Raw genomic sequence first — 57,671 nt, forward strand, 5'->3', positions numbered from 1 at the left:
TGTGGTGGAGCCTGCGAGGCTGGTTGTTTGGTTAACGATCTTCTTCTGAATTACCTTGATCTTCTTGCTCAGCATATTGGTTACTGTTGTAAGCAGAAAGATGCCAACGATGTAGGCTACAGGAACTATCCAGTGGATCTTGATGGCTGCATAAACCATCACTACCACAATACCCACAATTACTCCAAAGAGGATGTTGATGAAGTAATTGATGAATCTTTCAGTATCCGTTCTCACTTTGGTAAGAATGCTGAGCGTTTCGCCACTGCGCTGATCCTCGAATTCCTGATAGGGCAGCTTCATGGCATGCTGCAATCCGTCGGTAAACACTTTGGCGCCGAACTTCTGAATCACCACCTGAAGGAAATAGTCCTGCAGATTCTTTGCAATTCTGCTGATCATGGCGATGGTGATAGAGGCCAGCAGCAACCAGAGTACGCCATTGTAAGCCTGGGTGAAGAATCGTCCTTCTGTATAGGCGGAAGGGTTTCTGGTATAGTCGCTCGTAAGATTCACCAGTTGCCCGAAAATGATAGGGTCGAGCAATGCGAATCCTGAGTTGAAGGCGGCCAGTACAATAGTGAGCGCTACCAGCCATTTATATGGTTTGAGATAGGTAAAGAGAATCTTCATATTATATTATGTGGTTGGGGAGTTGAGGAGCAACTGGTTCCTCACTTCAATTTTTGTACAATTTTGCATGAAATGCCAAAATGGCGGCATGCGCGAAAAACTTTGTTTTAAAGATAACAAGTCTACCAGCTGCTTGTTTAGTTACTTTAACATAGTTTTGGCCCCATGCGAAAATCAGCTAGAATATAGACTGGAACTGCTTTTGGACTTCAGGTAATCAGAGATTGTCACGTCGTCCCGGATTGGGCACAATGATTGCAACGTCAATTGTCCGGGCTTAGGCTCCTGGTTATGAAATCGCCTTCAAAATAAAATGACTTAAAGCAACGTTTACATTCGGCCTGATGTCACAGTAACAAATGGTTCCGAAACTGGAATATGATATGGTAAAGTAAATTTTAAACCATTGACTTTCAATTTTTCGGTCAAATTTTGTTTACCTTGCAGGCTATTAAGGCGTAAGTAGGGATAAAATTTTCTGAATCGCCCCTATGAATTGGGGAAAAGCACTATTACGATGATGATAACGACTATTACGCCGGCTCAATCCTTTGAACAAAAAGCCGGATATGTCAAAACCAATCTTGTTTCCTTACGATCCTATGTGGTTGAAAAACGCAATTATCTGATATTTAAGCGGTTATTTGATATTGTACTTTCCCTTCTCATCATCGTTTTTGTCCTCAGCTGGCTCATTCCTGTTATCGCTATACTCATCAAATTAGATTCAAGGGGTCCTGTTTTCTTTGTTCAGCGCCGGGTCGGCCGATTTGGCCGAAGCTTCCGATGCCTGAAATTCCGTACCATGGTGGTTAATGAATATGCCAATACCCGCCAGGCCACTGAACATGATATGCGGATTACCAGATTGGGCAATTTCCTCCGTGTTTCCAATCTCGATGAGTTTCCTCAGTTCTTAAATGTATTGCTCGGGCATATGAGTGTGGTGGGACCAAGACCCCATATGCATGCCGACTGCAAAAAATTCTCTTCTCTTATCAGCCATTATAAGTTCAGAAATATGATGAGACCCGGAATTACCGGACTGGCTCAGGTTAAGGGATACAGAGGTCCTACCAGAAATTTCGAAAGTATTTTCCACCGTTACCAGTTCGATGCGTTCTATATCAGAAATGCCAATTTCTGGCTCGATATGCGCATTGTTCGTAAAACTGCTGCACAAACATTTCAGATCCTTTGGCTGAAAGCAACTGGTAAATCCAAACGTTCCGCTCTTCCTCCAAGCGCACAACCACAATGGAAAGGAAGCGTAAAGAATCTCAACTGATCAATAGTTTTCAAATCTGTTGCGTTCCATTCTTTTTCTGCATTCTCCTGAATGTATAATTATTTCCTAAGGTACCATTGGAGTGAATATCGCTCCGATATGCCTGAATAGTGGATTTCGTTTATTTTTGCGCCTGTTCCAATCTGAAAATATGAATGTTCCGGAAGTATTTGAAAGCCTTAAAACATACTGTGAAAAGGAAGAATTCATGGGATGGGATCCCTATGATGGTCTAACCAGCAGGGTATTTCAATCACTTCCCCTGATCCGCTCGAACAAGTATTGCCGTCTTGCATGGATTCAGTTCTTCAAACGCTCTCCTGTAAATTTCAGAAAACCTGCCCTGATTGCGAAGCAGCACAATGCGAAAGGACTAGCACTTTTTCTTACTGGTTATTGCCATCTTTACCAACTACACGGTAAGAAGGAATATCTCGAAAAAATCAATTATCTCGCTAATAAGATCATTGCACTCCAAAGCCAGGGCTATGCAGGCAGTTGCTGGGGCTATTATTTCGACTGGCAGGCCAGGGCTTTTTTTCAACCTGCACATACTCCAACGGTTGTTGCTACTTCTTTTGTGGCAGATGCTCTTTTCGATGCGTATGAACTCACAAAGGAAGAAAAATATAAAGAAGTGGCCGTTTCATCAGCAGACTTCGTTCTGAAAGATCTCAACAGAACTTATGATGCCAAAGGGGATTTCTCATTTTCATATTCTCCACTCGATCATACACAGGTGTTCAACGCATCTTTGCTGGGTGCAAAACTGCTGAGCAGAGTTTATGCATATACACAGAATACTGTGTTGAAAGAAGAAGCCACTAAAGCTGTTCGTTTTGCCTGCAATTTTCAGCAACCCAATGGCGCGTGGGCATATGGTACATTGCCTTTCCATACATGGATAGATAGCTTTCATACTGGTTTCAATCTGGAATGCATTTATGCGTTTCAGAAGTATACCGGTGTTACAGATTTCAATAACCACATCGAAAAGGGGCTGGCTTACTATACTGCCAATTTTTTTACACCGGAAGGCATTTCAAAATATTATAACCAGCAAACCTATCCGGTTGATGCACATGCACCAGCACAGTTTCTGGTAACAATGGCAAAGCTGAACCGGTTTGAAGAGCACCGGCCGATGATTGAAAAGGTACTTGGCTGGACTATTCAGAACATGTACAATAAGAAAGGATTTTTTTACTACCAAAAAAGGAAACGTTTCAGCTCTAAGATCCCTTACATGCGATGGGCACAAGCCTGGATGTTTGTTGCCATGACCCATTATCTGAAAGCTACACAAACTAACCAGTATGCATAATCGAATAAATATACTCGGCACTCCTGTAGATGATCTGACAATGGAAGAAACATTATCTCTCATTTCATCCGCAATTGAAAACAAAAGAAATATTCATCATACTGTAGTGAATGCGGGAAAAATTGTTTCCATGCATGAAAATCCCGAGTTGAAAGAAAGTGTAGTTAATGCTGATCTGATCAATGCAGATGGGCAGGCTGTGGTTTGGGCTTCCAAACTGTTTGGGCATCCATTGAAGGAAAGAGTGGCCGGGATCGATCTGATGAAGAATCTGGTAGAGCTGGCCCATAAGAAAAATTACAAACTCTTCTTTTTCGGAGCAAAAGAAGAAGTGCTGAAAAAACTGGTTGATAAGTACTCGCAGCAATACAGTGCTGATATTATTGCCGGATACCGCAACGGTTATTTCAGAAAAGAAGACGAAGCTGCCATTGCCCGTCAGATCGCTGACAGTAAAGCTAATATTCTCTTTGTTGCCATCACATCACCGATAAAAGAGAATTTCCTTTATCAGAACAGGGAAATTCTGAAGAATGTGAATTTCACCATGGGAGTGGGAGGAAGTTTCGACGTGGAAGCCGGATATGTAAAAAGAGCGCCCGTCTGGATGCAACGCTCCGGCCTGGAATGGCTGTTCCGCGTATATCAGGAACCAAGGCGAATGTTCAGGCGTTACCTTACCGGCAACTGGAAATTCATTAAACTGGTGATGAAGTATAAATTCGGGAAAGCTTAGTTGCCCCAATCCTGCTGCTATCCATTTTCCTTACTGTTATCAGAAAGCAGAGGCGCTGTGTAAAGGGCAAAAAAGAACATGAAATAGTTAAAGCCCTGACTCAGTTCCAGGGTCGATTCGGTTAGCCAGGCGACCATTATGATCAACATAAACAGCTTGAAGTGCATCCATCTTTTTCTAAGATAGGCTGATACAATCATTGCCGAAAAAATCAAAAATCCAATCAGCCCGAAATTGGCAAACACCTCCAGATATTGATTGTGCGCATTATAGTTATGTAGCGCCAGATCATTGAAACCTTTTTCCAGATACGCTTCTTTTCTGATTGCCTTAATATCCCCTTCAGTAGTGCCGAACCAAAAATACCGGCTGATAATCGATAGATGAGTATCCCATTTTGCAAGCCGGATGGTGAGCAGATTTCTTTCTGTAAAATTATCGGTGATGATGAGCTTTCTTGTTCTCAGCGATTCAAGTTTTGCGAGCTTGAGCGGATTGTAATACAGAAAACCAAACGACAGCAGTACGAATAATACTTTGAGTGAGCTCCGCAGCACCATGCTAAAGCCGATCTTTTTCATGAGCGTGAAAGAGTAATGAACCAGCAATAGCAATAGAGTAAGCAGGCCGATCATTGAGTTGAGCAAAATCAAGCCTACCGTGAGAAAGCCCAGTGATAGTAAACAGATTGCTGTGCTGCGCTTTTCCTTTTGTTGATAATACTCATATGCAAGCCTCACAAGAATTACAATGCTGTGGTTCACGAACATGGCAGCATAGGTAGGGTGATAGTGGCCAAATACTCTCGTTAGACCGTAATAGGTGAATTTGTTGAATTGATTGTCTTCATCCCTGATCATTATCTGACCAGTGATAAGATAGTCACCAGTTGCATACGCTATCATTATCACCAAAGACAATATGGTAGAGACTGCAAAAAAGAGTTCAGCTTTCCGGATCAGGCTGCGTGAAATGATACCTGAATGCCCTATGAATATCGGATACAGTATCAGTGGCAGGTATACAGACAATGAGCTTAATGCATCGCCATGATTGATGGAGAAGAACGCGCCGGCGCAAACATACAGGTAAAACAGAATGGAGAAAAGGAACTGAGGCTCAGATCTGAGTATGCTCAGAGAGGAAAATCGTTTTTGAGCCAACCAGCAAACTCCGCTGAATGCTACTGAAACAATCGCCAGCTGATGAAGGCCGGAGGGAACCAACGCAGCTGTAATCAGTAGACTCCACTGATAAAGATTAGACCATTTGTTCATGCATACTAAATATCTTGTGGAAGACCTGTAATAAGGCTGTCAATGATCCTGAAAGTTGCTTTGGTGGTATAGTAGATCGATTCAAAATTGATTGGCATTTTCCCCGTTTTCAATCCTTCCATGAACGCGGCTACTTCCTGACTATGACCTTTACCCGTTAACTTGAGCTTTTTCATCTTGTTGCCACTGTAGATTTCGCCGCTTCTGAAATCATTAATGATACCTACATTTCCATTGCCGAAAATTTCCAGTTTTTCTTTTGGTAAGAACTTGTCTCCATTGGCCACATAAGTGATGGTGCCTACAGATCCGTTCTTAAACGTCAATGTTACGACAATATTATCTTTATTTATAATTTTTTCACTGTCTGCGCCAATACAGCTGGCATATACTTTTACGGGGATGGAGTCAGTGAAATACTGCATGAGGTCAATGAAGTGACACACTTCACCGATAATGCGGCCGCCACCGGTTTCTGCATGTTGCGTCCAGTGTTCTTTAGGAATAAAGCCTGCATTTATACGGTAGTTCATTACAAGCGGTTCCGGTGAATTGCTGAAAATTTTCTTCAGTTCCACAGAAACAGGCGCAAACCTGCGGTTGAAGCCAACCATCAGGTTGCCGCCATTGGCAGAAAAATATTCATTGAAAGATTCCAGTTCTTCGTCGTTCATAGCCAGCGGCTTCTCCACAAACACACTCTTTCCGGCTTTCAGTGCGGCAAGTGCGTAAGGGGCATGCAGGTTATGTGGTGTGGCGATAAAAACAGTATTGACAGATTGATCTTTCAGAACATCATCTATGTCTGAAGATGCATTGTTGAATCCGAATTTCTGCGCAACATTTTTTGAAGTGATGCCACGTGATGTTACCACCGTTTGCAGGGATCCTCCCTCACTTTTTACATTCGGAATGAGGTAACTCTGTGCAAAGCTTCCAGCCCCGATGAAGCCAACATTGATGGTCGCTGCAGGTGCAGATTTCAACGGAATAAGCGTTGAAGCCTTCTGGTCTTTTAAGGGATAGGAGAGGAGAATGGCAATATGCGGTTCCTTCACTTCACCCATTACGATCTTATAAGCAGACTCTGCTTCAGTAATATCAAATACGTGCGTGATAAGAGGCTTCACATTTATCTTTCGTTGAGAAAGTATCTGAAGAAATGCTTCCATATTCCTTTGCTCTGTCCAGCGTACATAAGCAAAAGGATAATCATTCCCATGCTCTTCATAATTCACATCGTATCGGCCAGGGCCGTATGAGGTAGAAAGACGAAGATCAAGTTCTTTTCTGTAATAATGGGGATCGCGGGGAACATCGAGCTTTACGGCTCCAACAGCGATCACTTTGCCTTTTTTGCGGGTTATTTCTCCTGCAAGTACTATTGGATCGTTGGTTGGAGTAGCTGCTGTGATGATAACGCTGTCGAATCCCTGTCCATTTGTAAATGCATCCATACGTGCCTGCAGATCGGCATCATTTCTATGAACGGCAGCATCGGCTCCCAGCTGAACTGCAAGATCTATCAGATGGCCCGACATATCGATGCCCATTACTTTGCAGCCACTGGCAGCCAGCAACTGACAGGTAAGCTGTCCAAGCAGCCCCAGCCCTATCACACAAACCACTTCTCCGAGTTTTACCTCTGCCTGGCGAACTCCCTGTAAGGCAATGGCGCCAAGCGTTGTAAAGCTGGCTTCTTCATCTGTAACATTATCGGGGATTTTAACCACGAGATTCTGAGGGATGCAAACTACTTCTGCATGAGAAGCATAATCCTGGCCGGCACATGCAACGCGGTCGCCTGGTTTGAAATAACTGTTGCTATCCATCGAAGCCATCACCTGCCCCGCAGTGGCGTAGCCAAGTGCCTTCAATGAATCCAGTTTGGTGCGTACTTTTTCCAGTGTGGCTTTAAGCCCTTCTTTTCTGATATTGTTCAAAACCTGTGCAACAAGATCAGGCCTTTGCCTGGCCTTGCCAATGAGATTTGATTTGGCAACTTTCACTGTGCTTCTCTCCGTACCTGCGCTGATCAATGAAAAAGTATTCTGAACCAATACCATGTTGTTCGACAATGATGGAACGGGAACATCATCTACATATAATTGTCCTGTCTTGAAATTCTGAATTACCTGTTTCATTTTTGATACGTTTATCCAAGGATGCCATCCATAGGGGGTTGTAATTGAATTACTTCTCACCTGATTTGCAATTCCTGAAGCTTGCGATGTCAGCAGTATGTGAGAGAGAACCTGAACGGGGCATTAAAGGGCACAATTTATATTATAATCCAGAGAACTATGAAAAAAACTATCATTGGTCAACGAAGTTCCTGAACCATAATTCCACGGTCAGAAGCTGGTACAGCCTGTATGCATTATCCTCTTTTCCAGACCGGTCATTTTCAATCAGTTTGCTGATATAATCGTAATTGAAAATTCCTCTTTTGTTTACTGAAGACTGGGAGAGGAGGTCGTTAACGAGTGGTTGAAGATCGCCACTTATCCAGCTGCGGATAGGTGCTCCGAAAGATGCTTTAGGGCGGTAAATAATATCCTGAGGAAGATATTTTTCAGCCACCTTTTTCAATATGTATTTCGATTGTTTGTTCTTGTACTTGATGCTGCCAGGCATGTTCATGGCTGTTTCCACCACCAGCCTGTCAATAAACGGAACCCGCACTTCCACAGAAGCTGCCATGGACGCCTTGTCTGTATAAGAGAGATTCAGGCCCTGCATGAACATATGCAGGTCTGTATGGCAAATCTGATTGATCAGCTCTCCTTTTCTGAATTGATTGAAAAAAGTTGAATGCTGATTCCGGAGCCATGTATAAGACTGCGAAATATCACATTTAAACAATTGCTGCAGTTCCGACTGATCGTAGTAAGAATAACTGCGCATATAACTTTCTTCAACAGGAAGGTCTGCAAAAGATAAAAAGCGTTTAGCCCATCTTGTTAGTTTGACGCCTTTGCTTCCAATCTTAACGGGGAGGAGGCGAACGGTTCCGCTTATTATTTTTCTGATGAACGAAGGCAGCTTTCTGTAGTTGCCTGCTATGAGAGTAGCTTTCTGCCGGCGATACCCGAAGAATATCTCATCGGCACCCATTCCCGACAACAATACTTTTACTCCTTTGGATCTTGCTTCTTTGCAGATCAGCCATGTATTGATGGCTGCAGGGTCACCGATTGGTTCATCAAGAGTATACACCATCGATTTCAGATCGCCTACAATATCTGCATTGATCAGTATCTCATGATGGTCAAACGAAAACTCTTTTGCCAGCTTACGTGCGTACATTTCATCTTCGGGCATCTGTTCTGCCTTCTTGTCTTCATCTGTAGTAGCAATGGTATAGGTTGACAGCTTTTCAATATGCTTTGATGCCATTACGGAAATAAGTGATGAATCGAGGCCACCACTCAAAAAGCAGCTTACCGGAACATCGGCGATCATGTGGCGGGCAATGGTTGCCTGCATACATTCATCGAGTTTTTCAATGAGTTGTGATTCACTCAGCTGCTCATCTTTTGTTTGCGGGAGCTTCCAGTATTGCTGTATAACCGGAGATATTTTTTCATTTTTGGTATCTATCGTCATACAATGCGCCGGCGGAAGTTTATGCGCATGCTCGAACATGGTGATGGACCCGGGAACCCAGAGATAATTCATCGCTCCGGCAAGACTGGTTAGGTTGATCGTTTTATCGAATCCCGGGAGTCTTACCAGTGTTTTAAGCTCTGATGAAAATGCAAACTGATTTCCGATCTGTGTATAAAAAAGCGGTTTGATACCGAGATGGTCTCTCGCTATGAAAAGTATGCCTGTTTCCGTATCGAAAATGGCAAAAGAAAACATGCCGGTCAGCATATTGAGGCATTCTTCTTTTTTATATCGGTAAAGCTCAAGCAACACCTCTGTGTCTGAGGTTGTTTTGAATTGAATATCCGGAACCAGTTGTAACAGATGATCTTTCAATTCCTGATAATTGTAGATTTCTCCGTTGAAGATAATTACCAGATTGCCTTTGATCAGGGGCTGATCTGCACGGCCATTGAGATCAATGATCGATAAACGCTGATGTGCGAATGCAATATTGCCTTCGATCCACTGATGTTGACCGTCGGGCCCGCGATGCTGCTGGATCTTGTTTGCCTGCCGAACGATTTTTTCAGCTTCCGGGAAATTGATAAAACCTGCTAATCCACACATAATATTAATACTTAGTTCAATATCTGATTGAGTATGCTTACTTCGTTTGCTTCGTATGTTTTCATGGTGTAGCGATTCAGGAATTTTTGTCTTCCTTTTTCGCCCATTGCTCTGCTGAGTGATACATTATTGGCGAGCACTTCCATTTTTTCTGCAAACCCTGCTGCGTCTTCGCAGGAAGGTATCACAAATCCTGTTTCGCCGTCGTCGATCATTTCGCTGATTGCTCCGATATTGCTGGCTATTACCGCTTTTCCGGCCTGCATGGCTTCGAGAATTACCAATGGATAGGTGTCGTTTTTTGTTGGTGATACCAGAACATCTGCATTTGAAATGATCTGCAGCTTGTCGTTTCCATATAATGGTCCGGGTACTTCTACCTTACCTGTAAGGTTATATTCCTGAATTTTTTGCCGTACGTCTTCAATGGTTACATTGAAGGGAGCGCCTACAATCAGAGCCTTGAAATCAACATTTCTGCTGTGCAGCATTTTCAGTGCATCGAGAAAAGTATAAATGCCTTTGTCTTTTATCAGATTGGAAAGAAAAAGAAAAACAGGTTTTCCGGAAGGCATTTTTTCAGGAAAGTTGTAATTGGGAATACTGTTTGGTTGAATAAATGGAACCGGACCTTCATAAACAGCTTCTATGTCGGCCTGCAATACTTTTGCCAGTGATATTACAGATGAATTACGGAAAATGAATTTTGCCACCCTTCTTTTGATAGCTGATTTTTCCGCTCCTTCTTTTATGCCTACACCATGCAGGTGATATGCGATGCGTACTCCAAAACATTTGATCAGTGCGATGTAAATGGCATCTCTGTAAAATGCTGCTCCGAGTGGAGCGAGTGTGAAGTAAACCAGTTGTGGTCGCCATCTGATCAGTGATGAGAGGAGTTTGAAAAAGATTACAATCATCACCCAGACTTTTTTAAAGCTGGGTTTACTGATGTCGGCCAGGTTTTCTACAAAGCGGAGTTCAAGAATACGGCAATCGAATGCTTCGTTCACGTCTTTGCTGTCAACAATAGCTTTATTCATATAGGCCGCCCCGTGAACAGGCGGTGGTAGTTGCACAACAAATAATATCTTCTTTTTTTGCGGCTTCATACAATACTTAGCGATTCTTTTTCATTACAAATTCAAATGCGTTCAGAATGGCTTCAGCCGCTTCTTTGCTATTGATCTGTGCTGCACTTTGCACAGCATTATCGGAGAACGTTTGCCATCGACTTTCATTTTGTAAAAGTTCAAGGCATTTTTCTATCCATTTATCTTCTTCCAACGGAAGAACAAAGCCATTGATGTTGTTCATCACAAGTTCGTCGGAGCATCCTGCATATGGTGTGGTTATCACAGGAGTACCTGCTGATAAGGATTCATGCGCTACTACGCCCCATGCATCGAATGATGTGGGGAAAAGAAAGATCCTGCTCTGGCCGTAATATTCCGGCAGTTCACTTTGCTGAGCGTGCCCTGGGTACGAATAGTTGATGCCGGCGTTATTGAGGTTTTCCAGTATACGATCTTTCAAAGGACCAGCTCCCAATAGAAGAATGCGCAGGGAGGGGTATTTTTTCTGTACCCCCAGAGCAACGCGTACAAAGAATTCCGGATTTTTACGGTCAATCAGCTGACCTGCAAATAACAGGTCGTACAGTCTTTGCTGGTGGCTGTAATTGTTGGCGAACTTCGTATGGTCGATGCTGTAATGAGTAACGAAAATTTTCTTTTCATTTCCGAACCTCCTGAAGTATTCCTTCCCTTTATTGCTGCAGGCGAGTAATGCCTGACTGCTTCCATAGATCAGCTTGCGGATGAGCATATGGATGCTGCCGAGATGTTCTTCCGATTTTTCCCATGCATCAGAAATTGCAATATGCTTTTTGCGGAAAAGCTTTGTGTAAGCGATACCATAGAGCATGGTAGGATTAAAGCCTCCAGTGACAACAATATCCGGATTGTACTTTTTCAGCAACCCCCAAATCTCTTTGTTATTGTGAACAACGGTACTTCCATCTTTCTTCACATTGTATTTCTCTTTCAGAAATACATGTTTGAATTTCATTTCAGGAAGCTCCCATTGTCTGTTAGGTTCAATTGAGCTGCAGAAAAATATGGTGAAATCATCTTTGAGATGTCCGCTAAGATAATTCCAGGTTGCTATCCAGTAGGGTGCGGGAATATTAGTGATTAATGCAATTCTCATATATTTCTGATCTCCAGCCGATTGATTGTTGCCAGGGTAAATAAATGCGTCATAAGGCCAAAAGGAAATAATACCGTCTCTTCAAATAGCCATACTGCCATCAAAAAGAGCATGAAAAACAATGAGAGGAATTCCTTTCTTTTAAAAAACCTCAGGAAATAATGTGCAAAAATGAACAAAAAAACCAATAATCCCAGAAAACCGAGTTCCAGAAACAATATCAGGTAAGAGCTCTCTGTGAGAGAGGACAAAGACATATTGATACCAGGAATGGCCGCCTTATTCTTGAGATAGGCTTCTTTATTGTTTTGATAGAGGAAGTTGCTCCAGTTGCTTTCTTTGTAGGTGTGAAGTACGGCTTCATTCAGTTTGTCGCGACCGGTTGTATGCATTGTCAGCGTTCTGTCATTGTTGAGAACGTTGCTTTTATTACTTCCTAAAAGGGTAATTGAAGTTATGAAAATCAGATAGATAACCGGAGCGAATGCCAATGGCCGGGAAGTTTTGAACTTTTTGATGGCAATCAGCAGGATGAACATAAATGAAAGACCGAGATAAATGCGGCTTCTGATAAAAATGAAAACGAGGAACAGGCCTAATACAGCAAGGTAGGATGCCCATTTCAGCCAGTTTTGCTTTTTGTTGTTTTCCAGTGAAATAAAAACATTCACCAGAAAAACCAGCGCAGCAAGCGCTGTAAGTGTCAGGGCATTGTGGGAGCCGGTAATGAATTTATACCTCATGGCCCCTGTATCCATAACAACGTAAAATGAAGGAACGAGTATTCCGGCAACCATCGCTATCGTATACAGAATTATCAGGCCTGCTGCAACCAGTGAAAATTCTTTGTCTGGATTGTTCAGTTTATCGAGATATATCCAGAGAATACAAATCGAAAGCATGAATCTCAATATATCAAAGGAGGGTGTAATAATAATGGCGGGGATAATCAGCGCCAGTGTGATAAATGGCTTCCAGGAAACTAAAAGCCTTTTTGCGTTGACCGCAATAAAAGTGAGGCTGGCTAAAGGAGAGAGCTTTGTCAGTAAAACATTAAGGTCTGAAATGAACTTAAGTAAAATTGGAATCGTTAGGTCAAATGGCTTCAGGATAGGTTTAATCCATGCTTGGTTTCGCATCAGGTTTTGATTGAATGTTGTTGCAAATATGAGAACTTGTCCAGTGAGGGAATCGTTATTTTTCCCTGTGGTCACGGTCTAAGACAAAATAAATAAAGGGGGCCGTGGGCATGGATTGGGATCCTGCTTCCATTTATGAAAACTTTAACGTTATTGCCCGCGTTGTTCTTCAGGCAGATTTTGTCTGATTACCCTATTATACAAAATCATGCCGGTTATAAGCGTAATTGAATCAATCACTATTTTAACGATAAGTGCTGCAGTAAGTCCGTAAACAGGCAGAAAAATAAGCAGCAACAGAATATTAATAGCCGCTGCCATTATCTGTATCAGAAAAACCAGTCTGTCTTTGCCTGTAACAATGAGGCCATCGCTGATATAGGCACTGGAGAGTGCAGTTAACAAAGGATAGAAGGCCATCATTCGCATGATGTAAATTATCTTTTCATGATAATCACCATACACCACTTTAATAATGAATGGTGCAAATAACAATATTCCTGCAGCGAGAATGATATTGGCCCAGAAAAGTATGAAAATGTATATCCTGAATTTCTTCTGGTAGGCAGCTTTATCGCTGATCCAATCTTTTGCGAGAGTTGGGAAAAAACTTTGCTTCAATGGCAAAAGCAATATCACGCTGAAAGCGATGATGATTTTCAAAGCGGCCGAATAACTTCCGAGGTACTCAGCGCCAAGAAACAGGCCCAGCATGAGTGCGGATAAGTTCATGGTCACCTGAAACAGGAGGCCGTTGGTAAGGAAAATATATACACCTGCTTTCAGGCAGCTGATTACTAATGAAAAGCTTTGCCAGATAAAACGGATAGAGAAATATTTTCTGATCAGTATGATGCTGATCATTCCTATGAGAAGAAAGCTGAGTGAGTAGTTGAGGTTGATGAGCTCATAATCCTGCTTCGACCGTACGAAAATAAAAATGAGTGCAGTTGACACTACCTTAATCAGAAAGTTCAGAAAAACCAGTACTCTTATCTTGCCGAGTCCCTGAAAAATATATGGCTGATATAATAAATGGCCCGCCACAATCAGATAAGTAGAATACATCAGCGGGTTCATGAATCTTTCCTGCCATATAAGGCATACTGCTCCAAAAATAATAGTGGATGCAATGAAGAGATATATCTTGGTGGTTACCAAAACGCTGACTGTTTTTGAAATATCTTCAGGCTGGTCGCTTATTCTTGCCAGAGAGCGTGTGCCTGTTATATGAAATTCATAATTGGTCAATGTTACGAAGTAAAGCACAAAAAGCGTGGCGAATTCCGTCATTCCAAACAGGTCAAGTCCAATAGTCCGGATAAGGTAAGCGGTGGTAATGAAAGGGAAGAGATAATTAGACATCTGGATAATGGCTACCCAGAAAATGTCCCACTTCAATTTACTGTCAAGATCCCTGATTATCGACTTGATCATGTCTGGTTTTTGGAAATAGTAGCTGACAAAGGTGCGAAGATAAGCTGAAGCAGGCTTTGAAAGCAAGCCGGGAAGTAATATTGGGAGAATACCTGAATCCTGTTAGCTTTGCACAAATTTTTGGTTCCTGCCCTCGTTGGCTAACATTTATTCTATATGAGACTTACCCTGATCGCTGGCGCCCGCCCGAATTTTATTAAGATCGCTCCGCTGATTGATGCTATTAAAGCGCACAATAATTCCGGAAAGAAGAAAATTGATTACCGTTTAGTGCACACTGGTCAGCATTATGACCGCAATATGAGCGAGAGTTTTTTTAAGGAACTGGGTATCAGTGAACCCGATGATAATCTGGGAGCAGGGGGGGGCACACAGGCCGAACAGACTGCCAACATCATGGTGCGGTTTGAAGAGCATCTGCGTAATAATCCCACAGATTGTGTATTGGTAGTGGGTGATGTAACATCTACACTTGCCTGTTCAATTGTTGCCAAGAAGATGGTGACTGATGTGGCGCATGTAGAAGCCGGCATTCGCTCCGGCGATCTTGCAATGCCGGAAGAAATCAATAGAATGGTTACCGATGCCATTACTGATCATTTCTTCACTACCTCTCATACAGCCAATGAAAATCTGCAAAAATCAGGTGTGCCAGACAGTAAGGTGCATTTTGTAGGAAATGTAATGATCGACAGCCTTCTCAAACACCAGCCGAGATTCACTCCACCAGCAATTTATGCTGAAAAGGAACTGAAGCCACAGCAATATTTTGTATTGACGCTTCACAGACCTTCCAATGTAGACGATCCTACCCACTTCTTTGCTATCATTCAGGCAATTATGGAAAGTGTAAAAGACCTGCCGGTAATTTTCCCTGTTCATCCGCGTACTGCCAGAAACATTGAGCAATCAGGGATCGTGATGCCCCCCAATCTGGTACTGGCCGAACCAATGTCTTACCTGCAGTTCAACTACCTGGTACAACAAGCCAAAGCGGTGATCACAGACAGTGGAGGTATAACCGAAGAAACTACGGTAATGGGGATCCCATGCATCACTTTGCGTAACAGTACAGAAAGGCCTGAAACCGTTACAATCGGAACGAATGAACTGATCGGAGCCAATCCGGCAGCAATTGCACCGCAGCTTGAAAAGATAATGGAGGGCAAATGGAAAAAAGGCGGCATACCCGAGTTATGGGATGGTAAAGCGTCAGAAAGAATCATCGCAATCCTATCCGGATTATATTCCTGAATGCAGTGATCAGGCATTAATATTGCATCCCCCCACAGTCAGAATTATTGAGGCAGGTTCAAAAATAATCTTAGGCACGCAACGTTTAAGCTTTAAGTGCTGTCACATAAAATGATCATTATCATCGGATATGATGCTTTTTTTAACAATTCTTCAACGCCTGAAAGGAAGGGGAAATTGAGAAAAATCGTTTTATTTGCCTGACTAGGCGTAGGATTAATTTTTAATGGTCTTTTGACGTAAAAGTATTGATGCAGTTATGATAATTCTACCAAAGCCGGTTCATTCCTTTACCAGAAAAACCGGAATAAAAGCAGAGAGTATCACCTTACGCTCGTATGTGGAACAGAAACAACGTTTCTTAGTTGTTAAAAGAATCTTCGATATTTTCTTTTCTTCATTAATTATAGTATTCGTTCTCAGTTGGTTATTCCCAATCATTGCTATCCTGATAAAACTGGATTCAAATGGCCCCGTATTTTTTGTTCAAAGAAGAGTTGGCCGATGGGGGAAAAGTTTCAAATGCCTGAAATTTCGCACCATGGTAGTAAATGTTCAGGCCAACACTAAACAGGCAGCTGATGGTGATGCCAGAATAACGAGAATCGGAAAGTTTCTACGCAAGTCCAATCTTGATGAATTCCCACAATTTTTCAATGTTTTGTCAGGACAAATGAGCGTAGTAGGGCCACGTCCGCATATGCACGCCGATTGCAATGCCTTCTCTTCCGTGATCTCCAATTACAAGTTCAGAAATATGATGAAGCCAGGTATAACAGGCCTGGCGCAGGTAAGAGGATACAGAGGTCCCACTAAAAATTTCGAAAGCATTTTCCATCGCTATCAGTTCGATGCCTTTTACGTCCGCAATGCTAATTTTTGGCTGGATATGCGCATTGTGCGTAAAACAGCCGCACAAACATTTCAACTCATCTTCTCCCGCATATTCAATTCCGGTGAAGAAGTGATGGCATCCACCACATCAAAACAGTGGATACCTTCAGTGAAAAATCTTAACTGAGTTTCAGGGGCTTTACTCTCCCCAGTTCTCCCGATCGAGACTCCGGTACTGAATAGCTTCTGCAATATGAGCGGCCGCGATCTCTTTGCAATTTGCCAGGTCTGCAATGGTGCGGCTTACCTTGAGTATTCTGTCGTAAGCTCTGGCAGATAGCTTCAGCTTTTCCATCGCAGCCTTCAATAAATGTTTCCCCTGCGTTTCCACTACACATGCTTTACGGAATGTTTTTCCACTGATCTGTGCATTGCAATACACGCCGGGTATTTCCTGATATCGTATGGCCTGTAATGCTCTGGCCCCGATCACCCTTGCTCTGATCTGCGCGGATGATTCTGCTGCCTGTTCAATTTCCAGATCCCTGAAAGGAACGGGTGTTACTTCCACGTGCAGGTCTATGCGATCCAGCAGCGGAGCTGAAATCTTGCTGAGGTATCTCTGCACCGCACCCGGATGGCAGGTGCAGGCTTTTTCAGGATGATTGTAATTGCCGCAGGGGCAGGGATTCATTGCTGCCAGCAACATAAAGCTGGCCGGAAATTCTACGGATATCCTTGCCCGTGAAATGGTGAGTTTTCTTTCTTCCATCGGCTGACGCATCACCTCCAGTGCTGTTCTTCTGAATTCGGGGAACTCATCGAGAAAGAGTACGCCATTGTGCGCAAGCGAAATCTCTCCGGGCTGTGGATAGCTCCCGCCGCCAACAAGCGCATAATCACTAACGGTATGATGAGGCGATCTGAACGGCCTTGCTGTGATGAGGGAATTGTCTGCCGGGAGTTTTCCCGTTACCGAATAGATGCGCATGGTTTCGAGGGCTTCTTCGATGGTCAGGGGCGGAAGAATAGAAGGAAGCCGTCTTGCCAGCATCGTTTTACCTGCTCCGGGTGGACCGATAAGAATAGCATTATGCCCACCCGCTGCTGCAATCTCCAATGCCCGCTTGATGTTTTCCTGCCCCTTTACATCTGCAAAATCACAATCTGTTTCCGACGGGCTTTGTGCAAATGCTGTTACCGTATCTGTGATGGTGGCAGCAATAGGATGTTCGCCGCGAAGGTGAGCAATCACTTCATTGAGATGATGTACGCCATAAACATTCAATCCTTCTACGATACCCGCTTCGCGGGCATTGGCGAGAGGAATGAAGAGTGCATTGAATCCATCCCTTCTGGCATTGATGGCAATGGGTAGCGCTCCCTTCACAGGAAGCAGGCTGCCATCGAGCTGCAGTTCTCCCATCAGAACTATGCCGGATAACTGTTCCGGAGCAGGTATCTGTTCTGTGGCTGCAAGTATGCCGATGGCAATGGCCAGATCGAAAGAGGTGCCACTTTTTCGTATATGCGCGGGCGCGAGGTTGATCACCAGCTTGCGGCGGGGCATGAAGTAACCGTTGTGTTTGAGCGCGCTCTCCACACGCTGGAAACTTTCTTTCACAGCACTGTCCGGCAACCCCACCAGATAGTAGGAAGTACCGGCCATCTCATTCACTTCAACCTGTATGGTAATGGCATCTACTCCATGAACGGCGCTTCCGAAAGTTTTTACCAGCATGAGGATAAGTTTGGAAGCGAAGATAGTTGCGTGGGAAATGACCTGTATTTCGTATGCCTATTTAGGTTAGTTTACTGCTTTCGCGGTTATCTTACAACAAGGGAGGATAGAAACCCTGCAAAAAAAATCCCGAAGCAGTGTTGCATCGGGATGATATAGTTTTTTCTGATTGCCTTATTTTTCTTCTGTTGCGCTTCCTTCATATAACAGGTTCACTCCGGGATCGATCACAAAGCCGGCAGGCTTCGCCTTCACAGGAAAACTGAAGGTGGTGGTTTTGTCTTTCACCATCAGCGAAATCACTGTCGGCTGCGACTGGCCTTCTTCCGTCCATGCCAGATCTACCGGAAACTCGAAGGCCGTGTTTTGCTGCTGCTCTATCACTCCGCTGATCAGTTGTTTGGCTGCATCGTATTTCCAGCGGATATTCAGTACGGGTTGTCCTGATGTGTACAACCATTGCTGAAAGAATCTTTTGAAATTTTTCCCCGATGCCTGCTCCATTACACGCTGCAGATCTTCTGTTGTGGCATTCTTACCTGCATATTCACTGTAGTAATTTCTTACACCTTTGAGAAAGGCGCTGTCGCCCATGCTGCGTCTCAGCATATGCAATACCCATCCGCCTTTCTGATAGGAGTTGGCATTGAGCAGTTGCAGGTAATCGGTTACAGATTTATCGATCACCGGCTCTTTGTATTTTCTGCTGAAAGTGAGCACGGCCTCACGGTCTTTTTTGCGCATGAAGGTGGCTGTGTCAGTGCCATGCGTATTCTCGAAGTACCAGATGGTCATGTAAGTGGCAAAGCCTTCGCTGAGCCAGAGATGGCTCCAGTCGGCCTCTGTAGCCATATTGCCGAACCACTGGTGTGCTATTTCGTGTGCAATGAGCGATTCGCATTTTCGTGTGCCGGTAACGGAATTCTCTGCATAGAAAATTGCGCTGGCGTTTTCCATGCCACCAAACATGGTGGTGGATTGCACATTCGCGAGCTTTTTGTATGCGTATGGACCAACCAGTTTAATGAAGTAAGCGAGGATATCTTTCGCGAGTGCGTAATCGTAGAAGCCTTTTTCTTTTGCATCGGGATAGATCCAGCTATACACGGGTATACAGTTCACATCGCCCTGGTACTGCACGGCAAAATCAGCTGCTCCGATCACCATTATCTTGGTAGGCAGCGGCACTGTTTCTTTGTAGTGAGTGAGTTTCTTTTTATCCCCCAGATTGGTTTCTTCGATCTGAACACCATTGGCCACTACCTGATAATGATCCGGTGCAGTGATGATGAACTCCACCGCAGCTTTATCGGAGGGATGATCGTTGCAGGGAATCCAGTTACGTGCGCGGTTTGGCCAGTTGTCGCTGAAGAAACCACGATGTCCGAATTTATTCCTGCCGATGATCAATCCATCTGCAGGCACGCCACCATAGGTGATCACCAGCTGCCTGGTATCTCCTTTATTGGCTGTGGCGCCGAGTGCAATGCGGAGTGTGTCGCGGAGATGAGTAAAATAAAGCTGTTTGCCATTTTCAGTGACTGCACTCACCGTCATTCCTTTGCCGGATGGATTGGTGCTTACCAGATCGAGCATCAGCAGATCGCTTTTCTGCAACATCACGGCATTTACGGTGGCTTTTCCCTGGATCTGGTTATTCAGATCGTTCAGTTCAATTTCGTATTTGTAAGAGGCAATGTCTATGAGGCTGCCGGGGCGCTGGGCCATCAGTGGACCAAGGATGCACAATGCCAGGAGCAGTACAATGCTGCGTTTCATTGAATAAGTGTTTAAAGAGTTATTCGCCGTTACAGTTTCTCCAGCAGCTCCACTACCTTTTCTCTTTTGAGAATGAGATAGCCGAGCCTGTCGTTGCTGATGCCTTCTTTCAGCTGATAGCTGAAATGCAACTGGTCGCCGGATACTGTCGTTTCAAAGTATCTGAATGAAATATTTGGAAATACTTTCAGTTCTTCTCCGATTTCGTAGAGGTGTGTGCTGAGAATGAAAAGTGAGCTCCTGATCTTGATGAGTCCTTTGATTACGGTGGATGAACACTTCATGGCATCCTGCACATTGGTGCCTTTGAAGAGTTCGTCGATAAGCACCAGCCATTTCTTTCCATCGTTGATGCGGATGATGGTATCGCGGATGCGCTGCACTTCGTTGAAGAAATAACTCTCTCCTTTCACTATGTTGTCCATCACGTTGATATTGCTTAGCAATCCGTCGAAGATGGTGAGGCGCATATGTTCTGCAGGCACGCCCATACCCAGATGTGCGAGGTATACCGAAGATCCTACTGCTTTGATGAACGTGCTCTTGCCGGCCATATTGGCTCCGGTGAGGAAGAGGAAATTGCTTTCCTTATCCATCCTTACATCATAGCTTACCGGTGTTGGCAATAGTATATGATAGAGTTGCTTTGCATCGATCGCAGCCTGTGGCGAATCGATGAATTCAGGGAATGTAAGTTTGAAATGCTGCATGGCCCTTGCCATGGAATACCATGCATCGAAACGGCCATAAATGCTGATCAGTTCAAGCGCCTGCGATTTAAAATGATCTCTGAGAAAGCCGCCATAATACACCACTTCGCGCGGTTCGAGTTTTTTGGTGCTGTTGCGCTGCATCAGCTCTTTCAGTATCGGTTTATTGAGCAGGTCTTTTGCACGATGGAGGTAGCTGCGCACGAGCAGGGGCACTTCATTTTCATCGAAGAAATTGATGAGAGTATCCATTCCTTTCACGAAATCGCCGAAATGGGAAATGGAATATCTCACCAGCGAATAATCTGCTACGTGAAAAACACGATAGGTGAATGCATTGAGAAAACCCGGAGAGGGTATGCTGTCGATGCCCGTATCGTAAAACCTTTCCATCACCATCAGCGTTCCGTTTGAAATGCTGGTGGGCCATTTGCTGAGATTGGCAAGTATCACTTTCAGTATCTGCTGCGTTTGTGCAATCTGCTGCGGATCGTTGAAAGGATTGAGAAAATACTTCAGCAACCATTCTCTTCCTTCCACCGTTTGGGTGAAATTGAGGCGGTGGAAGATGGAGAATTCTTCTTCGTGCTGAAAAATGGATAAGTCGTTAAAGGTTGTGTTGTCAATCTGCATAAATGACCGGGATGAGGGTTAACGTGCAAACAAAAGCCGTTGTCCCTTCTGAGATTCGTTCCACTCCCCATTTCCATACACCAGATGCCCGTTTACGAAGGTATGTGTGATGGTTGCGGGAGCGGTGAATCCTTCGAGAGGGCTCCAGCCGCATTTGTACAATATGTTTGCCTTGCTGATAAGGGTCGATTGGTTCATGTCTACAAGTACCAGATCTGCGTGGTATCCTTCGCGAATGAATCCTCTGTCTGCGATCTGGTAACATTTTGCTACGGCATGGCTCATTTTCTCCACTACTTTTTCGAGGCTGATCTTCCCCTGCTTCACGTAGTGCAGCATCAGCAGCAATGAATGCTGAACCAAGGGGAGACCTGCATGAGCTTTCTCATAGGGCTCTTCTTTTTCTTCCCAGGTATGCGGGGCATGGTCGGTGGCTATTACATCGAGCCTGTCGTCTAACAGTGCCTGCCAGAGCGCTTCACGGTTATGCGGCGCCTTGATGGCCGGGTTGCATTTGATGAGATTGCCTTTCTGCGCATAATCGTTGCTGGTGAAATGCAGGTGATGCACACATACTTCGGCTGTGATTCGCTTCTCTTCGAGCGGAAGCATATTGGTGAACAGTTGCAGTTCTTTTTCGGTGCTGATATGCAGAATGTGCAGTCGTGTATTATATTTCTTGGCTATCTGGATAGCGCGGAAACTGCTTTCGAAGCAGGCATTCTCATCGCGGATGATGGGATGATCAGCTGGTTCCAGTGTGCCTTTCTCTGCCTTGAGCCGTTCGAAGTTTTCTTTGATGATCTTCTCATCTTCACAGTGTGTGGCAATGAGCACTTCACTCTCGCGGAAGATCTTGTCGATGGTGAGATAATTGTCTACCAGCAATCCTCCGGTAGAGGATCCCATGAATATTTTGATGCCCGCGATTTCATTTTTGCGGTCGTTGGTACGAAGCGCTTCATCGGCATTATCGTTACTGGTACCCATGTAGAAAGAGTAATTGGCCAGTGATGTCTGCGATGCGATCTGGTATTTGTTTTCGAGCAGTTCCTGTGTAAATACGGGAGGTACGGTATTGGGCATTTCCATGAAGGTGGTTACCCCACCGGCTACTGCTGCTTTGGCTTCGGTATAGATATTGGCTTTATGGGTGAGACCGGGTTCGCGGAAATGTACCTGATCGTCGATGGCTCCGGGCAGCAGGTATTTGCCTTCTCCGTTGATCTCCGTAACGGCCACTGATGGTTGAATACTGTTGCCGATCTTTTCTATCCTTCCATTCATGATAAGCACATCTTTGGCCTCCATTTTGCCTTCATTCACTACTATTGCGTTCTTTATCAGGTAATTTTGCATAACTTGAATTTCAAAAGCCAATTTAATAAACAATCCAACATGCAATTTATTGTAAAAACCGTTTTCGGCCTTTCAATTACAATAATTCCCTTCATTTCCTGGTCCCAAAGCACCTATCTGCAGCAGAGCAATAAGCATCAGGCTTTTCTCGACAGGCTGGAGATAAAGCTTCAGTCCAATCTGAGTCTGAATATAGAATCCGCCAAAAGCCTCAACAGGCGCACGGCAGTAAGAACGAGCGAGCTTGCGGATTCTCTTTACAGGTCAGGTGCATTGCAGCTTTCAAAGGTCGATCAGTACAATCTGCAAAGTGTGCTGATGAATAACAGTGAATGGGTGGAAGGCGATAAAAGCAGTTTCAACAGCCGCAAAAGCGTTTGGAATACTTTTTATAAAACCAAGGCCAATCTGTTTGAAGTAAATGAGAAGGATTTCTTCCTGGCGGTAAACCCGGTGTTTCAGGGACAGATCTCCGAGCAGACAGATTATGATGGCAAACGCCCCTTTGTAAATACCAAGGGTATTTCAGTGCGGGGTATGATTGCCGACCGGCTCGGATTCTCCGCCTACGTAACCGATAACCAGGAACGTGGGCCGCTGTTTGTGCAGCAGAGGATTGCTGCCATGAATGCCGTACCCGGCGTAGGGTTCTACAAAAGATACAAAACCACCGGCACGGATTATTTCGATGCAAGAGGTTCTATCAATTTCACTGCTGCGAAGTACCTCGATTTTCAGTTCGGATACGATAAGATGTTCATCGGAAACGGCTACCGCAGCCTCTTTCTGAGCGACTTCGGCAACAGTTATCTGTTTCTGAAGATCAGCACCAGGATCTGGAAATTCAACTACACCAATATCTGGACGGAACTCACCCCTACTACACCAGGTATCAATAACGGAGATAAGCTGCTCGATAAAAAATATGCAGCCATCCGTCACCTCAGCCTGCAGGCTACCAAATGGCTGAATGTAGGAATATTCGAATCGGTGGTGTTTGGAAGAAGAAATCATTTCGACTTCACTTATCTCAATCCGATTATGTTCCTGCGCGTGTCTGAGCAACAGAATGGTAGTGCAGACAATGCTATGGTGGGCTTCGACTTCAAAGCCAATGTAGCGAAGAAGCTGCAGTTCTATGGTCAGTGGATGATCGACGAATTCAAGCAGAGTGAGCTCAGAGCCGGTAAGGGATGGTGGGGAAATAAATTCGGTATACAGCTGGGAGGAAAATATATCGATGCCTTCAAGATCAATAACCTCGATCTGCAGGGTGAATTGAATCTGGTGCGTCCGTTCACCTACTCGCACTACGATTCCATTTCAACATACACGCATTACAATCAGCCGATGGCGCATCCGCTGGGAGCAAACTTCATCGAAGCGATCGGTATCATCCGTTATCAGCCGATTCCGAAGCTTACTGCTTCTGCACGATTGATTTTCTGGAAGCAGGGAGTAGATACTGCGAAAAGCAATTTCGGGACTGACATTTTCAAAACCAATGATACGCGTTCGCATGGCGACTATGGATACAAGTTACCTGCAGGGCCGAGATCAACTGGCTTCAATGCACAACTCTTAGTGTCTTACGAACTGAAAGAAAACCTGTTTATCGATGGATCTGTGATGATCAGAAAACTCACAGCGAATGTATTTCCCGATCAGAAAACGAACCTGTTTTCGCTGGGCATCCGCATGAATATGATGCGCCGGGAATACGACTATTGAGTTTGTTCAGTTGAATTACTGAACCAAAAAAGAAGAAAACTTACTTCCGGATGAAGCATCCGGATAAAAAGCCGGAGCTGTTGTTCCGGCTTTTTCTTGTCCCTGTTTTGGAAATTCAGGGCAAACCCGACAATAGGACTGGTTAAATATTACCGTAAGCTTAACGCGTAATTGAAAAGACCAGGGATTGTATTTTGCTGAAATTGAGACAATTAGCGTGGAGATTATTGAGGTAGGGACATAAAAAAACTGCCGCTTGTGGGCGGCAGTTCACTAATCAAATACCATTAACCATTAAACCTTATCCTATGATGTAAAATTAATGATTTTTTATTCGCTACATAATATTTGTTCGAAAAGTTTTGCCCACATTGTTTACATTTTTGATCACAAAAGGTATTGAACTACTTTGATTGTTGTCGTAGGGATCGATCACAATGCTTACAAGTGTACGTATGTGCGGAGAACCTTATCGCAATCGCAGTTTGCGGGCTTCAATGAGTCGATAGATTTTTTTTCTTTCTGCAGCGATTTCGCTTCGGCTGCATTCTTCGATTCTTTAGCTCTGATCTGCAGATCGGCAGCATCTGTTTCACTGATCACGTCATTGATCTCCGCTGCTGTAGCGGCTTTCAGGCTCAGCTGAATCTGCTGCCGCCCTCCGGTGATGAAATCTGTTTTTCCAAAAAGCATGCTATTGTCCGATTCTGTCATCGCAATAATAAATGCTTTCTGTTTTTGGGGAAGTGATAGTTCTGAAGCAGGATCGATAAAATAAAACACCTCACCATTCTCTGCACGCCTTGCTCCTGCAAGAAAAACGCGGATGCCCGGAACTACGAGATACACATCTGTTGCATTGTCTTTTGCCTGGGGAATCTGCACACTGATCTCTGTTTCTTCTCCCTTCATTTTTGTTGTGAGCATGTCTACATTCTGCCATCCCCAGGCACTGATGTTGAATTGATACCTGTTCGCATCGATATTATCCGTATTCGTCAATTGCTCTACTGTCACTTCCGGAGTTCCGATGGGCTCTCTGAAGCACATCCACATCGCACAGCATCATTGGGATCTTTGAAAAATACTTTATATGGAGTACTACTGTGAGCGAGATCATTCAGGCGAGTACCCAGCTGCTTGTGCATCCCCTTCTCCCATTTATCATTGGCTGTGAATTCAGCGCTGCTGTTCTTTTTGAACTGTTCAATTTTTAGCCTGCTCTTGTGTCTTATTACCAGCGTGCCTTTCATGCGCATTGTTTCGTCCCAGGAGATGAGATAACCTGCTTTCATCAGATTTTCAAGGCAACTGTCAAAATAAGGAGCGTAGGTTTTCAACTCTGAAGGCTTGTAATCACCTCTACCCGAAATCTGGTCGATGTAGGCATAGATCACCCGGAGTTCTTCATCGGTAATAACAGGAAAATAATTCTGACGCAAACCATTCCAGTAAAGGTACTGGGCTCCGAAATAAATATTTCCTTCCCGCATCACAGTGGTGCTGTTTCGGGTAAAATCGTATAACATTTTCGGATGTTCAGGATCTATCTGCTTCAACCTTTGGGTGATATGGAAAAGGGGAGGACCTGCAAGATCTTTTGAAATATGATGGCAGGTGGTGCAATTGTCATTGAAAAGTTTGCTGCCATGTGCAATGTCTGAAGAACTAACGGAGTCGGGTATCAGGGCGTTGCCGCAGAATGCTCTTTCCTCTTTTGGATCGGGTACTCCAAATTCCGAGCAGCTGATGGCCAGGCAAAGCAATCCGGCTACAAGCCAGTAATACTTTTTCATAGCAAGGGGGTGTGTTGATAGCACAACGCATGGCGATACGGAAAAGTTGTCTCCGGTTCGCTTATCCCTCAAATATCAATGAGAAAATGATCATTCTCGACTGCAGCTTGTCGATAGTGCTGGAGTATTTCAGGTTCGCATCGCGGCTATGAACATTCATCAGGCCATTGCTGATCTTGATCTCCGGAGAAAGAATAAATACCGGGAAGTAAAAGTTGAAACCGATACCGGCTTCCACTCCGAAATCGTATTTCTTCAGTTTCACCAGATCTTCTGCGCGGCGTGCGGTTGAGTTGGAAGATAAATCGTATTCGAACTTCGCTCCCGCAAACATATATACGCGGAAATTATCGATGCGGTCTGAGCGGAACTTGATATGAACGGGAAGACCAAGCTGAATGGATTCTATTTTCTTGGTCATTACTTTCTGTTCTTCCTTCACCGGATCGGGATTCTTCAAGTGATAGGTGAGGTTCTTGTAAGAGAACAGCAGTTGTGGGAAGATGGCCCTGATCTCCCAGCGCTCAGAAAGGCGGTAGGTGTGAATGCCTGCAAGCCCGAAGCCGCCTGCATTTTCAGGATCCACTACGGATACGCTATCCTGACCCATATACGCGGGATGATGGCTTACATTGAAACGGCTGGTATTGTACATCAGTGCAATACCGAGGTAATATTTTTTCTCATCATGATTGGGAAGGTTCAGCTCGCGCTGTGCCATTCCTTTCATAGAAGCTGAGAGTAGTACCAATATGTACGCCAGGCGAATCAGCTGGCTTTTTTGTTGCCGCAGTAAATTGTGCATATGCCTAAAGTCAACCTTTTTAGCCTTGTATCGGAGAACCCGGCTTGTTGTAAAATGTGTAGAAATGTTTCGCCTTCGGGGAATGCTTTTACTGAGTTATTTAAATATTGGTACGCGTCTTTATTCTTGCTCAACCATTGCCCTGCTTTGGGGGCAACTACATTCAAATATAAGTTGTATAATCCTTTAAAAGCAACCTGTTTTGGTTTAGAGAATTCGAGGATTATGGCGCGGCCTCCCGGTTTCAGTACGCGGTACATTTCTGAAAGCCCTTTGTCGAGGTCCTCGAAATTGCGTACACCAAAGGCCACCGTTACGGCATCAAACGAATTGTCCGGAAAATTTATTGCTTCCGAATCGCCTTTCAGGAGCTCGATTTGCTGATTTAACCCCAGTTTGGCAACCTTCTGGCGGCCAACCGCCAGCATCTGTTCGGAAATGTCGATTCCCGTGATCTTTTCGGGCTGGAGTATCTTTTGGGTCATGATGGCTACATCGGCGGTTCCGGTGGCCACATCGAGTATCCGCTTAGGCTGGATATCTTTCAGCTGACGGATAGCTTTCTTCCTCCATCCTTTGTCTATTCCGATGCTGAGAAAACGGTTCAGCAGGTCGTACCGGCCTGCGATCTGGTCGAACATTGCCTCTACCTGCTCTTTCTTTCCCTGTTTAGACTGGTCGAAGGGAACAATCGTATCGTGCGTAAACTTTGCCATGCGGGGGCGAAGATACAGCATATCCGTATCTTGCAGCCCTAATTGGAGTACCATGTTGATCAAATCGGCGAATTATCTCATCAGTTGTCCAGACATTAAAGACTGCCCTAAGGGCGACAAACCGGAGTATGCATTTATCGGCCGGAGCAACGTGGGCAAGAGCTCACTGATCAACATGCTCACCAATCAGTCGAAACTGGCAAAGACTTCCGGAACTCCCGGCAAAACGCAGCTGATCAATTTCTTCGATATCGAAAGTGTGTCGGGTTCGCAGGAAACGGGGGCAGAGAGAAACAGCCGCGGCCAGTTCATTGGAGAGCAGAAATGGTCTATCGTGGATCTTCCCGGTTATGGCTTCGCCAAAGTAAGCCAGAAGCAACGCAACAACTGGGAGCAGATGATCGAGAATTATCTGCGCAAGCGCGAGAACCTGGTGAATGTCTTTCTGCTGATCGACAGCCGTCACGGACCTCAGAAAATCGATCTCGATTTTGTGAACAACCTCGGCAAATGGGAGATCCCTTTTGCACTCACCTTCACCAAAGCAGATAAAGAAACACAGAAAGAAGTATCCAAGAATGTGAAATCATTTCTGGATGCGATGCGTAAGACCTGGCAGTTTTTGCCCCGTCATTTTGTAACGAGCGCCGAAAAGAAAATGGGACGCGATAAGATCCTCGGATTTATCGAAGAATGCAATCACGCATTCGCAAATCCAGAGCAATAAATTCACCGTCGAGAGATCTTCTCAACATAAAACTAAAAACCCCCGCAGACGAGCGAGGGTTTTTAGTTTACGATCTTATTGGCGCAACTGCTGCTGGCAAAGGCTTCTGGCTTGGCTTTGAAGGCAAAGCCCATTCCAAGTATATAGCCCATTGCTTCTTTCAGTGCATCGTTGCTTTTGAAGTGCGGATTGGTATTGATGTCTGCATGTACTTCCATATCCACGTTATACTTTGTGAACAGGTTGCAGAGTTCATACGCAATCTCGATACTCTTGGCCACTTCCACCAGCATGCGTTCTTTGATACTGTATTGCTGCCTTGTTTTGTCGTTGTGAATGAACATGAATCCACCATGTCCTTCGCGCAGAAAAACAATAACGGTAGCAAATTCAGTTTCGATACCCTTCACCTGCGAATCGGTACCGATGCATACTTTCAGATGGAACCCTTTTTCAGTTTCACGTCTGATGGCCATTTCAACAGCATCGATGATAGGAAGATCGATCAGATCGCCATTAAATTTTCTCCATAGCATATAAAAACGGGTTTTCGTAATTTACCGAAAAACCCGCTCAATACCAAAAGCATGTATCGTTATTGTTTTATTAACTTCTCGCTATGGGACTCATTTTCAGCCTGTAAGCGCAATAAAAGAACCCCTTTCTGAGTGGTGGTTACATCGATACGGTTCAGCCCCGCGTTTATTCTGCCTTGTTGCAACAGCCGACCGGTTTGATCCATTAACGAATACGCATATTCCTTACCGGTAGTCAACTCGATTACATTGTTGATGAGATTGCTGCGAAGTTTAATGCCCTGATCGTTCTTCGGCTGAAGGGTGATCATATTGGAGTAGTAAGCCCGCTCATCGACTACAGTGATGGCCTGCGCACGATAATACAATCGTTTCTGTGTATTGGGTTTCCAGGAGAATGTTCTGGTTTGTGTGTTCAGTGTTACGAGGTTGCTGAAGTTTTGCCCGTCTGCAGAATACTGAATGTTCACTGCTTTTACCAGCTCGTCTGCTTCGTAGATCCAGTTGAGTTCGTGGCGGTTGTTGCCAGCATTGCCCGTTAGCTGGAATTTGTAAATGGGCAGCACCTGATTGATGCTTCCTGTTACTGCGTAATAGCCAAGGCTGGTAGATTCGTTGAGATTGGTATTGCCAACGCCATCCACCACCAGGTAATAAGCGCCGGGATTCAGCGTGCTGTCTACACCTGCGTTCAGCAGTTCTGCAGGATTGTATCTCCCTACAGTATCACCGCGATGATTGAGCAAGGAAACTTTTATATCGAGATTGGCGCCTTCGTTCCCCGGCCCGATACTCTGCGGGTTTGCATTGATGCGGAAATTGGCCGCAGAGTGAACCTCAAAAGTGAATACATCTTTATCATCATTTGTATTGATGATGCCGGTGGCTGTAAACTCAGATCCCATCAGTGTTACAGGAGTTGCACCGGTTAAGGTGCTTACGTGTTCATCATCGCGCAGACCGAAGCTGTTCGATTTTACAATCACGTCTATATCGTTCTGGATCTTATCACAGCCTTTGGAGCTGGTACCTGTATGCCAGGTGGTGAGGTTCTTGCTGTAACCAACCCCCATGATGGGCGCCCAGCCGATTTGTCCGGTTCCTTTTCCATCAGCATATTCCTGCGTTTTTACGCAGGCGCCACTCCAGGTGCTCTGGTGCTGTAATCCAAGCGTATGGCCGGCTTCGTGCGAAACACATTCCGCAACAGATTTTACGTTGTTGCCAAGCAACCCGCTGAATACCCAGCCCGGCGTATCGTCGCCCCATTTGAAAGACCCTACATAACTGGCGCCGCCCACTTTCTTGCCATACCATTCCCAGGTAGGAGTAACTATCATGCGCATACGCGTAGCTGCCGGCGCTTTAAAGAACACGGTGGAATCGGTAGTGATATTGATATTGAAGATGCGGTAATCTTCCGCAACACGATTGAAGATCTCAGTGATGGCTTCCGGCGAAAAGCCCGATGGAAGTGCATCGATAGGGCCGTCCCAGTTCCAGGCGGAGCCTCGCACTGCCTGTCCGTCAAAGTCGATGAACACAGTGGCAGTAGCCTTCGGATAGCTGTTCAGTTTTGGTGTCTGAGCTGTACCCTTCAGTACGCAGCCCAGGATCAGGAGCATGGATATAATGCCTTTCATAGATACGCGGAATTGGAGTAATCGGATAGTGTGTTTTCAGAGGTATGGTCGGTGCTGTGGATGGCAGCTATTCAGCCAGGAAGAACTGTTGCTCTTCCTTTACGAGGAAGTACTTTTTGTCTTCCTTCGTCAATACCATCACGTCGCCTTTTCTGGGATGGATGATGCGGCCTCTTATCGGCTGATCCGCATCTGGTGCGGTATTCAGACTAAGATGCATCATCGCTCCGGAGAATTGCGCAGAGCGGATATTGATACTCGTAACGTTGGGGGATTGCTGAACCTTGTCGAGCACCACACCTTTGAACTGGTGGTTGCGCGAAAGCTGAATAGTTACACTGTCTTTGATGTTGGCCGAAAACACACGCTGCAGCTGGTCTGCATCGATTTCAAATTTGCCAGGGTATTTTGTGAATACAGCTGCCTTTGGTTCGGCCTGCTGCTCCACCTGAAGATGTTGCTGCGCACTTGCAGATTGGGTAAGTATAAGACATACCACTAAGCCTGAGTAGAATGGTTTCATGCTACAGGTTTTTACGAATGATAATTGGATAACTCTTTCTTAGGGTACGATCAGCAAGCTGGCGAACAAAAGGAGGAATGGTCAGTTTCTACGATATGTTAGCCGGGATAAGGAATACAAAAAAATAAGGATACGTACCCGTTAACGCAATATCGGGAGAAATAGTGTGTGGCAGGATGTTATTTGATTAAAATCAAATGAAATGATAGCGATTTGTTTGTGAGAGCAATCCGTATTAAGAAACCTGTTATGCATTTTCAGAATTTTTGGATCTTTCCATGCTCAAATCCCGAACATGAAAGTAATACTCACGGATATGAATCCGAGAATGATCTCGGCCTGGCAGGAATTCTTTAAAGGAAAGGAAGGTGTTAGCATTATCGAAGGAGACCTTACTGCAATGAATTGTGATGCGATAGTGAGTCCGGCAAACTCATTTGGCTTTATGGATGGCGGCGTTGATTATGCCATTTCGGAAAGACTAGGGTGGGAACTTGAGAAAAGACTGCAACAGCAGATCAGGGAGCTGCCTGAAGGAGAGTTGTTAGTGGGAAGAGCCATGGTACTTGAAACCGGGGATAAGCTTATTCCATACCTGATTTCTGCGCCCACCATGCGCATACCTACCAATTTTAATATCGATACATCCGTCAATGCATATCTCGCAATGAAGGCTGCGCTTTTAGCTGCGCTTCAGCATCCACATATTTCATCCGTTGCAATAACGGGATTCTGTACAGGTGTAGGAAGAATGCAACCCATAATTTCTGCCAGACAAATGTTCATTGCCTGGGAGGAAGTGTGTGAAGGGAAAAAGCCATCTTTCAATACATTCGGGGAGGCACAGAAACATCATGTACACATCAATCCGCAATCTATGATCTGGACTCACTAATATATTAGAACTGGCCGGTGCTCAGCAATACCAGCGTACAGGCTTCCATGGTCTGAATGCCGTTCTGCTTTGCCAGTTCAGCAAGTTCTTCGTTCTCGGCACCGGGATTGAAAATGATGCGCGAAGGATGCAATGAAAGGATATAATCGTAGTAATCTTTTTGCCGCGTTGGATTCAGATACAACGTAACTGTATCCACTCCTTCAAAAGGTTTTTGCTCTGTTTCGACTTCAACATCTGCTACCGTTACCGGCTTGAGACCAATGGCCACCACAGGGTGACCCGCACTGCGGAGCCTGTTCACAGCCAGATAGCTGTATCGTTCCGGATTATTGGAGGCACCGATTACCAGTGTTTTCTTTGGAGTTTTCATACGCTAATATTACAATTTTTGCCGGTACATTGTTCATTTGAAGAGATGATAACGGCTGGGTTTGGTTTGTTGAAGAATATCCCCGAATGCCTGGTCGAGATAGGGATATTGGAACTGAAACCCGGATTGCAATAATCTGGAAGGCAGTACCCATCTGCTTTTGAGAATGAGTTCGGTTTCGGTACCGATCACTGCTGCTCCAAGTTCGAGCATCCATTTGTACGCAGGTAATCCTATAACATGACCGGTTAGTTTGCGGAGCGTTGCCATGAAAGCCATATTGGAAACAGGATTAGGCGCCGCGAGATTATACACGCCTTCCATAGATGCATTGGCTTCGCACCATTCAATGGCTGCACAAACATCATGGATATGTACCCAGCTGTACATCTGTTTACCATCGCCCTGTCTTCCGCCGAGCCCGAATTTCAGGAGGTTGAAATAAGGCACCATCACACCGCCACTGCCCAAAGTAACTGCTGTGCGGAAAATTATTTTTCGTGTGTGGGGCACTGTTGCTTCATTGATGGCGCGTTCCCATGCGAGACATACCTGAATGGAGAAATCTTTGTCAAGGTCTTTGTAATCTGCCGAGTCTTTGCCTTTGCTCAATGCAGCGAAACTCTTTTTGCAGTTTCTTCTGCAACGATCGAGGATAGAGTAGGGCATGTTTTTGTTTTTCTCCTCGGAGATCTCTCCGGTGAATTCGTCCTGAGGACGATCACTGGCGCTCCTGTAAATGGTGGCAGAAGCAGTATTGATCCAGAGCTTGGGAGGGTGTGCTGCCTGACTGATAGCAAGTCCCAGTGCTGTGGTGGCATCCACACGACTGCGAAGAATGATATCGCGATTCTTTTTATTGTAGCGGCAGTTAACTGATTGCCCTGCGAGATTGATTACGATATCGCTTCCGTCAATGGCGCTTGCCCAGTGTTTTTCAACGGTTTTGCCATCCCATCTCCAGTAGGTGATATTGTATCCGTCGGAAGCTTTGATCATTGAATCATCATAACGGTTGTTGGAAGAGTGAGATGATTTCCTGCTGAGGATCACCACATGGTTTTCTTTCCCGAAGTGGCGGGCGAGTTCCTGGCCGATGAAGCCGGTACCTCCTGCGATTATGATCCGTTTATTTTTCATAAGTTCAATAAGTTTTGAAAGTTTGCAGGGTTAAAAAAACCGGAGACCGGTTTGATATGTTGATCAGGGAAATGTCAGATTAATTTGATGTTATGATTTCCTTTTCCGGTGCAGCAGTTGATTGATATACACGATTGAATCTTTTGATATCCCCTACTGTAAGTGTTATGTAAGCGAAGGTTGATATAGCAGCAATCAACAAAGCCGAAAGAAAGACCGAAATAGCGTTAGAGAAATTATCCAGCACACTGAAAACATGCACACGATAACATACAATATAGATTGTAAGGAGCAGCAATACATTCATAACAAGGAGGCCAATCCGGAAGCTTTCATATTTTTTGACAACAATAAAATGCACCACAATTCCAACGATCTGCCACCCTACGGCCAGCGGAGCAGAAATAAACAGAGAGCTGAAGACAGAATCGACGTTACCTTTAAGAACATGAATGATGCTTGCACCGAAAATCAACAGCAGCAGAATAATCAGATCCAGTTTCTTAAAAAATTTCATACAAAGAGATCTTACTGATCAACAAACACCTGTTACCTGAAGAACTTCATCAGGCTGCCGATAAACCAGTTCTCATCGGCCTTCACCATTACATCGAGCATTTTATCTGCCTGCTTTCCAAAATGTTTTATTCCGGAAATGGTTTCATTGAATTGTTTGAACGCAGGGTCTTTCTTATCTCCTTCCACATGCTCCAGCGACTCAATCACTTTCATCATGGGATCGAGTTCGCGTTTCTTCCTTTCCTTCACTATCTGGGTAGCTACTTTCCAGATATCCTTCTCTGCAACGAAGTATTCTTTGCGTTCGCCGGAAATGATCACACGATCTACCAGTCCCCAGTCGATCAGCTCGCGGATATTCATATTGGCATTGCCACGGCTTACGTTCAACTGTTCCATGATATCATCCTGGCTAAGCGGTTCCGCACTGATCAGCAGCAATGCATGAATCTGTGCCATCGTGCGGTTGATCCCCCAGTGTGAACCGAAGGCACCCCATTTTGCAATAAACTCATTACGTGCATCTGCTAATTTCATAACCGGGCAATTTTTTCAAATATAGAAAGATTGATACAAATTTAGAGTGTAATTCTGAACTTTCAAAATATATTGAAAGTTTATTTGCGCGATGAAATATACATTGATATCCCATCTCCGGGGAGAATGCTCCGGGGCAGTGTAGAGTGCGGGAAATCTGTCGTTTAGAGCGGGAGTGCCGGAGGACCGGCATTCAACGGCAGACCCGGCAGAGCAATTGCTTTACCGCTTACCAAACAGGACACTGATATTGCCGCAGGTTTCTGCTTCGCTTTTTCTCGTTCGAAGTAGAGCCTTTCTTCTTTCCTGGTTTGATGATCAATGCCAGATAACCTCCTCCATTCTGCATGCTCTTCTTCGAGAATATATAGCCCAGGTTATGCAATCCGAATACAACAGGGCCAGCTTTCACTGCCGCGCCCACCCAGAATTTATTCTCTGCATTCCACTGCACGGGCAGGTATGCGCCAAACGTTTTTGTTTCCCATCGGGGTGTGATGGTGAGCAGGTTCATTTCTTTCATGTACAATCTGCCCTTCCCCGCAAGCGGTGTGAGGTTCAGTGATACTTCTCCGTTTATGTAGAAGGCCTGCGTAATCCAGCGATCAACATTCAGTACAAGTCTGGTAGGATTGATGATATTGAACTCTCCCGTAGGTACACGTACCGAATTGAAGAGCGATGCTGCACTGTCGTTGAACCCTTTGATGCCCTTCACCGATCCGAACTTCTGATCGAAGTCGGTTCCTTCGATATTGGGTTTCAAATCAGCGAACAGCCTGCTGTTGCGGCTGTACTGGTATTGATTGAATCCGAGATCTAGCAGTGATGCGCCGATCTTCCATTTGTAATCCCAGTACTCATCTTCTTCATCGTTGAATGAGCCGATGCCCGATTCTTTGATAAGGTACTCGGCACCGAAGTCAAACGAAATGCCACCATGTGAATTGGAAATGAAATTATTGATGTTGGTATTGGTGGAGAGATCATTGTTCCATTTATCGAAGTTGGATGAGTAAGCGTAAAGCGCTGCCAGTCCCTTGATACGATAAGTTGGTTCTGTGCCACCGGGATTGGGAACGAGTTCTATTTCGCCGCTTCTGATATTGCTGTAGCCGCCTCCTAATCCTCGTGTAAGCTTTACTGTTATACCTGCGTTCAATCGTCCCTGCTCATTGTTGAAGATGGTTCTTGCATATGTGCCAAAGACTTCCACCCAGTGGCTGCTGATCACATCTCCTGTAAGCGGAATATTGTTCTGGTTGAGAAAGAGCCAGCGATCGAGGGTTCGGAGGGTGTCCTGCCAGGCGAACCTGCTGGTATTGGCACGGGTGTAACCGCGGAAATTCAATCCTGCTGCAATTGCGGATTGTTTATTGATGGCGAACCTTGCATTCAGCAGGTTGATATTGTAATTGAAGCTGGCATATTTGGCCTGCGATTTTTTGTTCATCTGAACAGCTGCATCTCCGGGAGGTGAGATCAGCGAATAATCGCGTACAGTCAATGCATTGGTTACAGCTTTTGCCTGTATGCCAAATACGGTGAGGTCCCATTTCCAGGGAGTGTTCACAATGGAGGCCGGGTTATTTCCGGTACCTAAACTGCCGGCATATGAAGAGCCATTCAATGCCTGGTAGTTTTGTCCGGCTACTGCCATGCCGGTAAGGCATAGAACAGTCAGCATAATTGATCGCATGTTTCAGAAAGGTTTGCCGTGGGTTTGTCTGATCAAAAAAGAAACCAGTTTCGGAAAAGGTTTTAATGATGCGATAAGATAATTGGATAGGATTCCGTTGCCGAAGAATTGCTGCAAAACACGACCGGTCTGAAGTCTGCGGTTGAATTGTTTTTCCCATTGCTGAGTGTACTGGGTTTCCATTTCGTACCGGTTGATTCTGCCCTGCAGAAACTGACTCATTTCTTCGAATGCCAGTTTGCTGCTGTGCAGCGCCATACTCATTCCGTTTCCGCAAAGCGGTGTGATCATGCCGGCAGCGTCGCCCAGCATCAGCAGATGGTTTTCCACCTGGGTCTTTCTGTTGAAGGATATGCGGGATACTGTAACAGGTTCCTGATAAAGAAAACGGGCTGTGGCGAAAATCTTATCTAGAAATGGATTCTTCCGGAGAATGGTTCTTTCCATTTCGGCAATATCGTTGCCACTTTTCCTTAGGTTGGATGCGGTTGTAAGATAACACAAACAATACTTATTCTCTTCAATTTTTGATATGCCGCAGTAACCGTTCTCGAAATTATGCAATCCGATGAGGTCGTCGGGGAAGAAGGTTTGGATATGATATTTCACTCCCACCAGATGATTGAGCGGATTAGGCTTTACCTGCGTGAAAGTTCGTTTCCATTTGGCGTCGAGATTGCTTCTCTTGCCGAATGAGCCTGCTACCACAGTGGCTTCAAAACTTCCGTTGGAGCTGAACACCATGCTGGCCTGATGACGGTACACCACATCATTCACTTTGGTGTTTTCGAGTATGGTAACGCCTTCGCGGCGTGCAATGCCGGCCATCAGGTGATCGAGGGTAAAACGGCTGATGCCGAATCCGCCGAGCGGGAGCGCACTCTCCACATATTTTCCGTTGGGAGAACTGATGAGTACCCGGTTGATCAATGGCAGTTGCATATCGCTTAGCGGAACGCCGAGCTCTTCGAGAAAGTTCCAGCTTTCGAGACTGATATACTCACCGCATACTTTGTGAAAGGGGTACTGCTCTTTTTCAAACAGAATGGTATGATATCCTGCGCGGGCGCACAGAATGGAAAGAGCGAGGCCGGCCAGACCTCCACCAATGATGGCAACATCGTATGTTGATTCCTTATTCAAAGGAAGCTGCTATGAAGGTTTAATTGTTTATCACTGTCACGAGCCAGCGAAATGCCCATTTCCATTGAACGGAAAAGTTACTGAATCCTGCCTGTTGAAATAAATCTTTCCAGTCATTTTTAACAAAACTTCTTTTAACAGAGAGGGGTGCATCGTGCCTTACAAGGTAACTGCGCGAGAACAGTCGAGTGAGCAGACGGATGGAAAATTCGGCCACCCGATGCCGGTGGAGATCGTTGATAAAGAAGCCGGTAGAAGCGTTGCGCTGCATCCATTGCAGTTGCTGCACCAGTTCTTCATTGGTGAAATGATGGCAGAAAAGAGACGAAAAAATAATATCCGGTTTCGTCGAAAACTGCGCCAGACGGTAATCTGATACGATGAACTGTGGTTTTTCGATACCGGGCATCACAGATTGCTGCTGCCATTTTTCTTGAGCGGTTTCGATGCACCATCGATTGATATCAATACCGGTGAAGGATGCCTCAATTCCATTTCGCATGCACCATCCAGCAATTGCGAGCAGGTTATCGCCGCCTCCGCATCCAATCTCGCATATGGATATCCGTTTCTTTCCTGATAACAATTTCTTAATACCTGCGATAGTGATAGCATGTCCTCCCAACCAAGTGTTTATGATGTTCAGCTCGTACATATTGCGACGGATATCTTCGGCTGGTATATCCGGCTGATCGAGCAGTTCTAACTGAAGACTTCGTTGGCGCATGACAATTTACTGTAATTGATCTTTCGCAATAAATGTTTCCATGGTGAGGCCCGGACCAAAGCCCGCTCCGAAAATGCAGGTATTTTCAGCAGGCCGGTTGCGCCATTGCTGCATCTGTTGCTTCAGTACAAAAAGAATAGTAGCTGAACTCATATTGCCATACTGCCTGAGTACATCATAACTTTCTTCAAGCGCGTGTTGCTGCAGTCCGCAGCTCTTTGCGATGGCTTCGAGTATGCGCTTGCCTCCGGGATGTATGCACCAGCCGGTGATAGCTTCCTTGTTCAGCGAGGCCTGCTGTAATGCGCGCAGGGTAAGGTTTTCAAAGTCTTCACTCAACAGCTCCGGGATGTAGTTGCTGAGCGTCATTTGAAAACCTGACGACGAAAGCTCCCATGCCATATCTTTTTTCCCTTTGGGTATAATCTCGCTGTAGAAGTTGGTGAGCAGCAGGCCGGGTTGTTCATCATCATCGGCTGTTATCATCACAGCTGCGCTGCCATCGGCAAAAAGAAGACTGCTGGCGATATTATCCGGAGTAGGTTCGCGTTGGAAGTGCAGGGTGCAGAGTTCTGTGCATACGATCAGTACACGTGCTTGTGGATCGCTTTTGCAAAAAGCATCTGCCATTTTCATTGCATGAATGGCGGCATAACAACCCATGAAGTTCACTGAACTGCGCCAGGTGTTCTTGTTCAGATCGAGCAGTTCGATGAGTTGAAGATCGAGGCCCGGCGCACTCATGCCGGTGCAACTCACTGTAATGAGATGTGTGATCTGTTTGGAGGAGTGAACGCCCTGTAAACAATCGCGCACAGCATCAACGGAAAGTGGCGCTGCATAGCGCTGGTACCATTGCATGCGTGTTTCAAGCGAAGGGAAGGGATCGAGATTTTCTGTCTGTGGATAGAATTTCCATTCGGAAACCGGTCTGCTGTAATCCGGTATCACAGAGTGTCGCGTACTGATGGCACTCTGATGATAGAGAAATCTTAATTTTCGTTCCTCCGTTCCTGTTAGTGAATAGGCAGGAAGCATGAATTGCAGGATGTCTTCCTGCCGGTGCTTCCATGCGGGCACTGCGGTTCCTATTGATATGATCTTGCTCAAATAAACCTCCCTGTTAAAATGATTAGGAATGCCAGGTTAGAGCAAAGGGATGCGATCAGGTTCATCTGCATGGTGCGCCTGAAATCTGCCATGGACGTATTCTTCCACACTGCACTTGCCCAGCTGAAAAAATATACGAGTGCAGGCAACATTGCGGTTGCTATGATGTAAAAATTCATGGACTGGTGCCGTTGCCAAAAAAGCCAGGCCAGCACAACCATGGCAGCCGCGTAGAGGCAGGCAGTGAAAATGAAAGTGCCCCGAATGCCCAGCAGTGCGCTGAGTGTTTGCACGCCATCTTTTCTGTCGGCCTCATGCTGATATACCTGTGTGATGGGATAGAATGCCCCGATCAGCAATGCAGCTGCAATTATGCCGCCAGGCGGGGCTTTCAACGATTTGTCTTCACTGCACGCATGGTATACCAGAAAAAATGTAACGGCTCCCTGGAACAGCACAACCGTTGCATATCCCGCAACAGCATATTGTTTCAGTCTGATGCCTCTGTAACTATACGCGCGTGATGCAAGTATGTATGCAACTATGCCTGCTGCGAAAATGGTGCTGATGAAGAAGCTGAGAACAACTGCCAGCAGATCCATTGCAATAGTTACATAGAACAGCTGCTTTGTAGGCTGCATGGGCTTCTCCAGTCCTCCGATACTTCCTTCATCGCGATCCATATAAGAATTGTATCCGTTGCTTGCCGGATACACCAGCAAATGAAGTATGATGAATACCAGCCATGCTGCTTTTGTATCCATCACCGGAACCATGCCCAAAGCAAAGAGGTAAACCGGCAACAGAAAAAACGAGAAGTGAAACCGCAAGAGCTGTATGGTAGAGCGTTGCAGCATATTATTGTAATTTAAGCTATTTGCACAGTAACCGCCAATGTTGTTGTAACTTGTAAGTATAAACTTTATGCTATGTCCCGGATTGCAATTGCCCTGTTAGGCTGTTTATTATTTCTGATCAAAATTCCAGCTATGGCGCAGGTGAAAGATTCTGTGGTGCTCGATTCGCCTTCCGGTAAGATCTATGGCACGCTTACCGTACCTCCGCATTCCCGGCCGATGCCGGTAGTGCTGATCATTGCCGGTTCGGGCCCTACGGACCGCGACGGCAACAGCGCACTTACCCAGAACAACTCACTAAAATTACTGGGCGAAGGTTTGAATAATGCCGGCATAGCAACGCTGCGCTACGATAAGCGTGGCGTAGCCGCAAGTGCAGCTGCCATGAAACCCGAAGCCGATATGCGCTTCGAAGATTATGTAAATGATGCCACGGCCATTGCGCAAAACCTGCAACGCGATAAACGGTTTTCCAAAGTAATCATAGCCGGACACAGCGAAGGTTCGCTGATAGGAATGATTGCGGCAGAAAAAGCAAACACTGCTGCATATATTTCATTGGCAGGATTAGGCAGGGGAGCAGCCGACGCGCTGAAAGATCAGCTGAATGCACAGTTGTTGCCCGTACTTGGAAAAGAAGAAGCCGATCGTGCGGGACGCATGATAGATTCGCTCAGCAAAGGCGAGTCGGTTATTTCGGTTCCTCCTTATCTGATGGCTGTTTTCAGGCCATCGATACAACCTTACCTGAAGAGTTGGTTTGCTTATGATCCGCAGCAGCTGATCAGCAAACTCAATATGCCGGTGCTGATTCTGCAGGGCTCTACAGATATTCAGGTGAAAGTAGAAGATGCTGAATTGCTGCACAAAGCACTGCCAAAAGCTACGATGAAGATCATCGAAGGCATGAACCATATCTTCAAACAAAGCGAAACAGACAGGCCGAAAAATATTGCCACTTACTCAAAACCTGAATTGCCGCTGGTACCTGAACTGATACAGACTGTTGTGCCGTTTGTGAATGGATTGAAGTAAGTATTCTGTAAATCTTCTTGCAAATAAAAAGTCCCGCAGCAATTGCGGGACTTTTCTATGATAGTTGAAATCATTCTTGCTATTACACCAGCATGGTGAGTGGTTCTTCGAGCAGACCTTGCAGTGTTTGCAGGAAAGCCGCACCTGTAGCGCCGTCCACCACACGGTGGTCGCAGCTGAGGGTTATTTTCATTACGTTTCCTACTACAATCTGTCCGTTTCTAACAACAGGCACCTGATTGATGGCTCCTACTGCGAGGATACATGCATCGGGTGAGTTGATGATGGCAGTGAATTCTTCAATGCCGAACATGCCGAGGTTAGAGATGGTGAAAGTATTTCCTTCCCAGTCCGAAGGTTGCAGTTTCTTTTCTTTCGCTTTCTGTGCATACACTTTCACTTCCGAAGCGATTTGGCTCAGTGTTTTGGTGTCTGCGAAGCGAACTACAGGAACGAGGAGGCCTTCTTCTACGGCAACTGCCACACCGATGTTTACGTGATGGTTGATGCGGATCTTATCGCCTCTCCAGCTGCTGTTTACTTTCGGGTGTTTCTTCAATGCGATAGCACATGCTTTCAACACGAAATCGTTGAAAGATATTTTTGCAGGAGATACTTCGTTGAGTTTTGCTCTGCTTTCTACTGCTTTGTCCATGTTTATTTCCATGGTGAGGTAGAAGTGAGGAGCAGTGAATTTGCTTTCTGCCAGACGCTTCGCAATCACTTTGCGCATCTGAGAAACAGGCACTTCTTCATAGCTTTCCTGACCAACAGGAGCTGATGGAATGCTGGCAGTTGAAGCAGCAGTGCTTGCTGAAGCAGCAGGAGCAGCTGCACCGGGAACGTAATTGTCGATGTCTTTCTTCACAATTCTTCCGTTGTCGCCGGAGCCGGCAACTTTGGAAAGATCGATGCCTTTATCGCTGGCGATCTTTTTAGCGAGTGGGGATGCTTTTACGCGGCCATCTTCGTCTGAAGATGCAGTGGCAGCAGGGGCGCTGGTGGTTGCAGCGGGCTGCGCGGCAGCAGCAGGTTGTGCAGCGGCGGCAGGAGCAGCAGCTGGAGCGCCACCACCTTTGGCAGCAGCTACGATAGCGTTTACATCTACTTTGCTGGCATCACCGATGATAGCGAGCAGATCGTTCACCGCTACTTTATCACCTTTCTGTGCGCCGATGTATAATAATTTACCTTCTTTATAGCTTTCGAGTTCCATGGTGGCTTTGTCTGTTTCAACATCAGCCAGCAGGTCTCCTTTCTTTACGGAGTCACCTACGTTCTTGTGCCATGCTGCGATAACGCCTTCCGTCATGGTATCGCTGAGGCGCGGCATCAGAATTACTTCAGGAACTGTGGAGAGGTCCATCGATTGTGCAGTTGCAGCAGCTGGTGCTGCGGCAGGTGCGGCCTGTGGTGCAGGGGCTGCGGCTTGTTGGGGAGCGGCTGGTTGCTCAGCTGCGGGAGCAGGAGCAGCGGCAGCAGCGCCACCTTTGATGAGTGTACTGATATCTTCACCCGGGTTACCGATGATAGCCAGCAGGTCGTTCACCTGGAGCTTGCCACCTTTTTCGGTACCGATATGGAGTAATGTACCATCTTTATAAGATTCGAGCTCCATGGTTGCTTTATCGGTTTCCACCTCAGCCAGGAGATCACCTTTTTTCACAGGGTCGCCAACTTTTTTATGCCAGGCCGCAATCACACCTTCGGTCATCGTATCACTCAGGCGGGGCATTAGGATCACTTCAGCCATAACTTATATTCTTGATTTGAATTTGAATGCTATTTTTCTGATCGAGGGTCGAAATTACAGCAAAATAGGGAATTGACAATGCTGAACAGTCATTGAACTGTATGCAATACATTATGTTGAATTGGCAGTGGTTGCCGATGCAACCCGTTAAAAGTCAAGTTCCAGTCTCAGTCTGTCTTTCAGCTCTCTGATCAGTGGATATTCTTCAATGATGGCAATAAACTGTTCCCGGCTGGTTACGGTTTTTTCGGCGGTCTCCTGATAAACTACGTTTTCATCTACCTCTATCACAAAGAGAAGAGAGCGGTTGTTGAAAACCGTACAGAGGTATTCGCTCAGCGGTCTTCTTTCGCCTTCGATGAACTTTTGTTCCAGGTTATTATTGGTTACAATCGTAAAATGCTGGTGGTTGTTGATCTGTAGTCTGGCCATCACAAAAGATTGAGAGGCCGGGTTCTTGGTATCGCGCAGCTGCTGGGTGAAATTCTCCCATGCTGCCTGCAGTCTCTCGTCGCTCAGTGCGATGGGGTCTCCGGCAGCTTTTGGCCCCTTGCCTACAAACTGCTGGCGGATGCTGGCCAGTCCCCCCAGTTTCACTTTCGCTGTCTGGTCGGTGGTGGCGGTTTGTGGAGTGGACGCCGTTTGAACGGGCGGCAGATTCTGTGCCGCTGCCGATGGTTTTCTGGCGGGTGTTTCTTCGATGATCAGCCTGGCTTCCGCTTCCGGAGCGGCTTTCGGCTTAGCTGCTGCCCTGGCAGGCGCTGCTCCGATTACCGGGATCTGACGGAAGGCTACGGGTTTTGCTGTATCAACTACTTTTTTTTTACCATTTTCATCTCCACCCAGCTCTATCGCCTGAGAGAGATAGCTGAGCTTGATGAGCACCAGTTCTATATGGAGTCGCTTGTTGCGGGCAGACTTGAAACCTATTTCGGCTTCGTTCAGAATGTTCAGTGCATTGATCAGCCAGGCCACTGAAACCTGCTTGCCCATGGCAATGTAGCGGTCCTTGAAACTTTCCACTACCTGCAGCAGATTGGCCACTTTCACATCTTTACACACCAGCAGGTTGCGGATGAATTCTGCAAATCCGTTCAGTACCAGATCGCCCTCGAACCCTTTGCGGTCGATATCATCGTACAAAAGCATTGCCGCGCCAAGATCCTGTGCCAGCATGCTTTCCATGAAACGGAAATAGTAGTCCGCATCGAGAATGTTCAGGTGTTCGAGTGTGTTCTGATAGCTTACGGTTCCGTTGGTGAAACTCACTATCTTGTCCATGATGCTGAGTGCATCACGCATACATCCTTCACTTTTCTGTGCAATCAGGTGCAGCGCTGCTTTATCGGCATTCACTTCTTCCTTTTTGCAGATCTGATCGAGATGTTCTACTGTATCGTTGGTCGTAATTCTTTTGAAATCGAAGATCTGGCATCGGCTCAGGATCGTGGGAAGGATCTTGTGCTTTTCGGTGGTAGCCAGAATGAAGATGGCATATCCGGGGGGCTCTTCCAGCGTTTTCAGAAAGGCGTTGAAGGCCGAAGAACTGAGCATGTGCACCTCATCGATGATGTACACCTTGTAAGTGCCCGCCTGCGGCGCGAACCTTACCTGCTCTACCAGTGTACGGATATCATCCACGGAGTTGTTGCTGGCAGCATCGAGCTCATGGATGTTGAGGGATGTGCCCTCGTTGAACGAAACGCAGCTGTGGCACACATTGCATGCTTCGCCATCATCTCCCGGATTTTCGCAGTTGATCGTTTTGGCCAGAATACGCGCACAGGTTGTTTTACCCACACCTCTGGGACCGCAGAACAGAAAGGCATGCGCCAGCTGCTGATTCTTGATGGCATTCTTCAGTGTAGTGGTAATATGCCCCTGCCCAACCACCGTATCAAAGGTCTGAGGCCGGTACTTCCTTGCCGAAACGATAAACTTTTCCATTATGGGTGCAATTTAAGAAACCCAGCTAAAACATAATAAGTTTACTTTTGCGCCATGATAAAAGCGACTCTAAAGAAGAAGATCAGTCCTCGCGTGGTGATCAACGGGCACCCCTGGATCTTCGCCAATGAAGTGAACACGGTAGATGGAGAAGTGGACCCCGGTGATATTGTTGAAGTATATACCCACGATAAAAAATTTGTAGGTAAGGGATATATCAACCCTGCCAGTCAGATACTCATCCGGTTGCTCACGCGCGACAAAAATGAAACCATCAACGAAGATTTCTTTTATCGCCGTTTGCTGCAGGCCTGGAACTACCGCCAGCAGATCGGGTACTCCGAAAACTGCCGCCTGATCTTCGGTGAAGCAGATCTGCTTCCTCAGCTGATCATCGATAAGTTCAACGATTACTTTGTAATTCAGACTCTGGCACTCGGTATCGATAAGTGGAAACCCGCTATCGTAGCGGCTCTCAATAAGATCTTCACTCCCAAAGGCATCTACGAACGCAATGATGTACCTGTTCGTGAACTGGAAGGATTGCAGCAGATCAAAGGATTCTTATCTGAGCCTTTCGATACGAAGATCACCATCAATGAAAATGGACTGAAGTTTCTCGTAGACATCGAGAACGGACAAAAAACCGGTTACTTCCTCGATCAGCAGGATAACCGCCGTGCCATTCAGCATATCGTAAAAGGAGCCGATGTACTCGGTGCATTCACCTACACCGGAACATTTGAAATACATGCAGCAGCCTATGGCGCCAAAAGCGTACTGGGACTGGATATTTCTGAGAATGCAGTAGCGCAGGCCAATCGCAACGCCAAACTCAACGGTGTTGAAAACATCGTAAAGTTCGAAGCAGAGAATGCTTTCGATAAACTGAAACAGTGGGCGAAAGAAGGAAGACAATACGATGTGGTGATGCTCGATCCGCCGAGCTTTACCAAAACGAGAGAGAATATTCAGAAAGCCATCACCGGTTACAAAGAGATCAATCTCCGTGGAATGAAACTGGTAAAACCCGGCGGCTTTCTGGTAACATCGAGCTGCACCAATCTGGTTCAGCCGGATCTGTTTCTGGAGATCATTCAGATGGCAGCGAAAGATGCGAGAAGAAAGATCAGACAGGTTTGCTTTCAGCCGCAATCAGCCGATCACCCGATCGTATGGGGATGGGAGAATACGCATTACCTGAAATTCCTGATCATTCAGGTTGATTAATATTATTGCAAGCATATCAGAAGACCTGCATCGTGAAAACCTTGCAGGTTTTTTTGTGGGTGAATGGATATGATGCAGGCGGGTATGCCACTGGTGCCGACAAATATGCCTGGCAGAGTGGTGGCTCCGGTGAACTGTAGGAGGTAGGATTGGGCGATATGCTATTGCCGCGCTTTCGTGCAACATATTTGAAGATCACCAACGGCATACCCGCTTGCATCCGAACCGCTGAAGGTGAGGCGGCTGTTGTAAGTATTGAATGCTGATATTCTGGGGATGTTTCAGCAATAGTTCAGTATGCTGATTATTTAGATACCTGAAACTTACCGCTGTCGATCAGTTTGCCTGATTTATCTTTCAGTTGGAAGATGTACAATCCGCGGTAGAAATCGGAGAGGCTGATCACATTGCGTGGGCTGATATTCGTAGTCTCATATACTTTTTTACCCAGCATGTTGTAGATCTGGAAAGTATAGTTCTTGTCAGCGTCGCGTTCTATTTCGAAAGTGATGTAGCTGGTAGCGGGGTTGGGATAGAATTTAACGATCTTAGCCACCGGTTCATTCATCGGTGTATAAGTACTCGCCTGGCTGTTAAGCTGGAGGGTAAAGAACAGGATAATGGACAAAGTGTAAAAAATCTTCATGCAGATATTTTTCTTGTCTGATCCAAAATAGACCCTTTTAACCAAATTTACAACTGATTTCGCAATTCTGAAAGCCTGATTTTCAATTGGCTGTCCCCTTTGAGGGGTTTAACATTCCTTTAAGCAGCGTTTCCCCAAAAGCAAAACTGCCTGAGGATCAGGCAGTTTGAGTATGTTAAACCATTGCTGGTTTGATTTCGGTCAAATAATGGTTAGCTCAGACTAGTCAGTACTTCGTTGATGGCTGTAAAGTCGGGGATATCGCCGGCATTTTCGAGCACCTGTGCATATCGTACAATACCTTCTTTGTCGATAACAAAGGCAGAGCGTTTACTCACCCCTTTCATATCGAACACAAATGTATCGTAGAGGCTACCGTAATCAGCAGATACTTCTTTATTGAAATCGCTGAGCAGCGGGAAGTTCAATGCCTGTTCTTCTTTGTATTTGGCGAGCGTGAAAATAGAATCTACACTGATGCCGAAAACCTGTGCATTCACATTGTTGTAATCTTCGATATGATCCCTTACACTGCATAGCTCTTTGGTGCAGGTACCTGTGAAAGCCTGCGGAAAGAAAAGGAGTAACACATTCTGTTTGCCTTTGAAGTCGGAAAGCGCCACTTTGTTTTTAGCAGAGTCGTACAGTAAAAAGTCAGGCGCCTGAAGGCCGGTCTCGATTTTCATGGTACATTTTTCCTTTGATGGGTTTCAAATGTAATTAGAATTTCGGACACAACACCTGGTCGCGCTGGGGATTGTTCCGGTCGAGAAACCCGATCCAGGAAAGTGATAATTCGAAGCCACCACGGCCCTGGCTGGCGGTTTTGAGCTGCGATACATTCACATCGTAACTGATGGCAACCGACAGCGGGTGCCTGTCTATTTTGATAACTGGAATGAGTGCATCTTTCCAGCGAAGGAATGCGCCACCCTGAACAGTGTACAGCGGCTCATCGGGCGAGTCGCCGATCTTATATCCGTAGAGTGCACCACCGATGGTTTCGTTGAAACTTCCCTGTATGCTCTGATCGGCCTGAAGGGTGAAGAAAGAATAATCATCGATATCCATCCGCACACCTGCGGAAAAAACATATTTCGGTTGCAGCTCCACTTTAGGGTCTTTGTAGAAAGAATTCTTTGCACGATTCAGGTGATGATAGGCTGCTCCGAGGAACATGCTGTTGCGTTGCCCCTCTCCGAAAGTGGTGTTGAAACTCATACCTACGCTTGCATCCCAGCTGGTGAAGTTGGGAGCGTTGATCGCTTCGCCGTTGGGAAGTGTGGGTTCAAATCCGCCCGGACCATACTGATCGTTGGTGGTTATTTTGGCAAGATCGAGATGCTTGCGCACCATGCCTCCCATGAAACCCAGCGACAGGTACATCACTTTTTCGTTGCTCAGCGATTTATGGTAGTTGATGGCTGGCAGAAAATGCGAAGTGGTGAGGCCTACGGTCCCTGCTTTATCGAACAGTACCTGCAGACCGGCTGTGATGAAATCGTCGCTTTTCCCTACAGGCATTTTGTATTCGGCGTTCAAAGATCCGCTGCGATAGGCATTGGTAACGCTGTTCCATTGGTCGCGGTACACGCCCTGTACACGGATATCGCCGGTATAAATGCCGGCCAGACTGGGATTGCGAAGCAGCGGGGCTTCGAAGAACTGTGAAAAGTGAATGTCCTGCGCATGCGCAGTCACAGCTGCGCAGAGGAGGGTGCACAGTAAAGCAATTCTCTTCGGTTTCATTCGGGTTCTCATAGATAACAATTTCAAAGATGATCAATGGTGTATCACAGGAATGAGCTCTTATCTTAACAGCGTTATGTTTCCGCGGAACGGAACGATAGCTGAGTTTTCACAAATGAATTCTATCAGATAAATGTATACATCCGGATTGGCGGGCTTTCCTTTGATGGTGCCATCCCATCCGGCTTTTGGATCATTCGCATCGAAATTTCTTCTCTCGAAAATCTGTTCACCCCAGCGGTTGAAGATCTTCATGCTGCTGATGCGGCTGATGAACGATCCGCGGGGATAGAACACATCGTTATGTCCATCGTTGTTGGGAGAGAAGGTATTCGGAATGAAATAATTCTTGTCGTTGCACTGCACGCTTACAGCTATGTCGGCCGTATTGCTGCAGCCGGCATCATCGGTTACCCGAACCGTATACTTCGTATCGGTTTTCGGTGATGCAGTGGGGGTAGCACAGTCGGTGCAGCTCAGTCCGGCTGCGGGCGTCCAGTTGTATGTAACAATATTGCCGGTGTATGTCATAGGCAGTGCAATGCTTCCGCCGATCGGAATTATCTGATTGCTGCCGGGCTGTATGCCGGGCGGCGGTGTTGCCGTGATGTCTTTGCTGGTATTGCCTTTACAGCCGAGCATATTGGTGGCTTCGAGTTTCACATTGTAAGTGCCCGGCTGATTGTATCTCACATCGATGTTGTCTGCCGAACTGGCGCCGGGATCCCATTTCCAGATGGTGAAAGTGTCTGCTACGGCAAGGCCTGCTTTGAGGTTGAGCTGATTGCCTGCACATACACTGGCGTCGCTGTTGATCACGGGTGATGGTGTGCGGTACACGCGCACGGTATCTACCATTTCACTCTTGCAGTTGCCATCGGTGAAGGCGGTGAGCTTCACCAGATATTTTCCAGGTTGCGTGAAGGTATGGGTGGGATGGGTTTCGGTGGAAGGTGGAGTACCATCATCAAAGTCCCAGACCTTTGACTTGATGGGATCCTGCCGCGGACGCGTGTAATCGGTGAAGAACACCTGCCCGTTATCGCAGAATTTCTTTTTGTCCATTCCAAAGATCACTTCTGCTCCGAGAATGCGGATAGTGTTCTTTGCACCAACGGTAACCTGACATTGCTGTGCATCTGTCAATACTACAGCAGGTCTGTAATTGTTGGGCGTATTGTAAGTATGGCGAAGTGTTTTCGACTGCGTATTGTCAGTTACCCCATCACCAAATACGAAAGTGAATTTTGTATAATCCGGTGTGGTGATATTGAAATCAACAGTGAGTTCGTCGCAGGCAGTTGCTGCGGTGAAAGCAATATCAGTGGCAGTGTTGGGATTTACCAGCCGGATAATGGCGCTTGCAGAATCAACGCAGGTGCCGGGGCCATTGAGATACAGCTTGGCTGTATAGGTGCCGAACTGATTGTAGAAGTGATCGGTATTATCCAATGTGCTGGTATTGCCATCTCCGAAATCCCAGACGAACGATTCATAGTCCTGCCCTTTGAACACAAAGCTGGTTCGCAATGGCGGACAGATAGTGGTGGTGTCGGCAACGTCGAAAGCAGGCTTTGGTTTTCTGATAGTGATGTAGTTGTTGCGGATCACAGAATCAGCACATCCGAGTGCATCTGTCACTACCTGTTTTACCGTGTAATTCGCATCAGTCCCCTGATAAGCATATTTCGGATTTTGCTGGGTATTGGTTGATCCGTCTCCGAATTCCCACTTATAACGTAAACCAGTACCCGAAGCTGTATCAGTGAACTGTATATCTGATTTTGGACATGCGGTAGTGTAGTCTGCTTTGAATCCCGGAGTAGGGCTTCCTACGTGTATAGCGCGGGTGAGTGTGTAACTGTTGCTGCAGTTGCCGGTAAAGACTGTCATCTTAACAATGAACAGACCGGTATCTGCAAAAGCATGGGTAAATGGTGCCGCAGTGAAATCTGCTGATTTCCCGTCCCCGAAATCGAAATGATATTTGGTGATGGGAGTCGGAGAAGTGGACTGATCTCTGAATGTAACAGGTTTATTCTTGCAGACCTCATAAGACGCTGGTGTAAAGAATGCTTTCGGACCAGATACAGTCCAGCTGACACCAGCAGTAGCGTCAATGGGGCAGGAATTCTTATCGAACACTTTGAGTTTAGCGGTATTCGTACGTGCAATAGGGCTGGTATAGGTGATCACAGCAGCCCCGTTCACAAATGCTCCACCATTGATTTGCCAATGATAAAATCTGATATTGTCCGGATTGCTGACTTTGGCCCTGAGCGTAACTGTTTCATTGAGGCAGACGGTCGTCTGATCGATTTCGATCTCAGCCGTTTCCTTATAGATATGAATGGTTTTTGTTTTTGCGCTGGAACATACTCCGTTCTTCACTGTAAGTTTTACGTCGTAGGAACCTGGCCCCGGATATTTCACAACGGGGTTTTTAACGTTGGGCTGCGGAGGAACAGAAGGATCACCAAAATCCCAGGTATACTCAGGAGCCGGACTGGGCGTGGTTTCCGACAGATCAGTAAACTGAACAGTACCGGTATTGATGCAATCGACCTTGCTGTCGAAATCAGCGATCGGAGGTTTTACTACAATGGCAAGCGGAGCAGAAGTTGCGGCGCACAAATTATGATAAGCCGTTAGTGTAACGTTGTATGTTCCGGTTGCAGGAAAAGAGTGAGACGGGTTTTCATCAGTGGAAGTGGTGCCGTCCCCAAAATCCCAGAGCCACTGTTCTGTGTTCACACTGGTGTTGGTGAATTTCACAAAACTGCGGCCGCAGACACTTGTTGTTGATGAGGTGAAAGTAACGGTAGGTTTATGGCCGGTTTTTACGCCATCCGCATAGGTTACAGTGCCTGAACAACCTCCGTTGGTAATAACAGAAAGGGTAACAGGGAATACGCCCGCAGTTGTATAGGTAACCGGCCCGGGGTTTCTGCCTGTTCGTGTAACGCCGTTACCAAAATCCCAATTATAATCGTGTACGCCATCTACTGCAAAAACACTGGGCATCGCAGTAAATACAAAGTCCGGATCCAGACATCCGCCAGCAGGGATATTGGTTATATGTGGAATCGGTTGTCTGATTCTGATGTAAGTTGGTTTGGTGAGTGTTCCCGTACAACCTCCGGCAGTGGTTACTTTGAGCGAAACATCAAAATCTCCCTGGGTGGTATACGTATGTACAGGATTTTTGCCTGTGCCTGTGGTGCCATCACCAAAATCCCATTGCCAGTCCGTGGCTCCCGGAGAGGCATCAGCGAAATTGACAGTGAGGTTCGGCTTACATGCTCCGGTAACCGGTGCACTGAAATTCACTACCGGCTCTGCATTTACTGAAATGGATTTGGTGATTGAATCCTTGCAGACTGCATATTGGTTGATCATCTTCACCTGATAGGTACCGGGAGCTGTGAAAGCATGTGTGGCATCTGTTCCATCTGCTGTTGATCCGTCACCGAAATTCCAGAATGTGCTTACCGGTGTTTGAGCAGATGCATTGGTGAATGTAACCGGCGTGTTAAGGCAGGCCGCTGCTGGAGCATTGTAGTTAGTAGCAACACCTGTGAGTGAAATTGTTTTCTGCATACGGGTTTCGCATCCGTATTCACTTTTCACAATAAGTGTAATAGTATAATTTCCGGCAGTTGTATAGGTGGTAGCGGGGTTGATGTCCGTGGATGTAACTCCATTTCCAAGATCCCATTGATAAGTTAGTTTACCCGGACCGCTGGTTTGATTGTTGAACGTAACCTTGAATGGAGGGCGGCAGGTACCAGGATCGCTGAAAGTAAAGCCGGGTGTGATACCCGATACAATGCGGATATATCTCGCAGCACCTCTCGATGCTTCGCAACCCGTACTGCTGGTTACTTTGAGCGATACAGTGTAGAAGCCGGGATCTGTATAGGTCTTTGGCGGATTGGGCTGATCTGAAGTGGTGCCATCTCCAAAATCCCAATGCCACTGTGAAATGGTGGATCCGGGGCTGGGGGTACTCAGGTCTCTGAACTGAACCGTACCCGGCGTACAGAAAATGTTATTGGGAGCAGCGGCCTGCGTGAAGTTTGCCGTAGGAGAAGTGTTCACCGTGATGTAGTCTGTTTTGGTAACGGCATTTGCTCCGCTCCCGTTTCTTACGGTGAGGGTTACCGTCCAGGTACCCGGCGCAAAATTTACTGAAGGATTCTGCAGATTTGAAAACTCGCCATTGCCGAAATCCCAGCTCCAGTATTTGGGATCGCCGGTACTCTGGTCTCTGAAACTTACACGAAGTGGCGCACAGCCCGACTGCTTATCTGAAGTAAAAGCAGCAACGGGCGCCTGTGCAGCAGCGTGCTGCATCAGCATGAGGAGAATGATTGTACAAAATCCTGCTCTCTTCATCAGTAATGAATAATGATAACCCATAAAACAGTTATATCGCATTTACCAGGGTACGGATCACAGGGCAACTACCGGATAAGGGTTACATTGCCTTTTTCTATGAATGTGGTGCTATTGTTACAAATAATATCCAGCGTATAGATGTATACATCGGACGGCGCGGGTTTTCCTTTGTGCATGCCATTCCATCCGTTGTTTGCATCATTGGGCGAAAAATTGCTTCTCTCGTACACAAGATCACCCCAACGGTTAAAAATCCTGAAGGCACGGATAACGAAAGGCCCCTTGCCTCTAGGATAGAATACGTCGTTATGACCATCCGAGTTGGGTGAGAATGTATTGGGCAAAAACAGATTGCTGTTGTCGCAGAACACGTGAACAGTAACCATATCTCTGCTGATACATCCTCCTTTATTGGTAGCTTCCAGGGTGTAGATGATAGTCTGCCCCGGCGTAGCTATCGGATCGATACAGGTTGCACAGCTAAGTCCGTTTGACGGCGTCCATTTGATATTGGTGGCATCATCCGATACTGACCCATTCAGTTGAACGGACGATCCCAGTCCGAGCTTCTTATCTTCTCCCGCATTTACCACCGGCCAGGGATACACTGTGATAGGTACGTATGCGGTATCGGTGAAGCATTGGTAATCGTCTTTGCCTACTACCCGGTAGGTGGTGGTGGCATCGGGTCGTGCATTGGGATTGTCTGCATTTGTTTTGTTCAATCCCGCCGAAGGTGTCCACTCATATTGTTCTGCACCATTGGCAAAGAGCTGCAAGGATTCTCCTTTACAAATGGTTCCTCCCAGATGCGCCTGAATGGTGAATGGCTGCTTCACAGAGATCTTCACCGAATCGATGGCTTCACATCCAAAATTATTGCTGCCTTTTAATTTGTACATCCTGCTCTCCAAAGGTGATGCCAAAGGCGTTGCACAATTGGTGCAACCCAAACTATTGTCTGTTGCCCATTGGTATTTGTCTGCACCACTGGCATGCAGCGTGATGTTTTTCCCGCGGCAGATGATGGCATCGGGGCCGGCATCCAGCACAGGAACCGGATATGCCTGAATACTTTTTACTACCGTATCTGCGCAGCCCGCAGAATTGGTAACAATAAGTTGAACCGAATACTTTCCGGCGCTCTGAAATTTCACAGGCGAAGGTTCCTGGCCAATGGCGGTACTTCCATTCCGGAAATCCCATTTCCATTGAAGGGGAGACGTATCTGGTTTCAGAATTTTGCCCTGGAAGCTCAGTTCGGCAGGTGTGCAGGCTCCATCAGCACTGTTTATCTCAGCCACAGGAGCAGCTACTATTCTGATGGGAAGCGGCAGCTGAGCTTCGTCTGTACATCCCATCCGCGTAGTTACTTTCAGAGAAACAGGGTGGAGACCAGTGGTTTTATAATAATGTACGGGATTCCGTTGTCCGGTGATTGCATTTCCATCGCCAAATGTCCATTCATATTTTGTGATGAGGTCATTGGAGGTGGAAAGGTCATTGAAAATCACTTTTCCGGAATCACATAGCTGCTGGATATTGTTGTTCAAAGCAGCTTCCACATCAAAGATATGAATAGTGTCTTTACCGGGGATGGGTACGCGGCAACCTTGTGGATCTTCGAGTATCATTTTGGGGAGATAAACTCCCATCCGGTCAAACGCATGTACAGCATTGGCGCCTGCATTGGCATTGGTGACGCCATCATTGAAATCCCAGATGAATTTTGCAGCATTGGTGCTAACGCCGGTGAATTTGATATTGGTGGGCACGCATCCGTTTACTTTATCGTAGCTGAAACTGCCGGTGGGGCCTTTTATTACCATGGTGGCAAAAGCAGAATCCTCACATCCCCCTACACTGGTGATGAGCAGCTTTGCGCGATAGGTGCCGGGATAGGTGTAGAAATGCGAAGGCGCCGCAATATTGGAACCGGTTCCGTCCCCAAAATCCCATACTGCTTTTTTGTAATGCTGGCTTTGATTGGTGAATGCCGATACCAGCGGCGGACAATTAGTAGTGGCTTTATCCACGTCGAATGCTGCCTTAGGATTTCGGATGGCGATGTACGCTGTTCTGATCATCGAATCGGCACAACCCACTCTGTCTTTTACTACCAGTTTGATGGTGTAAATCCCTTCGTCTTTGTACGCATGCGAAGGTGCTGTGGCTGCTGAATTGTTGCCATCTCCAAAGTCCCAGCTGTACTGGCCTGCATTCGATACCGTCTGATCTATAAAACGCACGGACTTGCCAGTGCAGGATAAAGTATCAGGTGCATAGAACTTCACCAGTGGCCTTGAAATATTCACTGCTTTTGTTATAGTGCGTGCGTTCTTACAACCCTTGCTGTCGGTAACTGTAAGAGTGATATTGTACTCACCGGGAGTTTCAAATTTGTGCTCGAAGGGAGCGGTATTGCGTACTTCGGTATATCCGTCTCCGTAGTTCCATTTCCACTCTGTGATGGGGTTGGTTCCATCGGAAACAGATTTGTCGGTAAAGGTGATGATTGAACCCGGACAAACAGAAGGATTCACTGGCGCAAATGCCGCTGTAGGGCCATTAACAAGAACGATATTGTTCTGCGTGATGGAATCTTTACAACCATTTCTGTCTGTAATGATCAGACGGATAGTGTAACTGCCCGCATCGTTGAAAGTGAAGTTGAGTTGTTGTCCGGCAGGACGGCCGTAGACTGTGGTGCCACGGAAGATGATCCAGTTGTAAGCGCTTATCTGTTGAGCGTTTGCAGCTGCAGCTTTCAACGTAAGCGCAGCGCCTTTGCAGATTTCATTGCCGCTTACAGTGAAACTGGCTTTCTCATCGATCACGGTTACCAGACGCTCTGTAAAGTGTGAACATTCTCCGTTGGAAACGGTAAGCCTCACGGTATAATTTCCGGAACCGCCATAGGTATGGGAAGGGTTTGGGTCAGCCGATGTTTGTCCGTCTCCAAACTGCCAGAACCAGGATGTTGCGCCTCTTGACCGGTCTTTGAAATTACGGCTCAGTCTGTTATTGCAATCGAAACTGCTCACGAAATCTGCGATAGGAGGTTTTACGTGAATCATATTCAATATCGAAAGAGAATCGCGGCAGCCATTGCTGGTAACCACCAGCTTTACATTGAAGTATCCTGTATCGGTGAAATAATGAGTAGGGTGTTGTTTATCCGAATAGCCACCATCACTGAAGTACCAGCTCCATTTGTCGATGGCGGCTCCTGTGCTTTTATCCTGAAAGTTCACTGGCATTGCGGCGCACACATCCAGTGGCGATCCGGTGAAGGCGGGAACAGGTTTATTACCCGCGCGAACTGCATCTTTCACAATAATGGTGTTGCTGCATCCGCCTGCAGTTGTATAGGTGAGACTTACTGTGTAAGTGCCTGCGCTGGTATAGGTGTGCTGTGCGTTCAGTTGGTTCACGGTGGTGCCATCGCCAAAGTCCCACATCCAGCTAACGATAGGGTCTGCACTGCGTACTGTTACAATCGGTTCATATTTTAAGGGAACACAACCCTCAATGGGAAGATTGGTGATCTTTACTTCGGGTGCTGCTATCTGTACGAATTGTTTTTTCTCCAGTGTATCGGTACATCCTGCGGCATTGGTTACAACAAGCTTAACATGGTAAGTACCGGCTTTAGTGTAGGTATGGCTGATAGTGCTGCCATTGCCCTTAGCGCCGTCTCCGAAGAACCACTCCCAGCCTACAATTCCGGTATTGGAAGCTGTGAAGTCCACTGTATGCGGCGCCTTGCAGCCGGCAGGATTGGTACTGTTGAAACCGGCCGTGGGTTTGGCCAGCACCTCAACCGTTTTGCTTACTTCCGATTTGCAGGTGCCGAAGTCTGCGATGAGTTGGATAGTGTACCGGCCAGGTGCTGCATAGGTTTTTATAGGATGCATTTCTGTTGAACTTGTACCATCACCAAAATTCCAGACAGAACCCGTAGGAATGGGCACCGATGCGTTGCTGATATTTACCGGCATGCCTGCACAAATAGAGGCTGGTGTATTGAAATCGGCTTTGGTGGTTCCGATATTAATGATGCGGGTTTTGATCACAGAATCTTTACAGTCGGTACTGTTTCTGGTAACCAGTTTTACAGTGTAACTGCCATTAGCATTATAGGTATGAACAGGGTCTTTGTCGGTGGATGTTTGTCCATCCCCGAAATCCCACACATAACTGAGTGCGCCTGTTCCGGTACTGGTATTGGTGAATTTCACCGCTGCCGGCGCCTTGCAACTGTTGGGAGAGGAGAATCTGAAACCAGCTTTTACACCGGTGGATATGTTTACGTAATTGCTTCTGGTAAGCGTTTGATCGCAACCGTTGGTGTTGGTTACACGGAGCGAAATATTGAAAGAACCGGCAGATGCATAAATGTGTTGCGGGTTTTGTTCTGTGGATATTGTTCCGTCTCCAAAATCCCAAAGCCAGTTGCTGATAGTACCGCTACCGGGATCGCTGTCGTCTGTCAGCTGAACGGGCAGCGGATAACAACCTGTATTTGCCGATGTGCTGAAATTCACTGTGGGCAAGGCCTGCACGGTAATGAATGCATTGAGTGTAACCGAGTCTTTGAACAGATCGTTACCTGCTACGAGTTTCACCGTATAAGTGCCGGGGTTGAAATATGTTGTTGCAGGATGCTGAAGAAATGAAATGGTTCCGTTACCGAGATCCCATCGCCACCAGGTGGGATTGCCTTTGGAGGCATCATTGAATTGCACAATAACAGGCGCGCAACCCTGTTGAGTATTGGCCGTAAAGGCAGCAGTTAATTGCGCGTAGGCCCCGCTGTTACATAATATAACAAGCAGGCATAGGTTTAGCCAGGCG

General features: G+C 46.1%; 45 protein-coding genes (2 of these 45 running past the window's edge). 10 read left to right on the forward strand and 35 right to left on the reverse strand.

Going from position 1 to position 57,671, the window contains the following annotated elements; genetic code table 11:
• Nucleotides 1-633, reverse strand: the 5' portion of a protein-coding gene (locus HHL16_RS06955; RefSeq protein ID WP_169424405.1) for an ABC transporter ATP-binding protein. The gene continues 1,152 nt to the left of window position 1, outside the view; only the first 633 of its 1,785 coding nucleotides appear in the window; it begins with the start codon at nt 631-633; its stop codon lies off the left edge, out of view.
• A gap of 520 nt (nt 634-1,153) precedes the next feature.
• Here HHL16_RS06955 and HHL16_RS06960 point away from each other — a divergent pair.
• From HHL16_RS06960 to HHL16_RS06970, 3 genes are all read left to right on the forward strand, one after another.
• Entirely contained in the window at nt 1,154-1,921 is a 768-nt protein-coding gene (locus tag HHL16_RS06960; protein ID WP_240966051.1) for a sugar transferase, read from the forward strand.
• Between the two features lie 151 nt (nt 1,922-2,072).
• Nucleotides 2,073-3,245, forward strand: coding sequence for a delta-aminolevulinic acid dehydratase (locus HHL16_RS06965; RefSeq protein ID WP_169424407.1), 1,173 nt, complete (start codon nt 2,073-2,075; stop codon nt 3,243-3,245).
• Nucleotides 3,238-3,981 (forward strand): WecB/TagA/CpsF family glycosyltransferase, encoded by a 744-nt coding sequence (locus HHL16_RS06970; RefSeq protein ID WP_169424408.1) that lies wholly within the window; start codon nt 3,238-3,240, stop codon nt 3,979-3,981. Before HHL16_RS06965 ends, HHL16_RS06970 begins: the two co-directional genes overlap by 8 nt.
• A 17-nt stretch (nt 3,982-3,998) precedes the next feature.
• Here the strand turns inward: HHL16_RS06970 and HHL16_RS06975 are convergent, their stop codons facing one another.
• The 7 genes from HHL16_RS06975 to HHL16_RS07005 all read right to left on the reverse strand — a co-directional run bounded on the left by HHL16_RS06975 (nt 3,999) and on the right by HHL16_RS07005 (nt 14,266).
• A complete protein-coding gene (locus tag HHL16_RS06975; RefSeq protein ID WP_169424409.1) occupies nt 3,999-5,258 on the reverse strand; it encodes an O-antigen ligase family protein in 1,260 nt (419 codons plus the stop codon).
• Between the two features lie 5 nt (nt 5,259-5,263).
• Nucleotides 5,264-7,402 carry a bi-domain-containing oxidoreductase gene (locus tag HHL16_RS06980; RefSeq protein ID WP_169424410.1) on the reverse strand — a complete coding sequence of 713 codons (2,139 nt, stop codon included), beginning with the start codon at nt 7,400-7,402 and terminating at the stop codon, nt 5,264-5,266.
• A gap of 172 nt (nt 7,403-7,574) precedes the next feature.
• Nucleotides 7,575-9,479 (reverse strand): asparagine synthase (glutamine-hydrolyzing), encoded by a 1,905-nt coding sequence (gene asnB / locus HHL16_RS06985; protein WP_169424411.1) that lies wholly within the window; start codon nt 9,477-9,479, stop codon nt 7,575-7,577.
• A gap of 11 nt (nt 9,480-9,490) precedes the next feature.
• A complete protein-coding gene (locus HHL16_RS06990; protein ID WP_169424412.1) occupies nt 9,491-10,522 on the reverse strand; it encodes a glycosyltransferase family 4 protein in 1,032 nt (343 codons plus the stop codon).
• 76 nt (nt 10,523-10,598) lie between these two features.
• Nucleotides 10,599-11,690 carry a glycosyltransferase family 4 protein gene (locus HHL16_RS06995; RefSeq protein WP_169424413.1) on the reverse strand — a complete coding sequence of 364 codons (1,092 nt, stop codon included), beginning with the start codon at nt 11,688-11,690 and terminating at the stop codon, nt 10,599-10,601.
• Nucleotides 11,687-12,592, reverse strand: a complete 906-nt coding sequence (locus tag HHL16_RS07000; RefSeq protein ID WP_169424414.1) for a hypothetical protein — start codon at nt 12,590-12,592, stop codon at nt 11,687-11,689. Before HHL16_RS07000 ends, HHL16_RS06995 begins: the two co-directional genes overlap by 4 nt.
• A gap of 387 nt (nt 12,593-12,979) precedes the next feature.
• Nucleotides 12,980-14,266 (reverse strand): oligosaccharide flippase family protein, encoded by a 1,287-nt coding sequence (locus HHL16_RS07005; RefSeq protein WP_169424415.1) that lies wholly within the window; start codon nt 14,264-14,266, stop codon nt 12,980-12,982.
• Nucleotides 14,267-14,422: 156 nt separating this feature from the next.
• Here HHL16_RS07005 and wecB point away from each other — a divergent pair, with 156 nt between their 5' ends.
• Both wecB and HHL16_RS07015 read left to right on the forward strand, forming a co-directional pair.
• Nucleotides 14,423-15,520, forward strand: coding sequence for a UDP-N-acetylglucosamine 2-epimerase (non-hydrolyzing) (wecB, locus tag HHL16_RS07010; RefSeq protein ID WP_169424416.1), 1,098 nt, complete (start codon nt 14,423-14,425; stop codon nt 15,518-15,520).
• A 259-nt stretch (nt 15,521-15,779) separates the two neighbouring features.
• Nucleotides 15,780-16,541: a sugar transferase gene (locus tag HHL16_RS07015; protein WP_169424417.1), complete on the forward strand. Its 762-nt coding sequence runs from the start codon at nt 15,780-15,782 to the stop codon at nt 16,539-16,541.
• Nucleotides 16,542-16,553: 12 nt separating this feature from the next.
• Here HHL16_RS07015 and HHL16_RS07020 read toward each other — a convergent pair whose 3' ends face one another.
• The 4 genes from HHL16_RS07020 to HHL16_RS07035 form a co-directional block, all read right to left on the reverse strand.
• On the reverse strand, nt 16,554-18,095 hold the full coding sequence (locus HHL16_RS07020) for a YifB family Mg chelatase-like AAA ATPase (RefSeq protein WP_169424418.1): 1,542 nt from the start codon (nt 18,093-18,095) through the stop codon (nt 16,554-16,556).
• A gap of 174 nt (nt 18,096-18,269) precedes the next feature.
• On the reverse strand, nt 18,270-19,874 hold the full coding sequence (locus tag HHL16_RS07025; RefSeq protein WP_169424419.1) for a M1 family metallopeptidase: 1,605 nt from the start codon (nt 19,872-19,874) through the stop codon (nt 18,270-18,272).
• Between the two features lie 29 nt (nt 19,875-19,903).
• Nucleotides 19,904-21,217, reverse strand: a complete 1,314-nt coding sequence (locus HHL16_RS07030; protein ID WP_169424420.1) for a DNA mismatch repair protein MutS — start codon at nt 21,215-21,217, stop codon at nt 19,904-19,906.
• A gap of 18 nt (nt 21,218-21,235) precedes the next feature.
• On the reverse strand, nt 21,236-22,576 hold the full coding sequence (locus tag HHL16_RS07035) for a dihydroorotase (protein WP_169424421.1): 1,341 nt from the start codon (nt 22,574-22,576) through the stop codon (nt 21,236-21,238).
• A 39-nt stretch (nt 22,577-22,615) separates the two neighbouring features.
• Here HHL16_RS07035 and HHL16_RS07040 point away from each other — a divergent pair, with 39 nt between their 5' ends.
• Complete coding sequence (locus HHL16_RS07040) at nt 22,616-24,307, forward strand: hypothetical protein (protein WP_169424422.1); 1,692 nt, start codon at nt 22,616-22,618, stop codon at nt 24,305-24,307.
• A 441-nt stretch (nt 24,308-24,748) separates the two neighbouring features.
• On the opposite strand, the gene HHL16_RS07045 is transcribed toward HHL16_RS07040, so the two are convergent.
• From HHL16_RS07045 to ubiE, 4 genes are all read right to left on the reverse strand, one after another.
• Nucleotides 24,749-25,363, reverse strand: a complete 615-nt coding sequence (locus tag HHL16_RS07045) for a hypothetical protein (RefSeq protein WP_169424423.1) — start codon at nt 25,361-25,363, stop codon at nt 24,749-24,751.
• The gene (locus HHL16_RS07050) at nt 25,321-26,103 is read right to left on the reverse strand and encodes a cytochrome c (RefSeq protein WP_169424424.1); all 783 of its coding nucleotides are present in this window, start codon (nt 26,101-26,103) and stop codon (nt 25,321-25,323) included. The genes HHL16_RS07045 and HHL16_RS07050 overlap by 43 nt, the downstream gene beginning before the upstream one ends.
• Nucleotides 26,104-26,164: 61 nt before the next feature.
• Nucleotides 26,165-26,833 (reverse strand): outer membrane beta-barrel protein, encoded by a 669-nt coding sequence (locus HHL16_RS07055; RefSeq protein WP_240965882.1) that lies wholly within the window; start codon nt 26,831-26,833, stop codon nt 26,165-26,167.
• A 38-nt stretch (nt 26,834-26,871) separates the two neighbouring features.
• The gene (ubiE, locus tag HHL16_RS07060; protein ID WP_169424426.1) at nt 26,872-27,624 is read right to left on the reverse strand and encodes a bifunctional demethylmenaquinone methyltransferase/2-methoxy-6-polyprenyl-1,4-benzoquinol methylase UbiE; all 753 of its coding nucleotides are present in this window, start codon (nt 27,622-27,624) and stop codon (nt 26,872-26,874) included.
• Between the two features lie 52 nt (nt 27,625-27,676).
• Here ubiE and yihA point away from each other — a divergent pair, with 52 nt between their 5' ends.
• Nucleotides 27,677-28,351: a ribosome biogenesis GTP-binding protein YihA/YsxC gene (gene yihA, locus HHL16_RS07065; protein ID WP_169424427.1), complete on the forward strand. Its 675-nt coding sequence runs from the start codon at nt 27,677-27,679 to the stop codon at nt 28,349-28,351.
• Nucleotides 28,352-28,413: 62 nt separating this feature from the next.
• Here the strand turns inward: yihA and HHL16_RS07070 are convergent, their stop codons facing one another.
• The 3 genes from HHL16_RS07070 to HHL16_RS07080 all read right to left on the reverse strand — a co-directional run bounded on the left by HHL16_RS07070 (nt 28,414) and on the right by HHL16_RS07080 (nt 31,053).
• On the reverse strand, nt 28,414-28,887 hold the full coding sequence (locus HHL16_RS07070; protein WP_169424428.1) for a ribonuclease H-like YkuK family protein: 474 nt from the start codon (nt 28,885-28,887) through the stop codon (nt 28,414-28,416).
• 59 nt (nt 28,888-28,946) lie between these two features.
• On the reverse strand, nt 28,947-30,530 hold the full coding sequence (locus tag HHL16_RS07075) for a T9SS type A sorting domain-containing protein (RefSeq protein WP_169424429.1): 1,584 nt from the start codon (nt 30,528-30,530) through the stop codon (nt 28,947-28,949).
• 67 nt (nt 30,531-30,597) lie between these two features.
• On the reverse strand, nt 30,598-31,053 hold the full coding sequence (locus tag HHL16_RS07080) for a hypothetical protein (protein WP_169424430.1): 456 nt from the start codon (nt 31,051-31,053) through the stop codon (nt 30,598-30,600).
• A gap of 295 nt (nt 31,054-31,348) precedes the next feature.
• Here HHL16_RS07080 and HHL16_RS07085 point away from each other — a divergent pair, with 295 nt between their 5' ends.
• Nucleotides 31,349-31,948 carry a macro domain-containing protein gene (locus HHL16_RS07085; RefSeq protein WP_169424431.1) on the forward strand — a complete coding sequence of 200 codons (600 nt, stop codon included), beginning with the start codon at nt 31,349-31,351 and terminating at the stop codon, nt 31,946-31,948.
• Between the two features lie 4 nt (nt 31,949-31,952).
• On the opposite strand, the gene HHL16_RS07090 is transcribed toward HHL16_RS07085, so the two are convergent.
• The 9 genes from HHL16_RS07090 to HHL16_RS07130 all read right to left on the reverse strand — a co-directional run bounded on the left by HHL16_RS07090 (nt 31,953) and on the right by HHL16_RS07130 (nt 40,053).
• On the reverse strand, nt 31,953-32,321 hold the full coding sequence (locus tag HHL16_RS07090) for a CoA-binding protein (protein ID WP_169424432.1): 369 nt from the start codon (nt 32,319-32,321) through the stop codon (nt 31,953-31,955).
• 33 nt (nt 32,322-32,354) lie between these two features.
• Nucleotides 32,355-33,461, reverse strand: coding sequence for a DUF1731 domain-containing protein (locus tag HHL16_RS07095; protein WP_169424433.1), 1,107 nt, complete (start codon nt 33,459-33,461; stop codon nt 32,355-32,357).
• 79 nt (nt 33,462-33,540) lie between these two features.
• The gene (locus HHL16_RS07100) at nt 33,541-33,978 is read right to left on the reverse strand and encodes a hypothetical protein (protein ID WP_169424434.1); all 438 of its coding nucleotides are present in this window, start codon (nt 33,976-33,978) and stop codon (nt 33,541-33,543) included.
• 32 nt (nt 33,979-34,010) lie between these two features.
• Nucleotides 34,011-34,517, reverse strand: coding sequence for a MarR family transcriptional regulator (locus HHL16_RS07105; protein ID WP_169424435.1), 507 nt, complete (start codon nt 34,515-34,517; stop codon nt 34,011-34,013).
• Between the two features lie 229 nt (nt 34,518-34,746).
• Nucleotides 34,747-36,216, reverse strand: a complete 1,470-nt coding sequence (locus tag HHL16_RS07110; RefSeq protein ID WP_169424436.1) for a hypothetical protein — start codon at nt 36,214-36,216, stop codon at nt 34,747-34,749.
• A 3-nt stretch (nt 36,217-36,219) separates the two neighbouring features.
• Nucleotides 36,220-37,359 (reverse strand): NAD(P)/FAD-dependent oxidoreductase, encoded by a 1,140-nt coding sequence (locus tag HHL16_RS07115; protein WP_169424437.1) that lies wholly within the window; start codon nt 37,357-37,359, stop codon nt 36,220-36,222.
• Between the two features lie 19 nt (nt 37,360-37,378).
• Nucleotides 37,379-38,086 carry a methyltransferase domain-containing protein gene (locus HHL16_RS07120; RefSeq protein ID WP_206022274.1) on the reverse strand — a complete coding sequence of 236 codons (708 nt, stop codon included), beginning with the start codon at nt 38,084-38,086 and terminating at the stop codon, nt 37,379-37,381.
• 6 nt (nt 38,087-38,092) lie between these two features.
• Complete coding sequence (locus HHL16_RS07125) at nt 38,093-39,196, reverse strand: type III polyketide synthase (protein WP_169424438.1); 1,104 nt, start codon at nt 39,194-39,196, stop codon at nt 38,093-38,095.
• Entirely contained in the window at nt 39,193-40,053 is an 861-nt protein-coding gene (locus HHL16_RS07130; protein ID WP_169424439.1) for a UbiA family prenyltransferase, read from the reverse strand. The genes HHL16_RS07125 and HHL16_RS07130 overlap by 4 nt, the downstream gene beginning before the upstream one ends.
• 72 nt (nt 40,054-40,125) lie before the next feature.
• Here HHL16_RS07130 and HHL16_RS07135 point away from each other — a divergent pair, with 72 nt between their 5' ends.
• Entirely contained in the window at nt 40,126-41,088 is a 963-nt protein-coding gene (locus tag HHL16_RS07135) for an alpha/beta hydrolase (protein ID WP_169424440.1), read from the forward strand.
• An 82-nt stretch (nt 41,089-41,170) separates the two neighbouring features.
• Here HHL16_RS07135 and HHL16_RS07140 read toward each other — a convergent pair whose 3' ends face one another.
• Together HHL16_RS07140 and HHL16_RS07145 are read right to left on the reverse strand one after the other, a co-directional pair.
• A complete protein-coding gene (locus tag HHL16_RS07140; protein WP_169424441.1) occupies nt 41,171-42,841 on the reverse strand; it encodes a pyruvate dehydrogenase complex dihydrolipoamide acetyltransferase in 1,671 nt (556 codons plus the stop codon).
• 147 nt (nt 42,842-42,988) lie between these two features.
• Complete coding sequence (locus HHL16_RS07145; RefSeq protein ID WP_169424442.1) at nt 42,989-44,788, reverse strand: DNA polymerase III subunit gamma/tau; 1,800 nt, start codon at nt 44,786-44,788, stop codon at nt 42,989-42,991.
• Between the two features lie 54 nt (nt 44,789-44,842).
• Here HHL16_RS07145 and HHL16_RS07150 point away from each other — a divergent pair, with 54 nt between their 5' ends.
• Complete coding sequence (locus tag HHL16_RS07150; protein WP_169424443.1) at nt 44,843-46,018, forward strand: class I SAM-dependent rRNA methyltransferase; 1,176 nt, start codon at nt 44,843-44,845, stop codon at nt 46,016-46,018.
• Nucleotides 46,019-46,322: 304 nt separating this feature from the next.
• On the opposite strand, the gene HHL16_RS07155 is transcribed toward HHL16_RS07150, so the two are convergent.
• The 5 genes from HHL16_RS07155 to HHL16_RS07175 all read right to left on the reverse strand — a co-directional run.
• Nucleotides 46,323-46,664: a T9SS type A sorting domain-containing protein gene (locus HHL16_RS07155; RefSeq protein WP_169424444.1), complete on the reverse strand. Its 342-nt coding sequence runs from the start codon at nt 46,662-46,664 to the stop codon at nt 46,323-46,325.
• Nucleotides 46,665-46,876: 212 nt separating this feature from the next.
• Nucleotides 46,877-47,350 (reverse strand): redoxin domain-containing protein, encoded by a 474-nt coding sequence (locus HHL16_RS07160; RefSeq protein ID WP_169424445.1) that lies wholly within the window; start codon nt 47,348-47,350, stop codon nt 46,877-46,879.
• 34 nt (nt 47,351-47,384) lie between these two features.
• The gene (locus HHL16_RS07165; RefSeq protein ID WP_169424446.1) at nt 47,385-48,425 is read right to left on the reverse strand and encodes a PorP/SprF family type IX secretion system membrane protein; all 1,041 of its coding nucleotides are present in this window, start codon (nt 48,423-48,425) and stop codon (nt 47,385-47,387) included.
• A 48-nt stretch (nt 48,426-48,473) separates the two neighbouring features.
• Nucleotides 48,474-52,775, reverse strand: a complete 4,302-nt coding sequence (locus tag HHL16_RS07170) for a PKD domain-containing protein (protein WP_169424447.1) — start codon at nt 52,773-52,775, stop codon at nt 48,474-48,476.
• A 104-nt stretch (nt 52,776-52,879) separates the two neighbouring features.
• A protein-coding gene (locus HHL16_RS07175; protein ID WP_169424448.1) for a PKD domain-containing protein crosses the window boundary here: on the reverse strand, nt 52,880-57,671 show its 3' portion. The gene runs 11 nt beyond the window's last position; the window shows 4,792 of its 4,803 coding nt (coding positions 12-4,803); the start codon falls outside the window, past its right edge; the stop codon is at nt 52,880-52,882.

It is taken from the genome of Pseudoflavitalea sp. G-6-1-2 (assembly GCF_012927185.1).
Taxonomy (GTDB): Bacteria; Bacteroidota; Bacteroidia; order Chitinophagales; family Chitinophagaceae; genus Pseudobacter.

What these genes read in the sequence shown, in the direction of transcription:
- HHL16_RS06960 (WP_240966051.1), top strand. Translation starts at nt 1,154, where the DNA reads ATGATAACGACTATTACGCCGGCTCAATCCTTTGAACAAAAAGCCGGA.
- HHL16_RS06965 (WP_169424407.1), top strand. Translation starts at nt 2,073, where the DNA reads ATGAATGTTCCGGAAGTATTTGAAAGCCTTAAAACATACTGTGAAAAG.
- HHL16_RS06970 (WP_169424408.1), top strand. Translation starts at nt 3,238, where the DNA reads ATGCATAATCGAATAAATATACTCGGCACTCCTGTAGATGATCTGACA.
- HHL16_RS06975 (WP_169424409.1), bottom strand. Translation starts at nt 5,258, where the DNA reads ATGAACAAATGGTCTAATCTTTATCAGTGGAGTCTACTGATTACAGCT.
- HHL16_RS06980 (WP_169424410.1), bottom strand. Translation starts at nt 7,402, where the DNA reads ATGAAACAGGTAATTCAGAATTTCAAGACAGGACAATTATATGTAGAT.
- asnB (WP_169424411.1), bottom strand. Translation starts at nt 9,479, where the DNA reads ATGTGTGGATTAGCAGGTTTTATCAATTTCCCGGAAGCTGAAAAAATC.
- HHL16_RS06990 (WP_169424412.1), bottom strand. Translation starts at nt 10,522, where the DNA reads ATGAATAAAGCTATTGTTGACAGCAAAGACGTGAACGAAGCATTCGAT.
- HHL16_RS06995 (WP_169424413.1), bottom strand. Translation starts at nt 11,690, where the DNA reads ATGAGAATTGCATTAATCACTAATATTCCCGCACCCTACTGGATAGCA.
- HHL16_RS07000 (WP_169424414.1), bottom strand. Translation starts at nt 12,592, where the DNA reads ATGCTTTCGATTTGTATTCTCTGGATATATCTCGATAAACTGAACAAT.
- HHL16_RS07005 (WP_169424415.1), bottom strand. Translation starts at nt 14,266, where the DNA reads ATGATCAAGTCGATAATCAGGGATCTTGACAGTAAATTGAAGTGGGAC.
- wecB (WP_169424416.1), top strand. Translation starts at nt 14,423, where the DNA reads ATGAGACTTACCCTGATCGCTGGCGCCCGCCCGAATTTTATTAAGATC.
- HHL16_RS07015 (WP_169424417.1), top strand. Translation starts at nt 15,780, where the DNA reads ATGATAATTCTACCAAAGCCGGTTCATTCCTTTACCAGAAAAACCGGA.
- HHL16_RS07020 (WP_169424418.1), bottom strand. Translation starts at nt 18,095, where the DNA reads ATGCTGGTAAAAACTTTCGGAAGCGCCGTTCATGGAGTAGATGCCATT.
- HHL16_RS07025 (WP_169424419.1), bottom strand. Translation starts at nt 19,874, where the DNA reads ATGAAACGCAGCATTGTACTGCTCCTGGCATTGTGCATCCTTGGTCCA.
- HHL16_RS07030 (WP_169424420.1), bottom strand. Translation starts at nt 21,217, where the DNA reads ATGCAGATTGACAACACAACCTTTAACGACTTATCCATTTTTCAGCAC.
- HHL16_RS07035 (WP_169424421.1), bottom strand. Translation starts at nt 22,576, where the DNA reads ATGCAAAATTACCTGATAAAGAACGCAATAGTAGTGAATGAAGGCAAA.
- HHL16_RS07040 (WP_169424422.1), top strand. Translation starts at nt 22,616, where the DNA reads ATGCAATTTATTGTAAAAACCGTTTTCGGCCTTTCAATTACAATAATT.
- HHL16_RS07045 (WP_169424423.1), bottom strand. Translation starts at nt 25,363, where the DNA reads ATGTGGATGTGCTTCAGAGAGCCCATCGGAACTCCGGAAGTGACAGTA.
- HHL16_RS07050 (WP_169424424.1), bottom strand. Translation starts at nt 26,103, where the DNA reads ATGAAAAAGTATTACTGGCTTGTAGCCGGATTGCTTTGCCTGGCCATC.
- HHL16_RS07055 (WP_240965882.1), bottom strand. Translation starts at nt 26,833, where the DNA reads ATGAAAGGAATGGCACAGCGCGAGCTGAACCTTCCCAATCATGATGAG.
- ubiE (WP_169424426.1), bottom strand. Translation starts at nt 27,624, where the DNA reads ATGGCAAAGTTTACGCACGATACGATTGTTCCCTTCGACCAGTCTAAA.
- yihA (WP_169424427.1), top strand. Translation starts at nt 27,677, where the DNA reads ATGTTGATCAAATCGGCGAATTATCTCATCAGTTGTCCAGACATTAAA.
- HHL16_RS07070 (WP_169424428.1), bottom strand. Translation starts at nt 28,887, where the DNA reads ATGCTATGGAGAAAATTTAATGGCGATCTGATCGATCTTCCTATCATC.
- HHL16_RS07075 (WP_169424429.1), bottom strand. Translation starts at nt 30,530, where the DNA reads ATGAAAGGCATTATATCCATGCTCCTGATCCTGGGCTGCGTACTGAAG.
- HHL16_RS07080 (WP_169424430.1), bottom strand. Translation starts at nt 31,053, where the DNA reads ATGAAACCATTCTACTCAGGCTTAGTGGTATGTCTTATACTTACCCAA.
- HHL16_RS07085 (WP_169424431.1), top strand. Translation starts at nt 31,349, where the DNA reads ATGAAAGTAATACTCACGGATATGAATCCGAGAATGATCTCGGCCTGG.
- HHL16_RS07090 (WP_169424432.1), bottom strand. Translation starts at nt 32,321, where the DNA reads ATGAAAACTCCAAAGAAAACACTGGTAATCGGTGCCTCCAATAATCCG.
- HHL16_RS07095 (WP_169424433.1), bottom strand. Translation starts at nt 33,461, where the DNA reads ATGAAAAATAAACGGATCATAATCGCAGGAGGTACCGGCTTCATCGGC.
- HHL16_RS07100 (WP_169424434.1), bottom strand. Translation starts at nt 33,978, where the DNA reads ATGAAATTTTTTAAGAAACTGGATCTGATTATTCTGCTGCTGTTGATT.
- HHL16_RS07105 (WP_169424435.1), bottom strand. Translation starts at nt 34,517, where the DNA reads ATGAAATTAGCAGATGCACGTAATGAGTTTATTGCAAAATGGGGTGCC.
- HHL16_RS07110 (WP_169424436.1), bottom strand. Translation starts at nt 36,216, where the DNA reads ATGCGATCAATTATGCTGACTGTTCTATGCCTTACCGGCATGGCAGTA.
- HHL16_RS07120 (WP_206022274.1), bottom strand. Translation starts at nt 38,086, where the DNA reads ATGCGCCAACGAAGTCTTCAGTTAGAACTGCTCGATCAGCCGGATATA.
- HHL16_RS07130 (WP_169424439.1), bottom strand. Translation starts at nt 40,053, where the DNA reads ATGCTGCAACGCTCTACCATACAGCTCTTGCGGTTTCACTTCTCGTTT.
- HHL16_RS07135 (WP_169424440.1), top strand. Translation starts at nt 40,126, where the DNA reads ATGTCCCGGATTGCAATTGCCCTGTTAGGCTGTTTATTATTTCTGATC.
- HHL16_RS07140 (WP_169424441.1), bottom strand. Translation starts at nt 42,841, where the DNA reads ATGGCTGAAGTGATCCTAATGCCCCGCCTGAGTGATACGATGACCGAA.
- HHL16_RS07145 (WP_169424442.1), bottom strand. Translation starts at nt 44,788, where the DNA reads ATGGAAAAGTTTATCGTTTCGGCAAGGAAGTACCGGCCTCAGACCTTT.
- HHL16_RS07150 (WP_169424443.1), top strand. Translation starts at nt 44,843, where the DNA reads ATGATAAAAGCGACTCTAAAGAAGAAGATCAGTCCTCGCGTGGTGATC.
- HHL16_RS07155 (WP_169424444.1), bottom strand. Translation starts at nt 46,664, where the DNA reads ATGAAGATTTTTTACACTTTGTCCATTATCCTGTTCTTTACCCTCCAG.
- HHL16_RS07160 (WP_169424445.1), bottom strand. Translation starts at nt 47,350, where the DNA reads ATGAAAATCGAGACCGGCCTTCAGGCGCCTGACTTTTTACTGTACGAC.
- HHL16_RS07165 (WP_169424446.1), bottom strand. Translation starts at nt 48,425, where the DNA reads ATGAGAACCCGAATGAAACCGAAGAGAATTGCTTTACTGTGCACCCTC.
- HHL16_RS07170 (WP_169424447.1), bottom strand. Translation starts at nt 52,775, where the DNA reads ATGCTGATGCAGCACGCTGCTGCACAGGCGCCCGTTGCTGCTTTTACT.